We start from the raw sequence: 56,357 nt of genomic DNA, 5'->3' as shown, positions 1-56,357 counted from the left end.
CTCTTCGACGCACTGGGCCACAAGAACTAACTTGATCTTTAACCTCGGGAACCGAACGGCTCCTCGTACTTGATCACTCGGACTGGTAACTGCGGTACACGCAGGCGGCCTTCGGCTGAGCATGTGATCCGACCAAGGAACACACAAGCTCAGCACGAAGGCCGTGGGGATGAGTCTGTTGCATCATGCTGTCCGGCAGGATCCGTTTGCGGAACTGTCACGCTTCCGGGGTGAGTTCTACTCCTGTCTGACCAGGCGTGCGGATGCGTTGTTCGAGCTGGGCGACGCCGTGCTGTGTGCGGATGGTCCGGTCAGGTCGCTGGTGGAGCTGTCGCTGGTGGGCGAACACCGTCGCGGGCACGGTGGGCTCTACGACGCCCTGGCCGCAGGCCGAGTCGATGTCGCCCGGCTGCGGCGGGCGCTGGCCGCGGTGCCTCTGCCGCGGGCGGCGGACAACCAGCTGGTGCTGGCTGCCGACATCACTTGCTGGCTGCGGCCCGACGCGCACACCTCACCGCAGCGGATCCTGTGCCACACCTACGGGCGGGGCAAGGACCAGCACATTCCCGTTCCCGGCTGGCCGTACTCGGTGATCTGCGCGCTGGAGACGGGCCGTAGTTCGTGGACCGCGCCGCTGGACGCGCTGCGTCTGGCGCCGGGCGACGACGCTGCCACGGTCACCGCCGGGCAGATGCGCGAACTGGTCGAGCGACTGATCGCAGCCGGGCAGTGGAGGGACGGTGACCCGGAGATCCTGATTGTGGTGGACGCCGGATACGACGTGCCTCGCCTGGCCTTCCTGCTGAAGGATCTGCCGGTGCAGGTGCTGGGCCGGATGCGCTCGGACCGCGTCCTGCGCCGGGCGGCACCGCCCCGCACCCCTGGCACCCGGGGCCGCCCGCCCCGCCACGGTGGCGAGTTCGTCTTCGGCGACCCCGCCACCTGGGACACCCCCGACGCGGCAACCGTGACCGAGACCCGTCTCTACGGCACCGCCACCGCCCGGGCCTGGGACAGGCTCCACCCGAGACTGACCCACCGCTCCGCCTGGACGGCCCAGCTGGGCGCGTTGCCCGTAATCGAGGGCACCGTGATCCGCCTGCAGGTCGACCACCTGCCCAGCGGCGCGACACCCAAGCCGGTCTGGCTGTGGTGGTCGGGCACCGACGCCACCGAAACCGACATCGACCTGCTCTGGCAGGCATTCCTTCGGCGCTTCGACATCGAGCACACCTTCCGCCTGTTCAAGCAGACACTGGGCTGGACCTGCCCGAAGATCCGCACCCCGGAAGCCGCGGACCGCTGGAGCTGGCTCATCCTCGCCGTCTTCACCCAGCTCCGGCTCGCCCGCCCGCTGGCGGCCGATCTACGCCGGCCGTGGGAGAAACCGAGCCCGCCCGACAGGCTCACCCCCGCCCGGGTCCGTCGCGATTTCCGGCACCTCCGCCCGAACGCCGCCTGTCCCGCCGAAGCACCGAAACCCTCCCGCCCCGGCCCCGGACGGCCACCAGGACGCAAGAACACCCGGGCAACCCCACGCCACGACGTCCACACAGTCCGCAAAACAGACACCGCGAAACCACGACAGAGGAAGTCAACAACCCCACGACCCCGCCGCACAGGTTAAAGATCAAGCTAAGGCCTGTCTGATAATTGATCTTGTGGCAGGTAGAGGTGAGTTGAATGATGCGGCGTGGGAGCGGATAGAGCCCTTGTTGCCGCAGGTGGACGGGCGTGGTCGGCCGTGGCGTGATCACCGGCAGGTGGTCAATGGTGTGCTGTGGCGGTTGCGGACCGGGGCTCCGTGGCGTGACCTGCCGGAGCGGTATGGGCCGTGGCAGACCGTCTACGAGCGATTCGCCCGCTGGGAGGCGGATGGCACGTGGGCAAGGCTGTTGGAGCATGCGCAGGTCCGTGACGACGCGGTGGGCCGGGTGGAGTGGACCGTCGCGGTCGATTCCACGGTCAACCGTGCCCACCAGCACGCCGCCGGCGCACGTAAAAAGGGGCCGCAGACGGGGACGAACTGGAAGATCCGGGCCGCTCGCAGACGCGCCAGGCCCTCGGCCGGTCCCGAGGCGGGCTGACCACCAAGGTCCACCTCGCCGTCGACGGCCGGGGCCTGCCCCTGTCGATCGTGCTCACGCCCGGCAACGTCAACGACGCCACCGCATTCGGTCAGGTCCTGGACGGGATCCGCGTTCCGCGAGCCGACACCGGCCGCCCGCGCACGACACCGACCCGAGTCCTGGGCGACAAGGCCTACTCCAGCCGGGCGATCCGGCACCTGCTGCGGCGTCGGGGCATCGCCGTCACGATCCCCGAGCGCCGCGACCAAGCGGCCAACCGCCGGCGCCGAGGGCGCTTCGGCGGCCGGCCGCCCGCCTTCGACAAGGAGATCTACCGCGACCGCAACGTCGTCGAACGATGCTTCGCACGCCTTAAGCAGTTCCGCGCAATCGCGACCAGGTTCGACAAGCTCGCCGACCGCTACCGCGCCGGAGTCGTCCTGGCCTCGCTGATCCTCTGGCTCCGCGAACCCGTCCGTGATCATTTGTCAGACACGGCCTAGGGCCACGGGCTTGGTCACCGATACGACGCAGCTGCTTGGTCTGGAGGGGCTGGTCATGGTTCGTGGCGATGCCGCGCCACGCCTTCAGTTTCTTGACCAGGCGCTCGACCCCTTGTTCGTGTCGGTAAGTTCGCGGCCGACGTCAGCTTCGGCCGGCACGGCTCCGGCCACCGGTCCTCTGCTCCTGAGACCGGGTGTGAGGGCGAGGGTGACCGCGGCAGAAGCGGCGGCCATGACGGTCATGGCGGTCGCGGGTGAGGTGAGTTGCGCAATGCCGCCTGCGACCGCTGCGGCGATGCCCTGCATGGTGAACATCCCAGAGTGGTGCAGTCCGAGGGCGTGACCCCTTAGTTCGCTCCGGACCAGGGACATCAGGCGTTCCTGCAGGCGCAGGTTGGCGGAGAAACCGATCGACGCGAGGGCCACGGCGGCAAGCGCCACGGGCAGCGCCGGGTGCAGGAAGAAGATCAGATACGGGGCGGCGAGCAACAGCAGTAGTGGCGGCGCACCGAGTCTGTCGCGCCAGTGCGGGGGCAGGAAACGGCCGGTTAGGGTGTCCCCCGCCAGCATGCCGACCGCGGCGGAGCCGAACAGGAGCCCCGCATGGTGTGGTGCGTAGGAGACGAAGAGGGACTCACAGCCGACGACGAGTCCGTTGGGCACCCACAGGGCGAGGTAGAGGTGGCGCCGCGGTTTCGCCGCCCACAGGCGCGCGTTGGTCCGCCAGGTCTCGCTCGCGGACGGACGGCCTTGTGCGCGCGGGGGCCGTCTCGCGAGACCGATGCGGGCGACGGCCGCGGAGACGACGAAGAGGGCGGCGCCGGTAAGCAGGGCCCCGCGCGGCGCCAGGACGTTGACGAATACGCTGCCGACGGCGTACCCGCAGATCTGCAGGCTTCCCGCGCACATGTTGAGCACCGAACGGCCGAGCAGATAGCCCTGTGCGGGGAGGATCTCGGTGAGCAGTCCGTAGCGCACTCCGCCGCCGACCGAGCCGAGCATGCCCTGTACCGACAGGATCGCGAAGAACGCCCCCATAGACAGACCGGGCAGGGCCAGGGTAGTGGTGGTCACGGCGAAGAAGAGCGCCAAAGCGACGGTCGCTGCGCGCGGTGGCAGGCGGTCCACCGCCGACAGCAGGACACTCGCGCCGATCATCTGCGCCAGCAACGGGCCGAACATGCTGAGGGCGGCGAGGAGCGGGGAGCCGGTCGCACCGTAGACGAGCGTCCCCACGGCCATTCTGCTCACTGTCTGGGCCGCCACGTGTGAGGCGAAGGCCGCGAACAGCGGGGTGAACTCCGGGGCCTTGAAAAAGCTCCTGGTAGGTGCGCATGGCCGCAGTGTCGTCATACGGTCGGACGCGGAGTTAATGTTTCGCAGGGAGGCGAAACAATTGGGCTGGTGGGAAGTCAACGCGGATACGCTCGCGAGCAGCCGGTTCGTCGTATCGCCTCTCTGCGAGACAACAGCGAGCCTGATGGCCCTGGAGAAGGGCTCACCCGCGCATCCCGCCGAGCGCCGCTGGTTGGACAGCCACGGACCTTCCTACAGGGCACGGCTGGCCGCCGATCCGGTCACAGGCCTGCTGGTGCACGTCGCCCTGGGCAGACACCGCTGGATCGCCGACTTCCTTACGCCGGTGCCGTCTCGAGAGGACGAGACGCCGGGCGATGCGGAGTTCTACGACGAGCTCGCACGGATCCGAGAGACACCGGCCGACACCGCCCGCATCGACCTCGAGATCGCTCACCGCGGACCACTGCCCGGCTCTTTGCTGCGCGCAGATCTGCCGGAACGCATCGCCGACCTGCTGGAATGGGTGTGGCGGGAGACCGTGGCGTCCGACTGGCCGCGGCGGCGACGCGTCATCGAAGCCGACGTCGTCGCGCGTACGGGCCAGTTGAGCCGGGCGGGGTGGGCAGCGGCACTGGACGACATGCATCCGGAGATGCAGTGGCTGGGCGGCAACCGGCTGCAGATCAACACCCGCGCCTTCCCACCCCGGAAACTGATGGGATCACAGCTGCTGCTTGTGCCGGTCACGCCGCGCAGGGGATGGATCTCCAGAGACCGGACGGATTCCCAGGGGACGGTGCTCCGCAACGCCGTGGTGTATCCGTGCTCGGGCGCACTGACGGACCCGGAGCGCGCAGCCACCCCGGAGGCGCTGGCCACACTGATCGGTGCCGGGCGGGCGAGTGTGCTGGGGCTTCTGGACAGCCCTATGAGCACGACGCACCTGGTGGCGACGGCGGGCCAGGGTCTCGGCTCGGTGGGCCGCCACCTCAAGGTGCTCCTGGACGCCGGGCTGGTCGGCCGCCGCCGTGCGGGACGTTCCGTGCTCTACTACCGCACGGCTGCCGGCGACGTACTGGTGCGGGCGCAGAACTCCTAGGGCGCATAAGGTTCAGCCCGTATCCCGAGCGGCTGCGGCAGCAGTTGGAGGGGGCCGGCTGCTGCACCCTGTGAACGTGCCCCCTACTGGACGGACCCCGCCAGAGCCGGATCCCCGGGCCGCGGATCCGGAAGTCCCCGGCCTGGGCCGGTCGCCGTCCAGCCGCCGCCCGCTCCCTGGACGGCCAGCCCGTGCCCGACGAGGCCCTCCAGGTGCTTGAGCACCGTGCGCTGGGTGAACCCGACTACGTCGCAGAGTTCCTGCACGCTGCTCTCCCGCGCGCCTGCCGCCCGCAGCGCGCTCCACGTGCGCTGCGCGGGGTGGCCGAGGCCTCCGTCCGCCTTGCTCGCGAAGACCAACGTCTCCGGCTCGGGCACCGGACCACCGGCGGTGGACGTGGCCCTTCCCTGCGGGAGCAACGTCACGCTGCACTGGCTGTCCACGACCGCGCCCGCGCCCGGCTCACCCGCGCTCCTCTGGGCGGCCAGGTCCGTACCGGACCTGCGCACCGGCCGGGGCGTCCGGTTCACACGGCGGTGCCTGCGGCCCTTCTTACGCTTGCCCACGTCGGCTCCTCCAGCGACTCGCATCCAGCTCCTGCCCTAACGAGCCGGCCCTCCCAGAGAACCGACTACCGGGGGCAGAGGACACGGAGAATCACTGACACGGCTCAGCAACACGGGCGCCCGTCACCGCAACGACGTGTGGCGTCACCGCATGGGCGAAGCGAAGAGCATGCCGACCGGCACTACGCTCGGAACCCAACCCAGGGGAGGGACCACGACCCCCTCCAGCGAGTCCGCAAGCAGCATCAACCATGCATGCCCTGTCCCCCCAGGCACCGACGTACCGCTGCTTCGTCACTGTCGCGCTCCGCGCCGACTCCTTGATCGTTATCTAGGGTGTCAACCCGATGATGCAGGTCAGCACCGGGCAAGCCTTGTCGAAGCAGGTCTCGCGGCTCGAAGAAGCGGGGTGGGTGACGGTCAAGAAGGGGCAGGTCGGACGTCGGCCGCGGACCTGGCTGCGGCTGACCGAGGACGGAGCAGCCGCCTACCGGCGTCACCTCGCCGCGCTCGCGGCAATCGCGGGCCCCCTGCACTGATAGGCGGGGCGAATGGCTGGTCGCGGGCGTGACCAGCCATTCACTTGAGCCCTGGCGTGTGCGGTAAGCCGTTGCGGGCGAACCGCTCACGACATGCGTGGCCCGGGTGCGTACCTTGGTCTCCGCCCGGAACGGCCGCTGCCGACGCCCCCGGACCCGCGGATGTCGGCGGCGGCCGGCGGCCCGGCGCCAGGACGGCGGGGCCGAGTTCCTCGCCCGCCTCGGTCAGTGCGTACGTACGCGGGGGTGCGGGCCGGCGGCGGCAGGGTGACCTTGCGCGCAAGACCTTCCCGTTTTATTCGTCACCGTCCGCTACCGCTACCGCATCCGCCGAAGCCTGGACCCACTACCGATGGGACACGCGCCCCCGCACACCCCGCAACCGATGACCTACTGGCGGACGCTGAAAGGGGAGACGAGGCCGCGGCCCGGCCGTCGGCGGTGCTGTCACTGGCAGGCAGGCTCGGCCGCGACAATCGCTGACTGTCGTCCTTGAGTTCCGGCCTGCGCGGTGCTGCGCCTGGAGGCCTCGGACACTACTGAGACTGGCACCCGGACATAAGATTGACCCATGATCTAAACGTCAGAATGCACCATGTGGTGGGTCTCTTGCTGGCATAGATTGATCAGCACAAGGCCCCGGGAGACGCCCGAAGCCGCAGCTCAGCACAGGGAGTACGACTGTGAACGCCGGCGACGCCGCCCCACTGACACCGGTTCTGACTCGCGCCGCTACCGCCGAGACCACGAGTGACCCGAGCAGTGTGATGACGCTGCTGGCCGACTGCGGCACGGATGGCAGCTCGCTCACCAGCTACCGCTCGCAGTTCGCCAAGGGCGCTGTGGGTGCCCCGGCGCACTTTCACACCCGTGCCTCGGAGCTGTTCTTCGTCATCGGCGGCTCTCTTCAGGTGCTTGTCGACGACGAGGTGAAGATCCTGGATGAGGGCGACCTTCTGCTCGTGCCGCCGCGCACTCCGCACGCTTTCGCGGCGGCTCCCGGCGCGGAGGCCGACGTGTTGTTCGTCTTCACGCCCGGCATGCCACGCTTCGACTATCTCCGGCTGCTCGGCCGGGTGATGCGCGGTGAGGCGAGCCCGCAGGAGATAGCGAGTCTTCCGAGCGCTTCGACAACCACTACGTGGACAGCCCGGTATGGCGCGCCGCTCTGGAAGCCGCACACTGAAGGAGGATGTCGCACGTGGTCACTCTGTCTGACGGGCCCCTCACTTGGCCGACGCTCGAGTCGCTGTCAGCCAGCCGGGCGGGAGGTGGCTTGTTGACCCTCACACCGTGTCAGGTGCTGAACTCGGAGACATCATGTTCACCATCGGAGACTTCGCCCGGCACGGCCGCGTATCGGTCCGGATGCTGCGTCACTACGACGCACGGACTCTGCGCCGGCCCACGTCGACCCTGCCACCGGCTACCGCCACTACACGGCCGCCCAGCTGGCCCGCCTCAACCGCGTCATCGCGCTCAAGGACCTCGGCCTGACCCTCCAGCAGGTCCAGGACATCCTGGACGAAAAGGTCACCACCGAGGAACTGCGCGCCATGCTGCGGCTGCGGAGGGCCGAGTTGGAGGCCGCGATGACCGCGGCGGCGGCGCGGCTGGTCCAGGTCGAGGCGAGGCTCCGGTCGATCGAGAGTGAGGGGCACATGCCCACGAATGACGCCGTCATCAAGAGCGTCCCGGCGATGCGGGTGGCGGAGCTGACCGCGACCGCCGCGAGCTTCGAACCCCAGGACATCGGCCCCGTCATCGGACCTCTCTATGACGAGCTGTTCCGGCGTCTGGACACGGCGGGGGTCACGCCTGCGGGGCCGGGTGTCGCCTCTTACGAGGAAGTCCCGGAGGGCGGCGGCGTCCACGCCGCTGTCCAGGTCGCGGCCCCGCTCCAGGACGGCGACTTGCGGGTGGTCGATCTGCCGCCCGTCGACCAGGGCGGCGACCATCGTGCACCGTGGCTCGGTGGACACCGTGCTGCCCACGGCCCAGGCCCTGGCCTTGTGGATCGACGAAAACGGGTACCGGTCAGCCGGATACCCCCGGGAAATCAACCTGGAGTGCCCGGACAACCGCGACGACTGGGTGACCGAACTCCAGGCTCCGGTGACCAAGACCCAGGGCCATCGCCCCAGGGCCAGGGCCCACGGGCTCGAGCGTCACGGGCGGGGCAGTCGGTGATCACAGTTGTCCACGGCTGCCCCACCGTAGTTTGGCGAGCTCTTGTAGCAGGTCAGCGCGGCGGCGAGACCGAGGAACGCAAAGAAGTGGCTGCCCTTTCGCTCGTACCGGACGTGAGCCGCGGTACCCGAACAGCCACGAGATCGACCGCTCGTGCGACGCGTGAGGGACAGCGCGCACCGGCTCCACGTACCCCGCCCCATGCCGAGTCCAACGAACCAGCGCCACATAGGACATCGTCTAAACTAGGCGTTTATGGTCTGCCGTCGAACACGGCCTCGAACTTGCTGATGGGTTTGCCTGAGTTCCGGACGTAAGAGCGGCCTTCGCATCTGGAGCATCCGCGGGCGCCGCGGGGGCAGGTGTCCGCGACCTTCCTTCGCGCCCTCGGTGAAGCGCGCCTGATCACCCCGCCGCGCTCTCCGGGCGGACACCGCCGCTACTCGGCTACCAGCTCCACGTCGCCGCTCGCGCGCGTGAGCTTCGCCACTGATACTCAGTGGGATGTCTCAGCCTTCGTCCAGCACGGCCCGGATCACGTGCCGGGCGTTGCGCGCCATCGCAGGGTTCGTCCTCCGGTAGTACGGCAGCGAGATCAGCGCTTCCGAAAGTGTCCGCCCTCGGCCGCGGATCCAGGTCGCGTCGTCCACGGCCAGCGCCTCGCGGAAGACTTCCCTTGCGTCGGCCGGCAGCAGATTCCACGCCGGAAACAGGTCGCAGGCCGGATCACCAACCCCCGTGCACCCGAAGTCGATCACCGCGGCCAGCCTGCCGTCGTCGACCAGCAGGTTGCCCGGCATCAGATCGGCGTGCAGCCACACCGGCGGCTCGTCCCAGCCCGGGGCCTGCAGTGCCTGCTTCCATACGGCGGCCGCGGCATCGCAGTCGACCTCCTCCTGCGGGATCGCACGCAATTCCTTCATCGCCGCCTGGGTCTCCGCGTCGAGCGATGCGACCGGCCCGCCCCGGTGTGCGGCCGGCGCATTTGGCAACGTGACGCTCCTCATCGCCGCCACGAATGCGGCCAGGTCCTCGGCCAGCAGCACGGGCGCGCTCAGTGCCCCCGCTTCGGGAAGCTCGCCCGCCAGCCACCGGTAGACCGACCACGACCATGGATACCCCTGGGCCGGCTCCCCGGCCCCGAGCACCTCGGGGATGCGCATGGGCAGATGGGGAGCCAGACGGGGCAGCCATTCCTGCTCCATCAACACGTCCTCAGCTCCGCCCCGGACCAGCGGCAGCCTTACGACCATGTCATCGCCCAGCCGGTACATGGCATTGACCGTGCCACCGGACGGCCAACGCTTCACCGCCAGCCCTGCCCACTGGGGGAACTGCTCGGCGATCAGCCGCCGTACAAGACCGTCGTCGATGGGGTGCATATCGGGGTGCATCTGCCCTGCGCTCATGGACGTCATCCGAACACCGGACGCCGACGCGCGTCAAAGGCCTTTCCAGCTGGCACTTTCAGATCGCCAGGGTCCGCACCGCGCCGACACGGACTGGGGCTGTCGGTGTGAAGGCTCAGGACATCCTTGACCAATTGTCGTCAGGACATCGTTGACACTTTCGACTGAACGTCCCGCGGTTTCCCTGAGATGATTGAGGCGGGACTGGTTCGGTCGGGGTTTACGGATGTGCAGCAGCTGACCGAGTACCGCTATCGGGCGGTGCGGGAGGTGCTCGGCGGGTCACCGATTGGCGAGGTCGCAGTCAGATACGGCATGTCGCGGCACCCTGCTCCTGGCGGCGACGTTTTGAGCAGGAAGGACTGCCGGGTCTGATGGTTTCGGTCGCGGCGGCCGAGGAACAGTCCGACCCGGTTGTCGGCCGAGGTGGAAGCGGAAATATGCTAGCTCCGGAGGCAGCATCCGCGGTCGGGCGCCCGGCGCATCGCCTACGAACTGGCCCGGCGGGGGGGTCCGGGCCTTCGCGGGCCACGGTGCACCGAGTGCTCTCCCGCAACGGTCTGGTCCGCGTCCAGGAACAGCAGCATCCGGGCAACTATCGGCGCTGGCAGCGTGAGACGCCCCATGCATCTGTGGCAGATGGATTTGGTCGGTGGGGTTCCACTGGCCAGCGGCCGCGAGTGCAAGATGGTCACCGGTTCGGAGTGCCAAGGCCACAGCGCAGGCTGAGCGACACCACCCCGCCCGCTCTATGGCCCCCGGCCCCGCCCCCGCGCGGTGCCAGGGGCCTCGCCATGCCCACCCCTGCCCCCCGGCCCTAGCCACCGATAGCGCCGTCTTGGCGTGCCCGTACTCTGACGTTCCTTCGGGGCCGCTACTTGGCGGTCCAGAGGCCCTGGGTGTTGGGACCGGCTTTCTCGGCCGCCCGGCGCAGCGCGTCCGGCGAGCCGAGCAGCGCGGGCGGCAGGTATCCGGAGCGGACCTTTAGCTCCCAGCCGTGGGTCTGGACCGCGAGGGCGGCCAGGGCGAGGGTGTCGAGCGGCAGCAGCGTGCGCGGCGCGGGATCGGACTCCGCGGACTCCCGGTGTTCGACGAGGAGGGCGGCGAGCGCCTGCTCGAAGGCGGCCTGATCGTCGTCGAGGAGGACGCGCAGCAGTCGCTGGTCGGACGTCAGGGTCCCGGCCGCCTCCAGCCGCCGCGCCGCCTCGGCGCGCTCGTCGGCGTCCGGCTTGCGCAGGGTGACGGTCGGCCAGTCGCGGGGCAGGTGCCCGCTGGCCTTGGTCAGGTAGTCGCAGAGGGCGTCCATCGTGGCGAGGTCCGCCGGCTCCGACGTCGAGGTGTACTTGGAGTACGGCACGCCCTCACGGATCGCGGGCGCGCAGTCGCCCCGCAGCATCACGCCAATCACTCGCTGGCTGTCCCAGGCCATCCCGCTCACCAGAGATATCGCGAACGTGTCGAGCCACGTCCGGGCCGTGGGCGCCTCCTTGACGATGTCGCCGAAGGCGATGTAGTCGCTGCTCAGGCTCTCCCGGGCGATCGGGAAGGTGATCTCCTGGTCGCCGTCGGGCCAGCAGCCGACGCTCAGCACGCCGAAGGAGCACTCCGCCGCTGTCAGCAGGGCGGTTCGTGCCGTCTCGTGCCCGTCGAACGAACCGGCCTCCGTGGCGCGGACGGCGGCTGCGACGTGGTCGAGGAGCTCGTCGCGCATCTCCTCCAGGTCCGCCAGCCGCAGGCTGCCGTAGCGCATCGAGTGCCACCGCCCCCAGGTCCGTCCCTCGATGTCGTCGAGCGCTTCGGCCAGACGCTGTTCCCGCACCTCGTGGGGCGTCACTTCCTGCACGGCTGCCGTCCTCCCATGATCGTTAGTCAGGATGCGGCACGCTACCAGCGCGCTCGGACAACGCAGCGGTGCGGCACTGGCCTTCGACGTCCGCGAGCCGGTGAGACGCCGTGCTGTGCCGCACCAACGTGCGCGCCATGACCCAAGTGCTGCAGCAGTACGAGATGCTCAGCGCGGCGGGCGCCGTCTACGCGGGCACCCTGCTCTCCGGGCCGACGCGCGAAGAACCGGAGAAGCAGCTGTCGTCCGTGACCCTGACAGTGACCGCGCGCCCCAGTGAGCTGTCGAACGAGCTGACCGTGCACCGTCTGGCGCGCACCATGGGCGCCCTCTACCCGGATGCCGAGGTGGGTGTCGTCCGCCTCGCGGCCGGGCCGGCGGTGCTGCTCCCGAGGAGCGGAAAGTGGAGCGGCCGGTGAACCTCCTGGGCGAGGGAGGGGGCGCCACCGTCGTGCGCCAGCTCCATGTCTCATGCCTGCTCTGGGCAAGATCGGTTTGGCCCCTGAGGGGCACACCTCGGCTCAGGGCTGGAGCGGGCCCGTCACTCTCTCATCGCCGCGCCTGGGCCCGTCAAGATCACCACCGTTTGCGGCTGGTGACGATCCTGCTGGCTTATTCCGTGCCCGGCGGGGCTGGCGGCTCGTTGGTCAGAACAGCAGCGACCGTCTTGGCGTTCTCGGCCGCGGGTGGGGTGTGGGATGTCGATGCAGCCGAGGCCGTGGCCGAAGGTGCTTGAGCTGACCGCGCAGGTGGCGCGGGCGGTGGCGGCACGGGGCCCGTACTCGTTGGCGATGCGGGTCCGTGACGAGCTGGGCGAGTTGTTCGCGGACGCCGACGGTGCGCGACCAGTGCACCCGCTCGAAGACCGGCGGCCGGACCCTCTCCCTGCAACCCCGCGAGCTGCAAGAAGTCCTCGACCACGCCCGCCTCCAGCAGAGCGACGAGCAGTGGCGAGCCAAGTACGGAAAACGCGCGGGCATCGAGGGCACCATCCACCAAGCCGTCGCGGTCACCGGGATAAGACGTGCCCGCTACCTCGGTCTCCAGAAGACCCACCTGGAACACGTCTTCTCCGCCGTTGCACTCAACCTCATTCGCCTCGATGCCTGGTGGAACGGGACCGCACCCGCGTCAGCCACCTGGCCCGCCTCGACCTCTCACTCACCGCGTGACTGTGACAGCCCTCGCGGGCGATATTCCGAGAGGGAATCGACCTGGGTGTTCGCCGCTACTCGATGACTGCCGTCGCCGTCCCGTAACTGGAATCGGTCATGAACGCCGCTTCGTACTTCTGGCCCGTCGCGACGCGCTTGTCCCCCTTGTCTCCGAGCTTTGGCCAGCCTGACTTTCGTATCGGCCGCCTCACGCGACATGCGCCAGCTGGGGGCCCGGAGTACAGCCGAGTAGCGCCCGGTCCCCACGCCGTCCGGTGACAGGGAGCCATTACGAGGCCAGCGGTGCCGTAGGGTGGTGTTTACCGACGCGGGGTGGAGCAGTTCGGTAGCTCGCTGGGCTCATAATCCAGAGGTCGCAGGTTCAAATCCTGTCCCCGCTACTACATCGGAAGGGCCCGGTTCCTAGTGGATCCGGGCCCTTCTGCCATGCGGTCGGCGTTTCAGCTTTGGTGCTTTCGGTTGGCGGGGTTACCCCTCCGGGCCTTGGCGCGTAGGGGTAAGCCCCGACCTAGCCCGGGCGGCGGTGAGGTGGGGGTCGACGGCAACGACACCGTCAATGCCCTGGCAGAGGCCCACGATCACCGGGACGAGACGCGGTTCCGGGACGTGACCCCGCAGGGTGACAGACCCATCCTGGACCTCGACTGCGACAGTGCCTTCGTCCAGGCCAAGGATGCGCCCCAGGACGTCCTGCTCGACCTCGCCGAGGATCTCGTCGTCGGTGCGGATGAATGCGTCGAGCAGGTCGCTACGGCTGACGATGCCGGTGAGGAGCCCGTCGTCGCCGACCACCGGCAGCTGCTTGACATGCCGCCTGCGGAGTTCCCGGGCGGCCCGGGGGATCGTCCAGTCGGCGCGAGCGGTGAAGACGGGGCTGCTCATGAGCCCGTCCGCGGTCCGGGCCCGGACCTTGCCCCAGGCGCGCTCGTCGTTCCCGTCCTGCCCCTGCGGACCGGGCATGCCGGTCTCGTGCCGCAGCACATCGGACGCGGATACGACGCCCACGGGGGCGCCATCGTCGTCGACGACCGGGGCCGAGGCGATGTCGTTCGCGTCCAGCAGGGCGGCGACCTGCTGGAACGGTGTGCTGGGACGGAGGGTGACAACCTCCTCGGTCATCACGTCACCGACCGTGCGGCGGTGCAGCATGGCATTGCCCTCCTCCGCTGTGCGACGGGCCGGCCACGGTCGGGACGGCCCGGGCCGACGACGCGCAGCGCGCCGGCCTCCGCGGCCCTGCTGGCTCCTCCACGCGTCTTCCCTACCTATGACAACACCCCGCCGCTCCTGCGACCAGTGACGTGCAACCTGGCCAGGGGAGGGCCAGCAACCCCACGACCAGCGGTGCCACCGAGTGCACGCTAGAGGCTGGCACCCCGACGTCATGTCCGAGTCCGTCTACGGTTGCGCGTCGCAGTTGGCCGAGCGGGCCAAGTTGGGGGCTCAGGTGATGTCGCTGGCCGCCTGGAGGCCCGGCCACCTGAGTGGCACCCTCGCGTGCACCAGCTCGCAGCGACCGAAGCGACTGTGGCCCAGAGTTGAACGAACCACCTGTTACGGCCAGGAGACACCGGTGGCGAGTCGCTTTGGTCGCTGCTGCCCAGTGGCAGCGACTGAGAGGCCAGCGACCGAAGCAAAGCGACCCAGTAGGAACATGCTTCAGGCTGGCGCCGGGTCCACGTGCGTGCGCGCCTAAGTGGTCAGAGCCAGGTGCCGTCCAGGGCGCGGCGGTCGCCGGTCAGCGCGTGCGGCGTACGGCCAGGATGGTCTCCGCGTCGCTGCCGACGTCGTTCGCGAACCGGGCTAGGACGGGTTCGGTGCGCCGGGGCGGCTACCGCTTGCCGGGTGAGCGCCGGGTGCGCCGTGACATGGCCTGACTGAGCGGGGTTAGTCATATCTGTATGACGATGTATCCGCTCAGTGCGACGCAGGTGAAGACCGGAGTCCGTGATGCGACCGAGGTCGAACGGGCCTTCGAGTGTTTGGAGGCTGAGGCTGCCGGGCCGGGTCAGCAGACGCAGTATGCCCGGGGTGCTCTGGCTGGGTACCTCTGGGCGCTGGGGCGCGGGGAGCCCGCGCCCATCACCGGGCGTGCAACGGACGGTGCACCAGCAATGGAAGAATTGATCGCGGAGACGGACGCCGCCACTGCGCAAATGGAAGACTCCACCCGGCGCACCGTGCCCCGCGATTACCTCCACGGTGTCCACGACGCCCTGGCCTGGGTGTGCGGCCACACCGACGACAAGCCCCTGGCGCCTTGACCACACCGGAGGCGTGGCGTAAGGAGAAGGGCGTCTTCGGCTTCCTTCGCCCCTGACACACCGGAGCTCTGTCGGTCACCTGGGAGTGGGGGCCGGCGGGGCATGGAGTGGGGCCCCGACCAGGCGCGGTTATCGGGGCCCCGGAGCACACAACCGTGGGGTTGCATGCGTCGCCCGGCACAACTGCGACGGTGAGCTTCGGGTCACGGGGTCGGCAGAGTGAGGCATGGTTGGGTCGCAACGGTTGTTGGTCAGTGCTTGCGCAGGCGCTTTAAAGGTCAAGCCGGCGCGGGGCCCGGCTTCGCTCCGGTGGTGCCTTGCAGGGCGCGGCTGTCGCCGGTGAGGGCGTAGTGGTGTCCGGCGAGGGTGGTCTGGGCGTCGCTGGGCTGCCGACTGACTATGGGCAGGCCGGGGTCTGGCCGATCGACCGGCGAAGAATCGGGCCTGCGTGGGGCAGGTCGGGCACGAGCGTCCGGCAAACGGGTGGCACCCGGTTTCCTCCTACTGGCCTGCGCCGATTCGCCTGTCCGGCCTCGGTGGCTTCTCATGGAGACCGGGGGAGTGGGCTGCCCCCGGTCGTGGTGGACGCAGAAGGGGTACATCGATGTACGAGATGCACGCGGAGCCGATACCCGGCAAGGACGAGCTGCTCTGGCATGTGATCAGCAAGAAGGCGAGAGCCAGCGCCCTGTGCGGGCGCCCGTTGTCACCGCCTGCCCCGTCTGTCTCGCTCGAGCGCCCCGCGGCGACGGAACGTTACTGCTCCTCCTGTATGGCCGCTGTGGGCTCGGCCGTGCAACACCCACCGCGCCGGCCGGCTGCAACCTGACCGGTGCCGCCCGCTCGCAGCGCCTGGCCCCCCAAGCGTGTGACTGCTGTTGGTCATCGTGGGCACTTAAGTGGATTTGGCCGCCATGAATGCTGCTGATGGGGCGGGGCACACGCCGGCGAACAGCGGCTTGCCGGCGAGGGGCCGGAGGCCGCAGTGGGCGGCGATCAGGTGGGACGGGTGGCAGCCGCCTGGTCCACCGCCGTCGCTTCGGTGCGCCGCCAGTTGGCCCGAGTGCATGCGGGACTGCCGCCCTGTGAGGAGGAGCCGGCCGGGACTGGGGCCGTGCCCGGGGCCTCGGTGAGTCGAGGGTCCGGCCACGAAGCGTGCTGATACTTCTCGACGGCGAAGCCCTGCGCAGCTTGCAACGGCTTGGCCCAGCCCCGGCTGCGACGCCAGAACGTTGCTGGCCACGTGCCCGGTTCACGGCGACCTGGGGCAGTCGCGAGCCTTTGGACCGGTCCTGGTCATCCCCGAGCCGATCCGGCCAGAGAACGCGAGAAGCACACGCGCCGTCGGCCGGTAAGAGAGGGTGGGGGGCCCTGAGGGGTGGCAGGGCCCCCCCACACAAACGCGGGTCCGTGGGGGACGGATATGCACTCACGCGTTGGCACAACAACGACCACCAGGGCGTCGTGGTCACTGCCTGCCCGGGGAGGTCCTTCCTGCGAGGGGCCGTGATCTTGGCTCTTGTGGGGGAGTGTCGCGTGGGGCCCGTGGTCGGATTGCTGTGGGGTGGGACGGCTGGGGGCGGGGGCCCCCGATCCCCGTTGGGGCCCCCGGAGCGTGCGATCGGAAATCCGCGAGTGTGCGCGTTTCGAGCGGCTCGACATCGTGGGTGGATCTTGGGTCACGGTCCGGTCGGGTGAAGTGTGGTGGGCGGCGCCGTTTCGGTCGGGGCAGGGCGGCTGGTGTGGGGCAGACTGGCGAGAGGTGCCTGCGCAGTGGCGCCGTCAGGCCGGCGTGGTGCGGGGCCAGCCATCCAACCTCCGTTCCCGCACCACGCTGTACTGGCCAGCTCACAGAACGCCCGGTTAAGAACGTGTCGTGGAGGCACCCGTGTGATGAGTGAGTGAAACTGGGCATTCCTGGGGCCCGATCGTCGTGTCGGTCGGGCCCCGAGCCGTGCGGTGAGCCGGCACCGTGCCAGCTTCCCGTGCCCGTCCGCTTCTCAGGAGGTCCTGCGGGTGGTCAGCAGGGCTTGCTTGCGGGCGTTGTAAGCGTTGCTGCGCTGATGCTCGGCCCGGTCGCGGTGTTCGTCGGACAGGGACGGCTCGGCGGTGACCAACCGGTCGTAGACCGCGGCTCGGGCGTCGTGATTGGCGGCGATAGCCGTGAGCACGCCTACCCGGCGGACGAGACCCTCTTCTTCGTCCTCGGCGTCCTTGAGCTCCTGGTACTGAGCAACGAGCGCCTGGGCACGCTCCCGCAGCTCCTCAAGCCTGACATGCAGGCTTGCCCCGCATGACCGCACCCGCAGGCCCGCCATCAGTGGCGGACGAGGCAGAACCGATGCCCTGCCGGATCAGGGCAGTCCACCACCACGCACTGCAGGTCAGCGATCATGACGAGACCATACCTACGAGCCGGCCCCGGCTACCCGCCCCCAAGAGTGAGCCTTTTCAGCGTGGCTATCGATCATCCGTACGGTGGGTTCGGTCGGCTTTTCGGCTTGAGTCCGTCCCGCCTGGCGCACGTTGTATGAAGAGAAGCGACGGGCAATCGCAGGGAGTTCATCGTGCCGGAAGAAGCCGCACCACCAGGCTCTATGACCTGGGCCGCGAAGAAGGCGGTCGATTCCCGGACGCGTGCCCTGTGGGCCAGGGGAGACGACTCAACCCGTTGGGCGCGGTGTGGTGACGCGTGGGACGTCGTGGTCATCGAACCGATCGGCCTCGGCCTGGAAGCCCTGGACCAGATGGGCGCTGACCCGAGCTCGGGCTACCCGGTGCTCGCCGATCACATCAGAGACCGGCTCTACGTCATGGTCCGGGCCGGTACAGGCCACACCGCCCACCTACCGGGCACACGGGTTCTCTCCCGCGACCAGCAACTGCTCCTGCCCTGCACCCCTGCCGCGCACTGGATCAGTACCCCACGCGAGACCGCCCCGCCGCTGCTGCGGGCCGACAAACTCGCCCTCGCGCTGCGCGAGGTCTGCCGATTGAAGTGGAAGGCGGCTGCCTGACCGCCTCGCCGTCGTTGGGCTGGCTCCGCCCCGGGAATCGTATTTGGCGGTGTGGCCCCTGCTTTGACCGCGTGACTGCCACCCCTCTGTGTCCGCACGTTGGCTCGCTCTCGCTTCCGCAAGGCCTTCGCACCGGCGGCCCGCGCGGTGGCGTGCTGGCTGCGCCGCTCGGGGGTTTCGCACCCAGCTCGCCCATACCCCAGGCAGGGGATGTCCGTGCCAGGGCATGGAATGGTCAGCTGTACATCGACAGACGGAGCCGGCCGAACATGAGCTATGACGCCTTCCTGGCCACGATTCGTGACCGTGGTGGCTACGCCGGCCTGGAAGAGGCCGAGCGGGTCCTTCTGGTGGCACTGGAGGTGCTGGCTGCTCGGCTCAGCCCGGCTACAGCTCAGGCCTTGGCTGATGAGCTGTCCGCTGTGGTGACGGAAGCGCTGGAGCGCCGCTCGGAGCAGAAGGGGGAGAATGAGGAAGCGGAAGCGTTCGGGGCGCGGGAGTTCTGCCGCCGGATGGCTGAACGGACTGGCGTGAGTCTTTAAGACTGCTCGCTGGGACACTGAGGCGGTGCTGGCTTGCCTGGCCGATGAACTTCCTTCGGACCGTATCGCACGGATCCTGAACGAACTTCCCGCTGACTACCGCTCCCTGTTCGGCAATCCGTGGCTGAGCTGATTGGACAGTAAGTCTGCGGCGAAGCGGGCGGTGGGCTCCTGGCAGCGACGTCGCCGAGAACGGCAACTGGATGATGCGGACTCGACCGGCCGCTTAGGCGTTCGCGGATCGCGCGCCGCGTTCGGCTTCTTCGCGGGCGAGTGCCCGCCGGTGGATTTCGGGGTCGGGTGAGGCCGGTGAACTGCTGTTTCATCCGGAAGGCGGGGGCGTGTCGCGGTTGAGTTGGGTCATGAGCTCCCGGTTGGCCGCCCGGGCGGCAGGGTCGTCGTCACGGTCCTGGAGTCTGAGCTCCAGGACGACGACTTGCTGTTCGACATTTTCCTCGTCGCCGCCGGGCTGGAGAAGGCCGAGGACGTGAGGACCTCACCGACCCGACTTCGCGGAATGGCGAGGCGCCGGGCCCGAGGCATGGGACCCCACCCCCTGCAGTGCGTCGCGGTGGTCAGCGCGGGAGCGCTCCTGCGAAGGTGACGGTGAGTGCGGCCAGGACCGTCAGTGTCGCGAGGCTGGTCATGAGATAGCTTGCCGCCGACTGGGGTGCTTCGGGCGGTGGTTCGAACAGGGTGCGGCAATGCCTGCACAGCTCTGGTTCGTGTGCCGTCCGGTCGAGCCAGTAGGCGTCGAGGCGGGCGGCCGGGTGGAGGGGGCCATCCGATCCGTTGAAGCTGTTCACGTTTCGTTAACGCTGATGACAGGTGCGCGGGTACGCCGCTGAGCTGGCCGTCATCCGATCGTCACGTCACATATTCCGCTGGTCATTGCGCTCGCAGGGCGCGCCAGTCCCTCCCCGAGCCCGGGGATGCCCGGCCCCCGATTGACGAGGCGAGGGACACGTCTTCCAAAGCGGGCGTGGCTAGTGGGCCGCGTCTGGGTGGCGGTATACGTCCGCGCAGACGAGTGCCCGGACTCTTGCCTTGCCGAGGTGCGCCATACGCGGGTAATGCCGGAGGTGGCCCACTGCTGCTGAGGCCGTCCATCACCGAGACGATGGCGGCACCCGAATGATCCGGGGCAGACGCGTCGTGGCGCCTTGGCGGGATGCCGAGGCGAAGGTACGAAGAGCGTGGCCGGCCTGGGCGCGCGAAGACTGGGCCGGCCACTTCGCGGCTCGACTGCCCTCGCGGGCCCGCAGCCTGCCCAGCCCCTCCTGATTGGGGCTGTATGCCTCTGCGTACCTGCCAGCGGGCCCCGGGTTGTTGTGCGGCCGGCGGGCGTTGGCTAGGAGCTGGTGCCGTGTGGCTGCGGGGCCGGCGCTAACGGGCGTGACAGACAAGTGCTCCTGTGATGGGGGTATCAGTCGCTGTCTTGGGCGAGGGGGCTTTGCCCGGTGATGTAGCGGGCTGCCTGGGGACGCAGAGGGGCGACGGCAGCCGCGGTATCCGTTGCCAGTTGGGCCGCCACCGCGTCCGCAGTCTCCTCGAGCGGTGCGTCCGCTGTCAGGGGTTCGCTGTTGTGGTCACCCGGCCTCATAGACGCCCCTTTGCCCCAAGGCACGTTCTCATGCCTGTTAACGCAGTCACATCTGGGAGTGCGGATACATGGTTGTCAGGGTGACCCCGGCGAAAGCGGAGGAGGGGGCGCTGACTCCGGGGGGTGCCGGATTGGCTTTCCCGCGGTACCGAGGGCCACGATGTCCAGGCGAGCAAATGGCGCGCGAGGCCTTGGCGTTACAACGGCTCCGCGTGTTCTGCATACCCTCGTGTGAGTGTGTGGTGTGGTGTCAGCGGGTTGGGTGGCAGCGGGTATGACCCCTGCGAAGGGCACTGGATTGCTCTTTACGGGGCGCCCTGGCAGGGATTCGTGGCCCGTCTGGCCGGCCAGGTCCTCCATGGACACCGCTGCGCGCTGCCAGAGGCGAGTCGGTGGAGACGGCCAGGACCCGGCCCCCGGGCCGCGCCGTCGCCGCTGACCCGCCGCTCCCGTGTCCGCCGCGCGGGGCGGCCGGGCAGCACAACGGCGCCGTTTCCGCCGTCCCCTCAGTACTGTAAAAGCGGCCGCTCCCTACCGTGCGGAGCACCAGAAGGGAACTCTCGATGGCCGGTCTGAGGCTGGGCCCGCTCCTGCGCCATGTGGACTGGGAGACGGGCACGAGCGCGACGGTGTGGGTCGAGACCGACCGGGCGTGCACGGCGGAGGTCCGGTGCCCTGGCGGCGCCGGTGGTTCGGCCCCCACGTTCCGCATCCTCGGCCACCACTACGCACTGGTAGTCGTGACAGGACTCACCCCCGGGTCCGCCACGAGGTACGAAGTGCTGCTCGACGGCGAGCGGGTATGGCCCCTCGCGGGCTCGCCGCAGCCGCCCAGCACCATTCACACACCGCCGGTCCCGGCGACGGGCGCGGTGGTCGCTTTCGGCTCGTGCCGGTGGGCGGCGCCTGCCGTGGGCGAGCCCGATCCGGTGGGACCCGATGTCCTCGACACCCTCTCCGCCCGGCTCGCCGCCGACCCCGAGGCCGAGCGTCCGGACGTTCTCCTCCTCCTCGGCGACCAGGTGTACGCGGACGAGACCTCCGCCGACACCCGCGCCTGGATCGCCCGGCATCGGCGGGCCGCTAGCACCGGCTCCGCCGCCCCACCCGACCAGGTCGCCGACTACGAGGAGTACACCCACCTCTACGACGAGTCCTGGGGCGACCCCGAACTGCGCTGGCTGCTCTCGACCGTACCCAGCTGCATGATCTTCGACGACCACGACGTCATAGACGACTGGAACACCAGCGCCGCCTGGGTAGCCGACATGCGGGCAACGCCCTGGTGGCACGAGCGGATCACGAGCGGCCTGATGTCGTACTGGGTCTACCAGCACCTCGGGAACCTCTCCCCCGCCGAGCTCGCCGAGGACACGTTGTACGCGGCGGTACTGGCGGCCGACGACGGTACGGAGGTGCTGCGCGCGTTCGCCGAGCGCGCCGATGCCGACCCTGCGACGGTGCGCTGGAGCTACCGCAGGGACTTCGGCCGCACCCGGCTGGTGATGGTCGACACCCGGGCCGCGCGGGTTCTGGAGGAGCAGCAGCGGGCGATGCTGGACGCCGAGGAAGCGGCCTGGCTGCGGACGCAGGCCTTCGAGGACCCCGGCGGCGTTGACCACCTGCTGATCGGGACCTCGCTCCCGTGGCTGCTGCCCCCGATGGTTCACTTCGCGGAGGGCTGGCACGCGGCGCTCTGCCGGGGCGAACGGGGACCTCGCTGGGCACGCTTCGGTGAATGGCTGCGCCGACGCGCGGACCTGGAGCACTGGGCGGCGTTCACCTCGTCGTTCGACAATCTCACGGAGACGGTCGCCGAGGTAGGCAGAGCCGACGCCGCTCCGGCGACGGTGTGCGTGCTCTCCGGAGACGTACACCACGCGTATGTGGCGGAGCCCGTCTGGGCCACCGGACAGCAGCCGCACTCCCACGTCTTCCAGTTCACATGTTCACCACTGCACAACTCGGTGCCCGCAGCCATACGGGTCGGATTCCGTTTCGGCTGGAGCCGGTTCGCGAAAGCGATCGGGCATCTCCTCGCCCGCCACGGACGGGTCGCAAGACCGGCGGTCCGCTGGGAGCGCACCGGCGGACCCTGGTTCGGCAACCAGTTGATGACACTGACACTGCGCGGACGTACCGCGCGGCTACGGCTGGAAAAGGCCTCGGCGGGCGGGAAGCGGGGGCGCCGCGGGACCGACCGCGCCGGAGCGCGGCTCCTCGGTGTCCTCGACCGGAGTCTGGCAGATGGAAGTTGACCCCCAGCCGGACGGTGCCCCCAACACACACTAGAATGGAACGTGTGTCCGATGAGCCGTCGCGGGTGGAGCTGCTCCGCTTCCTCGAGCGTGTGCAGCTGCAGTAGCTCGACCAGACCCGGCGCTGGCTCCGACAGGAGGAGCAGCGCGAGGCCGAGCTCGCTGCTCGCCGGCCTCCGCCGCCGCCTCCGGACTTGGTGATCCAGCTTGGCGGCGGACGCATGAGCGACCGCCTGCTGGAGACGAACCGCCGCGCCGCCAGCACGATCAGTAGGGACCAGAGGTAGGCGCGGAGTCCGCAGCACCCGGTCGGGGCTGTCCTGGAATCCGACGAAGTTCAGCCCCACTCGGAAGCCGGGGGCGACGGGCGCCGTTTCGGAGAACTCGTAGCCCTGGCGGAACACGTGCAGCGAGCCGGGCTGACCCGGACCCGCGGCATTGGTCAGATTGATCCGGTGCACGTGCGAGGCGGCCAGCACCAGCTCGGATCTGGGCGGCGGTTGGTCGGCGGTGAGCTGGAGGAAGAGCTCCTCGGTGGCGTCGTTGCAGACAATGTCCGGCGCGTACGGCAGCCCGCTGCCGACCAACAGCGGCCCACCCCTTTCAGGACGCGGCGAGCGGAACCTCATCTGCGTCCCGAGTCTCGCCAGGCACTCCGGTCGGGCGTCGCGGATGTCACACGCCTTGGAGTCGAAGCCCAGCAGGAACTCCAGGTTTCCGCCGGGCACCGGATGCGACAGTCGATCACCTTGTTCCATCGGTCGAGTAGAACAGGTGGCAGATCGTCGGCCAGTGCGGGAGCGGAGAACGGCATGTCAGCGCCTCTCGAAAGGTATAGGGGCGTTTCCCGCAGTGACGCAGCGTACTCACCGCCGTCACTCAACGTACCGAACGATCACGCTGCGCGCTCGGAAGCACGCCTACCCGCCTCCCGAATCGCGGCCGGTCACGCTATGCGGCAGGGCTGACTCCGGCCAGGTGGTGGCCACCCGGCGCCGGGGAGGCCGGTGAAGCCGCCAGCTGGCGAACTGACGGCCGCCGACCTCCAGCAGGTGTACGACACCAATGTCTCGGGGCGCAGGGCGCGGGTGAGGGCGACCAGCATCGCCCTCCTGGACGACCCCGGCGGCGCCATCGCCGGACGCCGACCCCTGTAGACGACGCAGACCACCCCCAGTCGGGCTCCGCGATCCCAGAGCGCTATCCGAAACCGTCGATGAACGTTGCTCGCTCCCACTTACAGAACCAGGCGTGTCTGCCGCCTGGATACACTGCCCCGTCGGGAGGGGCTTTTCCTCTGCCCGTGCCGGGACGGTCGGCAGACGGCTTGATGTGAAGGAGTCCGAGCGTGGATGCCCCACATGTGGTGGGCGGGCCCGACCCGGCGGTGCTCGGGAGGGCCGCGTTGGAGGTGAGCCCGTTGCCCGGTCGTTCCGGGATACGTGCCCGCGGTGAGATCAGCGTCCTCACTCGGCCGTCTTGGGAGCAGGCCCTATCCGAGCTGGCCCGGCGGCACGCGGGCGTGTCGTACGTGGAGCTGTCGGATGTGGCGTTCGTCGACGTGGCCGGGGTGAGCGCGCTGGCGGTCACCGCCATGAACCTGCCCGACGGGAGGGTTGTGGTCGAGAATCCCCCGCCGCAGCTGCCGCGGGTTTTGGAGATGTTCTGGCCGGGCCTGGACCGGATCGAGGTGGCTCTGTGATGAGTACGGTGACCACCCACGAGGCGTTCGTGCACCCTGCCCTTTTCTACCGCACCGAGCAGGAGTACACGCAGCAGACGGTGGCCTTCCTGCGCGAGGGCCTGGCCAACGGCGAGCCGATGGCCGTGGCGGTGCCCGGCCCCAACCTGGAGCTGATCAAGGCAGGTCTGGGCGGGGACGCTGAGGGCATCCTGTTCCTGGACATGACCGAGGCCGGCCGCAACCCGGGGCGGATCATCCCCAAGGTGCTGCGTGGATTCGCCGACGCCCACCCGAAGGGGCGTGTGCGGATCATCGGCGAGCCGATCTGGGCGGGGCGCAGCGCGGTGGAGTACCCGGCGTGCGCGCAGCACGAGGCGCTGATCAATGCCGCGTTCGAGGGCCGGGCGGTGACGATCCTGTGCCCCTACGACGAGGTGCGGCTGGAGCCGGAGGTGATCGCTGATGCGAAGGTCACCCACCCGACCGTCATCAGCGGGGATGGACGTGAGTCGGTCAGCGACGTCTACGACTGGCAGGCGGTCGTCGATCGGTACAACCAGGCGCTGTCGCCTGCACCAGACGCCGCGGCCTTCTCCTACGTTGGTGAGGACCTTCCGGCGGTCCGCCAGTTCGCTCTCGCCCAGGCGATGGGGCTGGGCCTGGCCGGGGAGCGGCTGATGGATGTGGAGCTGGCGGTCGCGGAGCTGACGACCAACAGCGTGGTCCACGGCGGAGGCCGCGGGACACTCGCCATCTGGGCTGAGCAGGGGCAGCTGGTGTGTGAGGTCCGCGATGCGGGCCGGCTGACCGATCCGCTGGCCGGCCGCCGCCCGCCGGAGCGCGGCCAACTGGGCGGCCGGGGTCTGATGCTGGTCCACTACGTGGCCGACCTGGTGCGCGTGCACACCGGTGACTACGGCACGACCGTGCGCTTCTACCTCAGCCTGTGACAGCGCGTGTGGGCGGCCACCCTGTCCGGGTGGCCGCCCGCCACGCTTCTGCTTTCACGCCGCAACGATTTACGGTTCCAGGCGGCGCCGGGCCCGGCCGGCCAGCGAGGAGCGGGGGAGGTCATGCCGCAAGCAGGACACGCGGCCACGTGGGGTGACATTCCCCCGGTGCATCTGTGGTCGTGCCTTCGGGGTCGGCCCCTCCGGCAACCGGCCGCACTCACTCCCGCACTCGCCCGCGAATCCGCAGGTCACCACGCTGGTTCCGGCCGTGGCCGGGAGGCCCCGCCCGCCACTGTCACCACGTTCGTCACCGACCAAGTCCCCGAACCATGCAGCGCCCTCGCCTGCATCCTGCAACTGACCGACACCGACGAGGGCGCACGCTTCTGGTGGGCCTCTACCTGCGCAACCTCGCGCTGGTGGAACGACCGGCCGAGCGGCACCGGTCCTGGGACGGCGCAGCAGCCATCCCCGCTGCTCGCGGTCGCCCACACTCGGGTCTAGCGTCGTTCACATCTGTCTCCGCACGTGAAACGAGGAACCGAGATGGCGATTCTGGTACTCAACCAGGCCGCGGGCTGGAATCAGGAGCTCTACCAGGCGACCTTCGACCGGGCGATCCCGGACCGTACGAACCCGCCCGCCGGGCTCATCGCCCACTTCGGGGCGCCCGGCGAGACGGGCGGCTGGCAGGTCATTGACGTGTGGGAGTCGGAAGACGCGTTCCGGCGCTTCATGGAAGAGCAGGTCAAGCCGGCCGCGCAGGAACTTGGGGCACCACCGTTCGAGTCGAAGGTGGTCGAGGTCTACAACGCTCTGATCCCGTAACGCCCCTTGGGCATGGGCCCGTGACGGATCAACGCGTCGGAGGTGCAACCGCTGCACTGCCCACTCCCAAAGGAAGGACCACGTTCAAATTTGGCCGGCGCTCCAGCGCATAGGCGCCCCCACTGCAAGCGCCGGGCGGCCGGCGTCCGCGCGCCACGGCGAGCGCGAGCGCCAGAAGCTGCAGGCGGCACAGGCAGCGCAGAAGGCCAGTGGCAGGCGCTCCTTCTTGCAGTTTCGTGCGGAAGCCGGGGTCGCTCTTGCCGGCGGGGAAGTGACGGGCGGGGCTGTAGGGCACCGCGTGGAGCGGGTAGTAGACGCTCTCGTCGGCCCAGCAGGTCGTCACGGTGACGATGCCGTTGTCGGTCTTGCCCAGTCGGCCCAGCCACTGCCGCCCGACATGCGCGGTCGCGGTCCCGTCCTTGCGGTCACCCGAGTCGTCGATCACCAGTACCCCGCCCGCGTGCGGCTCGGCCGCCGGGTCGGCGAGCAGCAGTTCCAACCGGCGGGCGTTGATCTGCTCGTGGTCCCAGGTCGACTCGGAGAGGAAGAACTGCAGCCGCTGCACCGCCGGGTGCTGGGCTCCGGCCACGGGCTCGGCGCCGGCCAGGCAGGTCAGGGTCTTGTTGCGGTCCCGCGGCAGCAGCAGCCCGGCGAGGTACTCACGGAACCCGCGTCGCTGGGCCAGCGTGGAGAGCAGGTCATCGAAGCGTGCGGCGTAGGCTTCCAGCGGGCCAGGAGCCGGCGGGCACGGCAGACGACGGGTCATCACAACCCCCAGGCAGCGAGGCGACTTTCCTCTCTACCGGCCTACCCCAACACTGACCCGCCGTCAACAAACCACCGCTAGAGGGCGGGAAGTTCCTCTACCTGGCCACCGTGATCGACCTCGCCTCGCGCCGTCTGGCCGGCTGGGCGATCGCGGACCACATGCGCACCGGTCTCGTCACTGACGCCCTGGCCGCCGCCGAACGCACCCGCGGCAGTCTCGCCGGGGCGGTCATGCACACCGATCACGGGGCCCAGTACACCAGCCAGGCCTTCGCCGACGCCTGCCGCCAGACCGGCGTCCGCCAGTCGATGAGCACGATTGGCTCCAGCGCGGACAACGCACTCGCCGAGCCCTTCAACGCGAGCTTCAAACGCGAGACGCTCCAGGGCCGCAAGCACTGGTCCAGCGAGCGAGAGGCCCGCCTCGACGCATTCGGCTGGCTGCACCGCTACAACACCCGACGCCGTCACTCGCACCTCGGACAACGCAGTCCCATCGCCTACGAAACAGCGTCCCGGACAACACCAACTACGCTGGCCCCAGCCGCATAACCCGTGCCCCAGACTCGGGGGCAAGGCCCTGCCTGACCCTGCACTTGGACCCGTACGCCGGCAGGAAGAAGAGGACATCGAGGTAGGTCTGGCGGCGCGCAGCAGGCGGGTTCGACTCCACCGTCTCCTTCCCGCACCCGGCGGCCATCTCCTGCGGGGACCGCTGCGGTGGAAGGCACGAGGCGAGTAAATGACCCTGATCGAACGCGGCCGTTGCGGTGGCTGCGGCCCCGACCAGATGCCTGGTCGGGGCCGCGTTGCTGCCGGGCGGATCTCACACGAAGTGGTGGCGGAGGCACAAGAGCGGTGGGGGCGGCAGCTCGCGCCGCCGCCGATCGTGGGACACCGACTCAGGTCAGGGCTCAGCCAGTGCTTGCGCGCCGGCGTCGGCGGAGCACGACAGCCCCGCCCGCGAGGGCGAGCGCCGTGCCGGAACCGCCGACGAGGAGTGGGGTGGAGGCCGACGCGCCGTCCTCCTTGTGCTGTGGGCTGGAGCCGCTGGAATAGCCCTTGGTGTCGTACTCCGATCCGGGCAGTTTGTCGGCGTAGCGGGCCTTGACCAGTTGCTGGTACTCGCTGAGCGATACCGACGCCTGACCGTTGAGTCCTTGCCGGGCGTGGTCGTTGAGCGGTTCGACGGTGTTGAGTTTGAGCTGGTACCAGCCGCGGATCTGGGGCTCGGTGAAGACCAGCGTTCCCACGGTGGCCTTGCCCGCGTATGAGGCGTCGCTGTCGCCGTCGCGTACAGCCGCCAGGTGCCAGCCGCCGCCCTGGGTGGGGGCGAGCATGACGGTGGCCGTGCGGCCGTTGACGGTGGTGCTCAGTGAGGAGACCAGCTGCGTCAGCTTGATCGCTTCAGTGGGCAGAGGCCGGGCGGTGCCGGCGACGAAGCCGGGGGTGATCTCGTTGAGGGCCAGCGGGTCCCTGATCGTGAAGGTCGGGAGACCCTGGCACGGCTCGTTCATCTCAGGGATCGTCTGCACCGGGCCGCCGGTCCCGGTGGGCAGCGGGGTGCGCAGGAAGCGGCAGACGGCGTTGCGGACAGCGGTGGACTTCACCGCGTCGAGGGCGGCCTGGTAGTCGGGGATGTCCGCGGGCAGCGGGTCCTTGGCCGGGGCCGCGTGGGTTGGGCCAAGGACGGACAGCAGGGCGGTCGCGCTCAGGGCGAGGACGATGGACAGGCGGGAGGAGCGGGAACTTGTCCTTTTGGCGGACGTTCTGGTGTTGCTGGTGTCGCGCATGTCGCCTGCCTTAACGGGAGATGCCGATGCGGGAGTGGGTCCACTTGGAGGAGCTGTTGCTCACGTAGTCGTTGTAGTTCCACCACGTGTACGTGGCGGTGTCCGGCCATGGGTCGGCGACGGCGATGGTGTTGTTCGACGTGTCGAAGCCGTAGACGACGTTCATGTGGCCGCCACCGGACGTCCAGCCGATGCGGGCGGCGACCGGTCGGGCTGCCTTGACGTCGGTGTACACCTGGTTGAACGTGGCCGCGCTGTTCAGACCCGAGCCGGTGTGGGCCATGCCGAGGCTGCTCCAGCCCTTAGCCATGTCGCCGAGTGTGGCGGGCTGGTTGTTGCAGCCGTAGGAGGGCTGGGCCCGGTTGCAGAAGTCCGTCTGGGTGGACCCGTATCCCTGGAACTTGGCGATCGTCAGCCCTGAGGCGACCCAGCACCACTGGGTCTTCTCCTGCTTGTACATGCCGATGTTGTCCTGACCCGCTTCCGCGTGAGCGGTTCCTCCTGCGGCCGCGAGTGATCCCAAAGCGGCCAGCACAACGGCTGTCGCTGCGGTTCCGTACCTGAATCTGCCCATGTTTCTGCCTTCCCCTGAAGGGTGCAACGCGACGAGCGGGGCGATCTGGCAGGAATATGACAGCGCATCATGACGCGGTCCTCCAGGCGTCATGCGCGCATTTGACCCGTACGGGTTATTTGTCGGGTCATCGTAAGTATTAGTGCCTGACTGAGAACCGGTGACGGTAAGTGGAGTGTCACGTTCGGGTGGCGTGGTGATGAGTGCGGTGTAAGCAGAGCAGGACTCCCGTAACAACAGCGGTTGCGAAGCCAAACCGTTGTCCCAGGAGCCCTGCCATGCCGTTGTACCGTTCCGAGCTCTGCGATGCCAACTCTGGCCCCTCTTCTGTGTGTTGCTGCGTGGCCTGCCGGTTCGGCCAGGGAGGTGTGTGTGCCGGGCGTCCGCGGAGGTATCCGTCGGACATGAGCGATGCGGAATGGCTGGTCACCGAGCCGTTGCTGCCTCTGGCCGCTTGGCGGTGGGCTGGGGAGGCCGACCGGAGAAGCACTGCCGGCGAAAGATTGTCGACGCGATCAGGTATGTGGTGGACAACGGCCAATGCCGTTGCTTGAGTGGTCCAAGTAGTTCCTCTCCCAGACACGGTGACGTCGGAGTGCTGGTTCGTTGACCGGGCATGCATCCATGGATCGGGTTATCCGATGATGTGCGACTCGGGTTACTCACCGAGTGGATCGTTCCTGAGTTAGTGGACGAGGTGCTGACCGCGTGTGGTCGGCTGGGTGCCAAGCCCCGCCCTCTGTCGAGCCGGTTCATGGTCTACTTCGTGCTCGCGCTGGCGCTGTTCCAGCAGGACTCCTACGACGATGTCGCGGAAAACCTGGTCGGGGCCCTGGGCGAGATGGACCAGTCGGTCCCGAACAAGTCGTCGTTCACCAGGGCCCGGCAACAGCTTGGGGCCGCACCGCTGGAAGGAGTGTTCCGCCGGGTGGCGGGAGCGATCGCTCCGCCCACACTCGAGGCGGCGTTCTGGCGCGGAATGAGAGTTGCCGCGGTCGACGGGTTCTTGCTGGACGTGCCGGAGAACGATACGACACGTGCCGCTTTTGGTGGGCAGGTGGACAGTGGCGGTCGGCCCGTCGGGTTTCCGCAGGCCAGGGTGGTGACGCTGACCGAGACCGGTACGCATGCGACGATCGACGCGCGGATAGGCAGCTTCAAGGGCGGTGGTGGCGAGCCCGCGCTGGCGACAGAGATGGCCGGCAGTGCCGCCGGCATGCTGGTGCTCATGGACCGCGCCTTCCCCGGTGTCGCACTGTGGAAGGCCTACACACAGGCCGGAGCACACCTGCTGATCAGAGCCCGCACCTTCGTCGCCGCGAAGCCCATGGAGGTCTTGCCTGACGGGACCTATCTGACCCGGATGAATCTCGCCGGGCAGCGGCGCTCCCATCCGGGCGGCGGGACAGTGAGGGTGATTGACTATCAGGTCGACGGCGGCGAGACAACCAGGCTGCTGACCGACCTGCTCGATCCCGCGGCTGGGCCCGCCGAGGAGCTGGCAGCCCTGTATCACGAGCGCTGGGAGGTCGAATCAGCTTACCGGCAGCTGAAGACCTTTCAGCGGGGAAGGGCCCAGGTCCTGCGGTCGGTGTCGCCGGAACTGGTGCGCCAGGAGATCTGGGCCCACCTGACGCCGTAGGCGCCGCCGGATGCGCCGTGGACCTCGCGGATCTCCTCGGCCAGGACCCGGTCCTCCCGCTGCCGGGTGGCCCGGGCCTCGGCGCCGGCGAGCCATTTGTAGTAGCTGGACCGGTTCACGTCCAGGACCTGGCAGAGCCGCTTCACCTCGTAGGTGTTGCGATGGTCGTCAACGAACTGGAAGCGGCTCATCACCAGTTCGTCTCTCCGGCGAAATACTTGGCCGCCTTGCGGAGGATGTCCCGCTCGGTGGCGAGTTTGCGCTCACTTGCCTCGAGCTCGGCCACCCGGGCCTCCAACTGCCGCACCCGCTCGTTCGGATCAGCGGACGGCACCGCCTCCCGAGGCTGGGCGCCCGGCTTCGCAGCCGCGGCGGTGATGCCACGGCGTTCGCGGTCCCGCAGTACCCACTCACGCAGGGTCGCCCGGTTGACGCCCAGGTCAGCGGCGATGCTCTTGTAGATCGCCCCGGGTGTGGACTCGTACAGGGCCACGGCATCGGCCTTGAACTCGTCCGAATAGTCCTTCATCGCCATCGGCGGTCTTCTCGCTTCCTCCGGATCGAGCAGATCCAGTATCAGCGTGTCCACCACTCAGGGGGAGGCCCCCTGACCCCAAGTTGCAGGGCTGCTCCCCGCGCATGCGGGGATGGTCCCGGCGACCCGACCAACCTCAAGGCGATGTGCCACTGCTCCCCGCGCATGCAGTTGCCCACCCGGGATGTCGCGTTCTTTCTTCTGCAGCACCTCGCCAGCGGCACCGGCTACCTGCAGTACGTAGGGACGATGGGTTCGGCCCGTCAGGCGTTCCAGGCCGGTCTTGACACGGGTGGGCTGCACCCTTATTCCGACCGGCACCGATTCCTTCCGCTTCCGCATCACCGAAGCCGAACGAGGCAATCGCTGAACGTTCGAAGTTCCGGCTCTTCAGTCCCGGCGGGAGAGCGGAGTCCGAAGTTCTACCCGGAGCCGGATCGAGGTCTCGAGGGGCAGCCCCACGCCGGAGTAGCGGAGGTCCTTTGAGTAGTTCGCGATGAGGTCGAGATCCCGCTGCTGGCGCTTCTGCCGGCAGTGCTTCATGCCAGCCCATGAGCCGCTCCGCGATGCCAGCCGCGAACACCTTTCGTTCACCGGATGACGTGGCCGACAGGCGCTTCTCCACCGACGCCGAAACTTCCTGCCACGTGTCCATCCAAGCCGCCCCTGGGTCACGAGACCGGCGTCCTCACGCCGGTGACGGCGATCATCGCACCCACCAATGACAAGACCGTGGGCCGGTTCGGCCCACGCAAAAAACCGGGCCCTTCCGCACCGCGCCTGTCAGGGACACGGACCGGCCGTTCCGACCCCACCGCCGTCGAAGGGTGGGTGGCTTCCCGGAGTATGAGCGCACACGAGCTGTGATCCGCCGCCCCCGCGGCGGATCGCAGCGCCGCCTGGGCAATGCCCCTGCGGCAGCGCAGTAGCGAACCTGTGGCAGCCCGCTCGTCGAGGTCGAAGGGTCCTTTGCGCGCCCACCATAGAATAGAACGCGTGTCCGATAATCTGTCGCGGGTGGAGCTGCTCCGCTTCCTGGAGCGCGTCCAGCTCCAGCAGCTCGATCAGACCAGGTGCTGGCTTCACGCAGAGGAGTAGCGCCAGGCCGAGCTGGCTGCTCGCCGGCCGCCCCCACCGCCTCCGGACTGGGTGATTCAGCTCGGCATCGGCGAGGGAAGACCGCCTATGGCCGTACACGTCGGGGCTTGCGGCATGGCGGTCAAGCGCGTTCACGCGATTGACCGGGCGCAGGCGCTGCGGGCGCTCACCGAAGGCATCATTCCGTGTCCCGTGTGCAGGCCAGACCGAGACCTCGGGTACCTCGGCTGAGTCACGCCGACCGCCGTGGGGCCGGCAATCTTCTTCGCCGAGCTTCTCGGTCTCCTTGACCTGTCGGGCCTCCTGTGGGAGGCCGGGAGGGGCGGCGCCTCCCACCACGGGGCCGTCCGCCACCTCAGCTTTGCCAGGGGTCGTGTCTGAAACCTGTCCCGCCGCGAGTAGGGTACGGGTACGTACCCGTACCCATGGGGCCAAGGAGCACGATGATGTCCGATGCCAATGTCCGTATTCCCGAGGAAGCGAAGCACCGGCTGGCGGCCATAGCGGCCGCTGAGGGTTTGTCGCTGCGGGCCTACCTGGCGCGGCTGGCCGAGACGCTGCTGACTCCGGCCGAGCGGGCCGAGCGGGCCGAGAAGGCCAAGGCCGCCTTGACGGAGTGGAGCGGCTACGCGCCGACTGCTGCCGAGGAGCGGGACCTGGACAGTGAGCTGGACCGGCGCCTGGCTCAGGTGACCGGCCGGTGAGCGACGCCATGCACATCGTCCTGGACGACACCGCGATGGCTGCGGCCGACCAGGGCAACGTCCTCGCCTCGCGCCTGATCCACCGCGCCCACGCCGAGGCGGGCTGGTTCCTGTACGCCCCGGCGTGCGCGTTGGTCGAAGCCGATCGCGCCCGGCCCGGCACGGCCGAACACCTGGCCTCCTTGCCCGGCATCACCGTCCTCGATCTGGACCTGGCCGCCGCCCTGGCCGTCGCACGGCAGGAGACCTGGGCCGCAGCACACAGCCAGTACGCCGCGCAGCCCACCGCGGACCGTCCCGACGGAGCGGTCATCGCCACCACCGCCCCGCACCGGTGGGCGGGGGAGCCGGTCCGCGTACTGGACCTGAACCACTGACTCCTGAGCACAATGCGCACACTCCGAGACGTTTTCGGCCCTCGGGATCGCTGGGCTCAGCGCCGCCGAGCCGCGCTGGGCCACCTGCTGCTACGGCCTCGGCACCTGCGTGGCCAGCATGATGACCCACTGGCTCCAGGGCCGCATGTGACTCCGGTGGCAGAAGGGAACCGTCCAGATGAGTGAGCAAGCCCTGGCCTGATCGTTGCCATCGTCTCAACAATCAGTTGAAGGCGAGAGGTGCACCTCCTACGGTGATTTCCCCCCGGCTTCAGCGGGGAAGTTGTCGAAGGGGGACCATGCAGCACGGCAAGACCACCACCGCTGCCATCGCCACGCTCGTCCTGTTAGGAAGCGCCGCCCAAGCAGAAGCCATCAGCGCCGCGCAGGCCGCCACCGGTCGGTACAAGATCCTCAAAAGCCTGAAGTATTCGGGGCCTGGCAACATGCCGCTGCGCCAGGGCTACTTCAAGCGCGTGGACGGCCGCGAGAGCGGCTTCGGCTGGACAAAGGTCAAGAAGAAGCACGCCATCACCAAGTACGGGGCCATCGAGTACATCACCAAGGGCCCCAACCGCCGGCACCAAGGCGGGACGTCGTACAAGCAGTGGGGCTACGCCGGCAAGTACAGGTGCACGAACGGAACGTGCCGCCTCGTCAAGCAGTACAAGGTCATCGTCGCGGTGCAGGAGAGCATCAGGCACTCCTGCCGCGACCGCAAGCCCAAGGGCGTCATCACCGGCTACTGCGAGGGCGTCGTCCGCTGCCCCGCCTGGGTCTCCACAACGCTCAACAAGCAAAACCAGCGCACGGCCTCCCACCTCGCGCCTGCCGAAGGTGAGACGCTGCGCTCCGGGTACAAGCCACTCACCGAGAGCTTCCGCAGCGAATCCACGGTCACGGCCACCACGGTCGACACCTTCCAGCACAAGGCCGGCTACAAGCCGCTCCCGGCCACAGGCTCGGCCGCACGCAGGGCTGAGGAGACCCGCTGCGAGGCGGCCTACACTCCGCTGCGGTAACCGAGGCTGCGGACCATGCACGCCGCCCTGGGCTGGGTAGGCTCAGGGCGGCGTCCCTCTTTCTTGGAAAGCACAGCCGACATGAGCGATACCGAGCACTACGCCGCCTCCTACTCTCCCCTCCCGCCCGCGGCCGGTGCCACCGGCGGTGCGGACCAGGGTGAGGAGGGCGGTGGTGCCGAAGCCCGCTTCCTGCTCCGTGTGGCCTCGCTCGCCTTCCAGCTCGGCCCCGAAGGCGTCGAACTGCAGCAGGTTGACGTGACCAACCGCCGCTTCACCCTCAGTGCCCCTGACCAGCCAGAGGACAGGATCCCCTTCTATGCCGTCGGCCCCGTCCCCGACGACGACACCGAACGCCAGAACTGGGACTACACACCGCTCGCGCCGTCGCCGCCCTGGACCCACCTGGTCTGGCTGGTCCAGCAGCTCGCCACCCAGCTCGACTTCTTCTCCAGCCACGGCGCCCGCCTGACGGGGATCACTGCTCCCTCCCGCTCTTGGGCCGACGTCATCGTCGAACACGGCGGCATCCAGTGGCGGGCGCGAGTCCCACTGGAGGGCCGTCACGAGCCCATCGAATACCCGGGAATGACCCTTGCCGAGATGTTCGGTGAGGGCCGGCACCTCCGGCTTGCCGAAGGAGAGCTGATCCGCGACGCCCTCTGACCGGATGAGCGGCCGGAGGGCCCAGGGCACGGATGTGGCCTCTGCGGCATGCCGCCCTGCTGGCTAACGGCAGCACCCGTCCAGGCGCCGTCCTCCGGCTCGGGAACTCCAATCGCCCGCGGGACAGAGGGGAGCACCCCCAGGAGCAGTCGACGGGCGGGTCGGCGGTGGCCAGTCCGGTGGTAGCTGGGGCGGGAGTGACGGCCTTCGCGCCGGGTACGGCGGCTGCGCAGGGCGAGCAACACTTCAAGGTCTGCCACCAGCGCCCTTCCTGGTCGGTGATCACCGCCAGGACGACCGCCCCGCCGACCCGCCAGGGCTTGGTGCGCTCTGCGTACGCCGCGGCGACGGGCCGCACCACCACGACGACTTCATCAGCGCAACCGGCGACCCCGAGGCTGACTCGTCAGTCGTCGCTAACCTCGTCTCGCCATCAAAATCTCTTCCGTTCGAATTCTAAGCTGGGCGGCAGAGCTTGCCGGTGTACCAAGCATTGCGGATCTGTGAAGTGGTGCCGAGTTGAGTTTTACCGGGGTCGACACAGTGCTTGGTGTCCCACACATTGATCCGGTCGATCTTGATCTGGATTCTGGAACCGTCAGTGGTGCAGTGGTTGTAGAAGGCCAGGTGGTTCTTGGTGAAATACCCGCAGGGATCCGCTGCAGGGACTGCCGCAACCGCGGGCGCTGCAGTAGCCGCTGGAGCGGTAACACTCAGCAGGAGCGCGGTAAGGGCGAGCGGAAGCAGTCGTCGTGTACCCATGAGAGGTCGTTAAGTCCGTTTCTGGTAATGGCCTCGTCCGGGTTGGGTGAGGAAGCCTTGGCGGGTGAGGCGGCCGAGGCGGCTGCGGGTGATGTTGACGGATGCCTCGTCGGTGGGCATGCCGAGGAGTTCGTGCAGCTCGCGAGCTCGGAACACCTGGTCGGGGTGCTGGTTGAACGCGTTCACGATGTCCTGGTAGGCGGTGTTCGCCTCGGGTGGATCGGGTTCGGCTCCTGCTGGTGCGGCCTCCGTGATGACTTTTCGAGTGGTGGCCAGATCCGTGAGTCGCGCTTCGCTCTCGGCCAGGGCAGCGGTGAGGTGCTCGATCTGGCCGCGTAGTTCTGCGGCCCGGGTGGTGGCCTCGTCCTGCTGGGTTTGAAGGTAGGCCAGGAGCTCGGAGACGTTCACGCGGCCAGCCCGAGAATGTCGCGCCAGGCCGGAGCGGGGGTGGTGAGGCGGCGGGCCATGTTCGCGGTGGAGGCCCAGTAGACGCGTGAGGCGGAGGTGTCGGGCCGGTGGTCGTACTCCCGGGCCAGACGCCGGTGCAGCATCAACGTGCCGTTCGTCTGCTCGACCACCCACCGCTTCGGCTGCGGGACAAACCCTTTGCCCTGGTCAGCAGGGTTGCGACGGACGACCTCGACGTCGATGCCAGCAGGACGCCGTGGATGATGACTTCGTCCTTGAAGCCCTGGTCCACCAGCGCTTTCTCCAGGCGCATCCCGCACCGCTCGGCGGCCTGGTCGAGCAGGGCGGTGCCGGCGGCGTTGTCGTGCGCGGAGGCGGCCAGGACGACGACGCCGATGATCAGCCCCAGAACGTCGACGGCCAGTCCCCGCTTGCGCCCCGACACCTTCTTGTTCGCGTCCAGCCCCGTCGTGGTCTTCGGGACACCCGCCGCGGCGCGGACGGACTGCGTGTCGATGATCACGAGGGACGGGTCCTCTAATCGGCGGGCCTTCTCCCGCACCTGGCAGCGCAGGAGTTCCTGGATCCGCTGGTCCAGCCCGTCCTCACGCCACAGGCCGAAGTAGTAAACACCGCCGACCAGGCCGGGAAGTCATGCGGCAAAAGGCGCCACTGACAGCCCGTCCGGTTCTGATAGAAGATCGCGTTCACGACCTCCCGGAGGTCGCAGGACCCGGGATCTCCGGTCGCCGACCGCGCCACCCTGTCCTGCTTCCAGGCCGTGATCATCGGCTCGATCAACGCCCACTGCTCGTCTGATAAGTCGCTGAGGTACGGCTCTCTCTTCACGCTCGCATCTCAACATGGACATGCTCACCAGGCGGCCGGGACGGCGATCAGTACCACGATCGAGCGATCACGAACCGAGGAAGACCGGACTTAACGCCCACTCAGATCATGCGCGGTTGGGCCAACTACTTCAAGCACGCTGTCGCCAAGCATGTCTTCGACAGGCTCGACGCCTTCGTGTGGTGGCGTCTCATCCGCATGCTGCGGGAACGTCACCGATGGAGTTGGGGCGACATCCGCCGCCGGTTCACCACCCCCACCGGGCGGTGGCTTCCGATCGCGGCGGACGGGATCGAGCTGTTCCGGATCGCATCGGTCACGGTCAGCCGTTACCGATACCGAGCCAGCACGATCCCCAACCCTTGGCAGCCTGCGAACCCCCGTCTGACGGCAGAGACCGTGGAGAGCCCGTTGCGTTGAGAGACGCACGGCGGGTTCGGCGAGAGGTCCGGAGAAACGGACCGGGAGCAATCCCGGCACCGCGCTCCGGGCCTACTCAGCGCTTGTCATTTATCCAGCCGGCGGGGCTTGGTGCCCTTCTTGGGATGGGCGGGTCTGGCGTACGCCTCGCCGGTTGCGAGGACCCGTCCCACGTCGTGACGGGTTGCCGAACGGCTGTTTCTTAGCAGTGGCTTAACCGCTCTGTTCTGGTGAGCTGAAACAACCAGCCTGGCCCTGCTGGCCAGGGCCAGAGCACTATCACCGCTGATAGCGGCCTGGCCCTACCCGCAGGGCCGGACCTGGGAGACTAGGGATCATGACCGACCGTCGACCGCTCTCGCTGCCCGCCTTCTCCGAGCCCGCTTCCGACGCTCCCGTACCCGCCCAGGCGGGTGGGCGCCGGCTGATGCCGGTCGAGCAGGGCGCCGACTTCCGCCAGCCGCCCCGCGAGACCGAGCCCGCACCCGCCCCGGCCCGACGTCCGCTCGCCCCCGGCGGCCTCACCTTCTCAGACCCGGACCGCCATATCTGAGCGCTACCACCACGGGTTGCGCCACGTCCAGGACCAGCTCACCACCTAGCCCCACCGCCCGGTATGCCAGCGCCTCCACCTGGACAGTGGTCGTAGCCGGCCCGGCTCCCGCCTCGGATACCGTGTTGCTCTACGGGGTGCCATAACGGATGTGACGCCCCCCACCGGAGGTAGTCAGCGTATGAGTTCAAAGCGCAGCAAGAATCCAGCCCTGCCCGTACTTGACGACGCATACCGACTCGAGTCGGTCAAGGACGCCGAAGAGTCCACCCGTGACTTGGCCGCGCGGCTGGCCACCACCGAGCTGCGCCGCGTTTCCCACCCGGGCCGGGTCACCTGGGAGCCCACCGATCAGGCCGAGCCCGTACCGGTCCCGCCGACTGTGGTCGACGGTGACGGGGACCTGTGGCTGCGGGACCGGGGCACTGGCACCTGGACCATGCCCGAGTTCAACCCGAAGGAGTTCCCGGCCCGCTGTGGCGAGGTACTGACGTGGAACCAGCTTGTCCGCGAGTTCGGCCCGCTGACCGCACTGGCCGACGACCGCCGCATCGGCGGCGGCCGGCGCTGACCGCGCAGCCTTCTGGGATGACCGCGCCCCTGAAGCGCCCGTTACGGGTAGCTGGGAGCTCCAGCTCACCGCCGAGCTCGACGATGGCGGCGAGCAGGTGAGCGTGGTGGTGGCGTGCGACGGCCTCGAGCAGCGTGGTGCGGGACTGGCGCCACCCGATGTCCTCGGTGCGGCCGGCGTCGGTGGACCAGCCGGGTAGCGGTCGGCCTTCAGCTGCCTCAGGTCATACGGTCAAGGGGAGCCGACCACGCCGACTACTTCACTGAGGGACCGTTTCCAGACGGCGGCCCGCCTCGTCGGCAAGCTGCAGGACTCCCGGTCGCCCGGGTACGACAGGCCGGCGCGCGACCACAGCACCGGACCCCGAGCCTCAGGAAGCCCGGGGGCCGGAAGCGGTCAGAGGTTGTCCGGGGTGGCCTGGGGGATTGTCACCGGCCTTGCCCAGTCGACGTCTAGCTTCGTGAGGGCGGCGAGCTGCTCGGCATCGAGCCGGTCCCGCCTCGATTTCGTGTTCGAAATCCATACGCCCGGCTTCACGACCACCGGCTCCGCCTCACCGTCGACCGCCAACTGTTCGCTGTGCCCCTGGGCTTGATCCGCTTTGACGGACATTCGAGATCAGGGGTTCGTCCCCGGGAGGATGTCCATCATGGAGAGCATGGGGAAGAGGAAGCCTCGCCCTCGCCGTTCGTTCACGACGGAGTTCAAGGCCGAGATCGTCGAGCTGTGCCGGCGCGGTGACCGCTCGGTCGGTCAGATAGCCAAGGACTTCGACCTGACCGAAACCGCGGTGCGGGACTGGGTCAAGCAGGCCGACGTCGACGCGGGCGAGCGAGACGGGCTGACCAGCAGCGAGCGCGAGGAGCTGGCGGCGCTGCGGCGGGAGAACCGCCGCCTGCGCGAGGACGTCGACATCCTCAAGCGGGCCACCTTAGATTCAACCGGTCAAGGCAACGCTCTCGGCTGGCGTCCGGAACCCCAGGCACTTGCGCGGACGGTTGTTGAGCTTCGTCGCGATGGCGTCTAGGTCGTCCTGGCTGAAGGTCGACAGGTTGGTCCCCTTGGGCAGGTACTGGCGGAGCAGTTTGTTGGTGTTCTCGTTGGTGCCTCGCTGCCAGGGGCTCCGTGGTGCCGCGAAGAACACGTCGATGCCGGTGTCGGCGCTGAGGCGCTTATGAGCTGCCAGTTCCATGCCGCGGTCCCAGGTCAGCGTGCCGTGCAGGCGGGAATCCATGCGTGCGTAATTCTCGGCCAGAGCGGGAACGACAGACGCCCTGCCCGGGCCAGACCGTCGGAAGCCGGGGCGATGCCCACCATGGCCCCCATCTCAAGATGCTCTGACAGGCGGAGGATCTTGATCATCAGGTCGGTGCCTACATTGCCCGATCCGATGACGGCTACCTTCGTGCGGTCACTCACTGGCTTCTCCTTCGAGGGCGAAACGGACGGCTACTTCTCCCAGGCCGGAGATCGAGGCGGTGAAGGTGTCTCCAGGTACCGCGGCGGTCATCGGCCCCAACGCACCCGTCAGCACCACGTCCCCCGCCTTGAGCGGGTCGCCCATGCGGGCCAGGGTGCGTGCCAGCCATACGGCGGCGCTGAGAGGGCTTCCAAACCAGTCTGCGCCGCTTCCCTCCGAGACCACCTGGCCGTTGCGGGACATGGTCATCTGTACGGAGCTCAGGTCCACGGTGTCCAGATGCGTCTCGGGCTCGCCCAGTACGAACAGGCCCGAAGAAGCGGCGTCCGCGACGGTGTCCACGAGGGTGATGTCCCAGCCGGCGATTCTGCTGTCCACGATCTCCAATGCCGGTACGGCGAAGGCGGTGGCAGCCGCCACGTCTTCGGCTGTGCACTGGGCATCCGGCAGGTCAAAGGCGAGTACGAGTGCGACCTCGGCCTCCACCTTGGGCTGCAGGAGCCGGTCAGGGGGGACGGTGCCGCCCTGGGGCACTGCTATGTCCGACAGCAGGGCGCCGAAGTCAGGCTGGTCGACGCCTAGCTGCTGCTGGACCGCCTTGGACGTCAGGCCGATCTTGCGGCCTACCAGCCGGTGCCCTCCGGCAAGCCGGCGCGAGGTATTCATCCGCTGGACCGCGTATGCGGTGTCAATGTTGCCGTCCGGCAGCAGATCCCGGACGGGCGGGCAAGGCCCGCTTTCAGCGGCGGCCGCCAGAAGGTCTGCCGCCTGACGGACCGCGGCGGAGTTGTCGACAGGCTGGCTCACGGCGAACTCCCGAGCAGGGCGATGGAGGACACGCGTCACCTCCAAGGCGAATGGGGTCGGCCCCAGGTATAGGCAGCTTCTCGGGCACGCGCCAAAACCTGTTCCGTGTGGCGGAACCCCGAAGTCGCAGCTTCCGATGCCCGAGGTCACCGGATCTCCGGCCAGGCCGTTCCTGCAGTGGGCCGCGGAGAGCGCCACCGCCCTCCTCCGCTTGCGAAGCGGTCCCAGTGACCTGCTTGAGCCGTGGTGCGGTGAAAGCCGCTCGCCCGGTTCTGAGGGGGCCGGGGTCCCAGCAATGGGCCCCGGCTACCCGACCGTGGAGCGCAAGAACGTCTGCATCTACTCGCAGCTCAAGAGCTGTTCTTCCTCTGCGGTTGCGGCGATGATCGAGGGCCTGCTGCGGCACTGCACGGACGCCGAGATCGAGTCCAACTACGTGGACACGCACGGCGCGAGCGTGGTGGGGTTCGCCTTCACTGAGCTGCTCAACTTCCGGCTGCTGCCCCGGTTGAAGAACATCGGCAGCATCCGTCTGTACAGCCCGGACGACGACCCGCCCGGGTGGTCGGCGCTCGGCGCCTCCCTGACCCGGGCCATCAAGTGGGACCTGATCGAGCAGCAGTACGACCAGATGGTCAAGTACGCCACCGCCCTGCGCCTGGGCACCGCCGAGGCCGAGCAGGTGCTGCGGCGCTTCACCCGCGGCGGCCCCAAGCACCCCACCTACTCCGCGCTCGAAGAACTCGGCCGCGCCGTACGCACGACCTTCGCGTGCGACTACCTCGCCAGCCCCGGCCTGCGCCGCGAGATCCACGGCGGGCTCCAGGTCGTGGAGAACTGGAACAGCGCGAACACCGTCCTGCACTACGGCAAGGACGGCGCCCTGACCGGCCCGGACAAGGAACACGCCGAGACCTCGATGCTCGCGCTGCACCTCCTCCAGTCCGCCCTGGTGCACGTCAACACCCTGCTGTTGCAGCAGGTCCTCGCCGAACTGGCCTGGGCGAAGAAGCTGTCCGACGAGGACCGGCGAGGACTGACTGCGCTGTTCTGGTCGAACATCAACCCGTACGGCACCTTCCGCCTCGACATGGACAAGCGGCTCGACCTGCTGCCTGCCCTGGTGCCCGGGCCGCGCCGCGCGGCGGATGAGGCGTTGAAGCAGCAGGCTCGGCATCCGGCCGCTGAACCGGAGCAACACCGCCGCCCGCGTCGTGACCACCCGCAACCTTCCATGGACGTGATCCAGGCGGGAGCATCTGGGTGACGGTGGACGGGGGTGGCAGACCATGGGGCGTAGACGGGGTGCGTGGGCCGGGTCGGCGGTAGCGGGAGGGGCCGCATTGGTGGCGGCTGTGCTGGGGCCGGTGACCAACTACGCCAGTGCCGCGGTGCCTGGCTGGGCGGCGCAGGCGTGGGTGATCTGGCCGGTGTTCGCCGTGCTGGTGGCGGGCAGCATCGGGCTGTTGCTGTGGGGCCGGCATCTGGATGCCGCAGCAAGGCCCCCGGCGCGGCTGGCACCGGTGAGCCGACTGGCCCGAGGCCAGCAGGCTTCGTTACGCCCCCCGCATGTTCAGCGCGTGCGGGGGCGTGAGGGAGAACTCGCCGTGCTGGCAGGCATGCTTCGGCGGCCACAGGGCCGGTTCGCGGTGCTGTGCGCGGTCGGCGGGATGGGCAAGACAACGGTGGCCGCGCAACTGGCCACCCAGGCCGAGGCGGCGGGCTGGCGAGTGTTTTGGGTGTGCTGGCGCGACGGTGCCGAGCTGGCGCAGCAGATGGTGCAGGCGGCGCTGGCCTGCGGCCTGCCAGAGGCAGAGCTGGAGGCCGCACGAGCGGGGCAGGCGAGCCTGCCGGATGTGGTCTGGCGACAGTTGGGCCGGGTGCGGCGGTGGCTGCTGGTGGTGGACAACGCCGACGAGCCGCACGAGATCGGCCCGGCAGGGGAGCCGGTGGCCGACTATCGCGGCTGGATCCGTCCTCACGGCCGGGGCCTGCTGGTGGTGACCAGCCGGGATGGCAGCGAGCAGACCTGGGGTCCGTGCGCACAGCTGCTGCCACTGGAGCCGCTGCCGGTGCGACCTGCGGGGCAGGTCCTGCTGGACGCTGCTCCCGTGGCCGGCACCGCCGAGCAGGCCCGGGAGCTGGCGGCGCGACTGGGCGGGCTGCCACTGGCGTTGCACGCGGCCGGCACCTATCTGGCCGGACCCACCAGCCGCTACCGCACCTTTGCCGCCTACCGCCAGGCCCTGGAACAGGAACTGCGGTTCTTGTTGGGAGCGGCGCACCCGAATGCCTCCCATCCGCAGGTCGCCCGCGCCGTGGTGCGGCACACCTGGGAGGTGTCCTTGGACCAGCTCGCCGGGGAGGGCAACGCTTTGGCCCGCCCCTTGTTGCGACTGCTGGCCCTGCTGGCTCAAGCCCCCGTCCCACTGTCCCTGATCACCCCGGACCTGCTATCCGTCGTCACCGGACACGACGTCACCGCGGTGGCCCTGGAGGCCGCGTTCGCCGGCCTGCACCGCTACGGTCTCCTCGGCCTGCCCCACTCTCCCGGCAGCACCGGCCCGGCGTCGGGCAGCAGTGAGGGGGCGCAGGTGGTGCTGCATCCCCTGATCCGAGAGATTAACGCTGTCGCCCTCACGGCCGAGACCTCCGATCTCGCCGTGTGGCACCGGGCCCTTGCCGAGCGGTTGACCACGGCCGTGCACGAGGCCAACCAGCGCGGGCGCGCTGGTTGGCCTGCAGCCGTGCTCCTCGCCCCCCACCTGCCGCTGCTGCTCGACTACGCGGACCCGCGCACCGCCACACACCACCGCACCACTCTCAACGCCCTGGCGCAGGTGCTGCAGAAGGCTGGCGCTTTCGGTGCGGCGCGCCTGCTGCATGAACGGGTCCTCGACGTCGAGACCCGCATGCTGGGCCCCGAGCACCCCGATACCTTGACCAGCCGCAACAACCTGGGCAATGCCTTGTTCGGAATGGGAGAGCCGGCCGAGGCAGTACGCCTGCTGCGGCAGACCCTGGAGGACCGCACCCGCATCCTGGGCCCCGTGCACCCCGATACCTTGACCAGCCGCAATGACCTCGCATGCGCTCTGGACGGGACGGGTGAGCATGCCGAGGCGGTGGGTCTGCTGCGGCAGACCCTCAACGACCGTACCCGTGTCCTGGGCCCCGAGCATCCGCACACGCTGGCCAGCCGGGACAGCCTCGGTCTCGCGCTGGACGGGATGGGCGAGCACGCACAAGCAGTGCGCATGCACCGGAGCACCCTTGACGACCGCATCCGTGTCCTGGGCCCCGAGCACCACCTCACCCTGCTCAGCCGCCACAACCTCGCCAGCGCCCTGACCAGGGCGGGTGAGCAGACGGAAGCGATACAGCTGCTGCGGCAGGCGCTCAACGACCACGCCCGCATTCTGGGCGACGAGCATCCGCACACGCTGGCCAGCCGCGACAGCCTCGGTCTCGCCCTGGACGGGATGGGCGAGCACGCACAAGCAGTGCGCATGCACCGGCAGACCCTGGAGGACCGCACCCGCATCCTGAGCCCCGAGCACCCGGATACCCTTGCCAGTCGCCACAACCTCGCTCTCGCTTTGACCAGTGCAGGTGAGCAGGCCGAGGCGATAGACCTGCTGCGCCGAGCCCTCGATGACCGCGTCCGCATCCTGGGCGACGAGCACACGCATACCTTGAGCACCCGCAACGCGCTGGAGACAGCGCTAGCCATGTCCACCCAACGGCCACAGAGCCGGTGGTGGCACTGGCTGCTGCGCAGGAACGTCGCAGCCGGTGGCGGTTGAGGAGGCCCTGTATCCCCGAGCCGCCGCCAAGCGACAAGTAGCACTCTGTAATTATTGTTGCATTGTGTGAGCGTAGCGGTGGTTGGGTCCACAGCTGTGAGTGTCGGCAAACGACCGGCACCCTCAAGTGATCAACGCACCACCCACGGATGATCATGTGATCGTGGAGGCACAGGTGCGTGACTACGGGTTTTCGCCGACTCAGCAGGATGAGATCTGGAGGCGCTGGCGCGAGGGGCAGTCGTTCAGCTTGATCGGGCGGGCGCTCGGGGCACCGATGCAGAGCGCCCGCCGGTTCCTGTGCCAGAGCGGCGGGGTCCGACTCGCCCCGCAGCAGCGAGCGGAGCGGCATCTGAGTGGCAGTGAGCGCGAAGAGATATCCCGTGGCATCGCCGCTGGGGAATCGGCCAGGCAGTTGGCCAGGCGGCTGGGCCGGTCGCCTTCGACCGTCTCCCGCGAGATCGCCCGCAACGGCGGCCGGGACCGCTATCGAGCCGCTTCCGCCGATGCGGCAGCCTACGCGCGTGGGCGCCGGCCCAAGCAGGCCAAGCTCGCCCAACGACCGCCTCTGCGCGCCCTGGTGGAGGCCAAGCTGGCTTTGTGCTGGTCGCCCGAGCAGATCGCAGGGTGGCTGCGACTTCAGTTCCCCGGTGACGCCGCCATGCAGATCTCGCACGAAGCGATCTACCTCTCGCTCTACGACCCTCGTCGCCGCCAGGCAATCGACCGCACCCTCACCCAGCGACTGCGGTCAGCCCGGCCCATGCGCCGCCTGAAGATCGCCCGCCGGCCCACCGGGCGAGGCATCATCCGCGGAATGGTGCCCATCACCGACCGCCCCGCCGAGGTCGAGGACCGCAAAATCCCCGGCCACTGGGAGGGCGACCGTGCGACACGAAGTTGCACGAATTTGAGTGGACTGACCGATTGGAGAGACAGTTGATGAAGCTGTAGGTGCAGTCACGGGTCTGTGTCCGTATGACCCGTCCCCGCCCTTGACGTGCGATGCCGGTAACGGCGTGGTGCGAAGCTCAGGGGAAAGCCCAAGGACTTCCGTTCCATCCGGGAGTTACCGGCAAGGGGAAGACCGGACGGGTGAAGTACATGAACTCCCGATGATGCCTCGTGATCCCAAGCCCCGCTGATGGAATGCGTGAGTGGGGTGCATGGCTAGCCGTTGAGAAGCGGCAGGCGCTGGCCGGTAGAGGTCACTCCGGCCAGGTGGACACCGCCGCCTCGGGGTAAAGGGAGCACCCACCCCGGTCGTATCTCATTCGTGTGGAACGTGGAAACCCCGTTGGGGTCCGGGCCGATTTGGCTTGGTCAGCCGACCGTAAGGAAGGCTCAACTCCCCAGCGGGAACAGGACGGCCCAAGAAGCCAATGCCGGAAGCCGAAAGGAAACGGGAACCCGGGGCAGACGATCGGACTCTCCGCCGGTCGCCCCGCATAACCGTCCGGATACGGGTGAACTGCCCGGACCCGAAAGGGTGCTGACGTGGGCCGGGTGAGCCTATGCAGAATCACTGAACGACGACGACGGAACCGAGGGGCAAGTTGGACACCACGCAGACAGCGGACGGATCGGCCCCGGCCGTTCCGACTGCTTCTGTTCCGGTGAACGGACCCGAGGGCGAAGACTTGGACTGGGCGTCGATTGACTGGCGGCGGGTCGAGGAAGACGTACGGCGTCTGCGGCAGAGAATCTTCACGCATCGCAGGCAGGGGACCTGAAGAAGGTCCGCAATTTGCAGAAGCTGATGCTCCGGTCCCGCTCCAACACGCTCCTGAGCGTGCGACGGGTCACGGAGATCAATGCTGGACGCGCGACGGCGGGAGTCGACGGGAAGGTGGTGCTGCTTTCCCAGTCCAAGGCCGCATTGGCCCACTGGGTTCAGCACCGTGCCCGACCTTGGATTCCCAAGCCCGTCAAGCGGGTGTTTATCCCCAAGCCGGGGACCATGAAGAAGCGCGGACTCGGGATTCCCGTGATTGTTGACCGGTGCCTGCAAGCTGTGGCATTGGGAGCACTGGAGCCCGAGTGGGAAGCGCGGTTCGAGCCGAAGTCGTACGGCTTTCGGCCCGGCCGCGGCTGTCACGACGCGATCGGGGCCATCTACTCCACGCTCAACGGGAAGAACCCGCAGCGTGCGTGGGTACTCGACGCGGATCTGACGGCGGCGTTCGATCGCATCGACCACGCCCGGCTCATGGCCGCTCTCGGCACCTTCCCCGCCCGGGGACTGGTCCGTCAGTGGCTCAAGGCCGGGGTCGTGGATCTCGGCCGGTTCGCCCCGACCGAGGAGGGAACTCCGCAAGGTGGGGTGATCAGCCCGTTGCTCTTCAACGTGGCCCTGCACGGAATGGAGGAAGCCGCAGGGGTCCGCTATTACACCACCGGCAGAGATGCCGGGAGTGCACAGAGCGGCAGCCCTGTGCTGGTGCGGTACGCAGATGATTTTGTCGCGATGTGCACCAGCCGTGAACAGGCCGAGCAGGTCAAGGAACGGCTGGCTGCATGGCTGACGCCCAGGGGACTCGCTTTCCACGAGGACAAGACACGAATCGTCCACGCGGAGAGCGGATTCGACTTTCTGGGATTCAACGTCCGCCGCTATCACGGCAAACTGCTGATCAAGCCGAGCAAAGCGGCTCAGAGACGGATACGGGAACGGCTCAGTACCGAAATGGTGGCCCTGCGAGGGGCCAACGCCGGTGCGGTACTCAAGAAGATCAATCCGATCGTGCGGGGTTGGTCGGCCTACTACCGGACGGTAGTGTCCAGCAAGATCTTCACGGCGCTGGACAATCACATGTGGAAGCTCGCTTACAAGTGGGCCAAGCACAGTCACCCGAACAAGCCGAAGCACTGGATATCTGACAAGTACTTCGGCCGGTTCAACAGGTCCAGGAAGGACCGGTGGGTGTTCGGTGACCGCGACAGCGGTGCCTACCTGCTCAAGTTCTCCTGGACGAAGATAGTCCGGCACCAGTTGGTCAAGGGGAAGGCGTCCCCGGACGACCCAGCCCTGGAATCATATTGGGCTCAGCGGCGACGCAAGGGAACTCCTCTGCCAGTCGACGCCATGACCGTGCGCCTTCTACAGGCACAACACGGCCGTTGTTCGATCTGCGGAGGGCTCCTGTTGCACGCCGATCATCCGCCACAAAGCCCGCAGGAATGGGAAGCGTGGCGGGTCATCATTCGGAAAGCGATCTCCAAGCAATACATCGCCTTCCCGGGCGAGAGTACGCCGGACGGTCAACGACTCCGTCTCCTCCACACCCATTGTCAGCGGCGGAATGGAGCCGCCACGATGACGAGTTCAGCACTTGTGCCTGCCGGCGAGCCTCTGGGGCTTGCTTGAGCCGTGTGCGGTGAATAGCTGCTTGCACGGTTCTGAGGGGGCGGGGACGCAGTAATGCGTCCCCGCTACCCGACTCGTGATGGGCACCCGTCCCTCGGCAGTCGCCACGCTCGTTGAGCGCACCAGCCGTTACACGACCATCGTCGTGCTGCCGGACGGCATCAAGGCCGAGCAGGTCACCCCGCACCTCACAAAGAGCCTCCTCGGCATCCCGCCGCGACTGCGGCGGACGCTCACCTGGGATCGCGGCCGGGAGATCGCCGAGCACCAGGCCATCACCACCGAGACCAAGATGCCGATCTACCTCTGCAAGCCGCGCAGCCCATGGCAACGCGGCACGAACGAGAACACCAACCGACCGCTGCGGCAGTACCTCCCCAAGAGCGCCGACCTCCGCACGTTCAGCCAGGCCGACCTGGACGCCATCGCACACGAGCTCAACCACCGCCCACGGAAGACCCACGGTTACCGGACTCCGGCAGAGGTCTACGCTGACCTCCTGAACAGCAGTGATGCGCTGACCGCTTGAGCTCGCCATCGTTTGCCGACACTGCGGACTGGTGGCGGCGGGAATTGACATCACTGGTGCGTCAATCATCATGATCTTGGTGTTGGTCCTCGGGTCCGCCCGATGCAAAGCTGAAGCCTCACCTCCCCGGCGATCTGGCGTGTGATGAGAGGCAATGTTCCGATGGATACCTTCAAGACAGAGAACGGTGCGGTCCAAGGTTTTCGGGCTTCTGCCGAAGTCGTCGCCATCCTCGGCATCCCCTATGCCGCCCCGCCGTTCGGCGCCAATCGGTTCCGGGAACCCTTCCCGGCACCGGCGTGGAGTGGAGTGCGGGACTGCACGGCCTTCGGCCCGGTCGCTCCGCAGTCGGCAGAACTGCCCGGCGCACCCGTGTGGTCGCCTGACGATGAGGACATCCTCACCGTCAACATATGGACCCCAGCCGCCGAGGGCGGCCGTCTGCCCGTCCTGGTCTGGATCCACGGCGGTGCCTACACCTTCGGATCCTCGGCCCAACCCGATTTCGACGGGACCTGGCTGGCCAGCGCCGGTCTGGTCGTGGTCACCCTCAACTACCGGCTCGGCTTCGAAGGTTTCGGCCACGTCCCCGCCGCCGAAGCAACCGCCTATCCGGACAACCGGGGTCTGCTCGACCAGGTCGCGGCCCTGCGCTGGGTTCGTAAGAACATCGCGGCCTTCGGTGGCGATCCTGGCAATGTCACGGTCGCCGGCCAGTCTTCAGGAGCCGCTTCGGTTGCCTGCCTGATGGTGATGGATCGCGCCCGCGGCCTGTTCCACCGTGCCATCGCTCACAGCGCCGCCAGCCCCCTTTACACGCTCGAAATCGCTGCGGCGACCACCCGTGAGATCGCTGCGGCAGCCAGCTGCCCCGCCACACCCGAGGGCTTGACATCCGCGACTCCGCAGGCCCTGGTCATCGCCTCCGACAAGGTGGTCGACGCCTACCGGCGTGACCCGGCCTCCGGATCCCGCCACTACGACCCCGCCCTCTACGCCCCCGTCCTTGACGGCGCCGTACTGCCTACCGACCCCCTCACGGGGATGGCATCCGGTGCGGCCCGGGAAGTGGACCTGCTGGTCTGCCACACGACTGAGGAGTACTGGCTGCTCGATGCCGTCGGCAGCAGCGCGAAGGTCACCACCGATGAGCAGCTGGCTCTCTTCGCCGAAGACTTCAGCCTTCCTGACGGTCTCGTGGCAGGCTATCGCGCTGCGATGCCCCATGCCCCGGTGCTCGATGTCTACCTCGCCGTTTTCGGGGACCTCCTGTTCGGCGAGTACAGCAACCGACTCGTCGAGCTTCACGCCCGAGCTGGCGGCCGGGCGTTCCTATCGCGTTTCGACCGTCGGCGCACCGGCCCGAACGGAGCCGTGCGGGCCTGGCACTGTGCGGACATCCCCTTCGCCTTCGGCAACCTCGATACCGACTGCCTGGCATTCCTCATCGGCGGCGCACCCACACCTGCGGACCACGCACTGGCACGCCGCATGGTGCGCGCGTGGGCCGATTTCGCCGCCACCGGGAACCCGGGCTGGCCATCGGTCAACAACTCCACCGCCCAGGCCAGGATATGGAGCACTGAGGACGACCCCGCCGATGACACGGCCGCCGCCATCCGAGCCCTTTGGGTCAAGGCCGACTTTCCCGTCCTGTGTCCGTGAACTGGCGAACCACCGCGGCATTTCGAAAGGCCCAAGACTCCGGCCTGCACACCCGGTCGAACAGCACCTTCAGCGGCTCAGGTCCCAACCGCCTCCGGGCCCTGCCGATCGCCGCCGTCGTCGGCACCCTCCACGGCTTCTCCCACTGCCGCACCCGCTCCAGGCCCTGCGTCAGCAGCCGGGCCACTTCCTCATAACCCTGCCCCGAGAACAGGCACATCGCGAGCACGAAGTACACCACCACCCGGGCCGGCAGCAACCGGGAACGTTGCTCCCGGCGTCCGCACTCCGCGATCACCTCATCCACCACCCCGGGCGGAAACACCCGCGTCAACACACCCAGAGCGATCCGGTCCGACAACCGCTCACCCGACGACTTCACCTGCCCAGGCCTTGGCACACCACGCTCAACGACCAACACCAACCAAAGTCACCGGGATTGGGTCTAGGGCCTGTCGTTTGGATCAGGCCGGCGAGGCGCGGTGCCAGACCCCGCGAGCCCGCATGATCCAAACGACAGGCCCTAGTAGGGCTTGGTCAGGTTGGGGTCGGTGTGGGTATGCCGCGGTGACATGTTGGGCAGGCGCCGGCCCAGGTGGCGAGGAGGGTCTGTAGCTCGCGGACGACGTGGTAGAGGCTCAGGCCGGCGCCGTGTCTTTTGGGGCTCTGGCCAGTCGTTGCAGGGTGCAGAAGGCGTGTGCCACGGAGACGAGGGTGACGTGGTGGTGCCACCCGTTCCAGGTGCGGCCCTCGAAGTGGGCCAGGCCCAGGGCCTGTTTCATCTCCGGTAGTCGTGTTCGATGCGCCAGCGGAGCTTGGCCAGGCGGACCAGGGTGGTCAGCGGGGTGTCGGCGGGCAGGTCGGAGAGCCAGAACTGGACGGGTTCGGCCTGGTCGGCGGGCCACTCGGCGATGAGCCAGCACTCGGGCAGTTCCGGACTGTCGGCCGCTTGGCGGACCTCGCGTCCGGCGGGCCGGATCCGTAACGTCATGAACCGCGAGTACATCCGTTTGAAGCCGCTGCGGCCGGTGCCGGGCCGGGAGCCCTCACGCCACTGGACCGGCTTCGCCGCCTTCCGGCCTGCCGCGATGACCAGCTGTTTCACCGACTGCGGCTTGTCGGGGTACTCCGCCACCGGTGGGCGTCCGGTTCCGGAGTACGGCTCGGTCACGGGCACGGCTTCGCCGGGCTGAGCCGACAAGGTCGTGGAGATCCCCACGACGTAGTTCAGGCCGCGGGCTTGGAGGCCGTGCCGGAAGGCCGCCGCGTCGCCGTATCCGGCGTCCGCGACGGCCAGCGGCACCTCGATGCCCCACGAGCGGGTCTCATCGAGCATGTCGAGTGCGAGCTGCCACTTCTCCACATGCCCGATGTCGTCGGGAATGCCGCAGGCGGTGCGGCGGGTGACCTTGGCAGGATCGGCCTTCGCGGACCCGGGCGCCCAGGTCTCGGGCAGGAACAGCCTCCAGTTGACCGCCGCCGACGCGTGGTCGGACGCCAGGTGCAGGGATACACCGACCTGGCAGTTGGTGACCTTGCCGGCGGTGCCGGTGTACTGCCGCGACACGCACGCCGAGGCGTTGCCGTCTTTGAGGAACCCGGTGTCGTCGAAGACCAGCACGGTGGGCAGGATGGCCTTCTCCATCTTCCAGGCCAGCCGGGCCCGCACATGCGCGGGGTCCCACGGGCTGGTGGTGATGAAGTGGGCCAGGGCCTGCCGGTTCCCGTCCTCCCCGAGCCGGGCGGCCATCGGCTCGACCGACTTGCGCTGCCCGTCCGTGAGCAGGCCCCGGAGATAGACCTGCCCCCACCGACGCTGGTCGTTCCTCGCGAACGGCTCGAAAACCTCCGCCGCGAAGTCCTCCAACTCACCACGCACAGCAACAATCTCATCCGGAGTCACACCCCCTCAACGCAACACCGGGCCAGAAGGAAACGCTCAACCACAACCAACCTGACCAAGCCCTACTAGGGCTTGGGGGTGTCCTGCTGGGCGAGCCAGGCCACGGCCTTCGCGCGGTCCGCCTCCGTCGGTGCGGGGCTCACCTGGCCCGGGTAGCGGATGAGGTAGTGCTCGCGGGCGACGCTCAGGCCGACGGCACGGGCCTCAGGGGAGAGGCCGGGGTGCTCGGCGACCTCCTGGGCGCGCCGCCACCAGCACACGCTTCTCGGGTCGACGGCGTAGTGCCACAGCGGCTGTTCGGGGTCCGCCACGCCGATCAGCACCCTGCGCAGCACGTACTCGCGGATGTCCGGGTTGCCGATCAGCCGGTCGGCGACGAGCAGCGGGTGCTCCCCGTCGAGGCGGGCCCGGACCAGCACCCAGGTCATCAGCTGGCCCACGTCGTGGGCGGGCGAGGTGACGAAGTCCCACAGTTCGGCGGCCTTGGCCTCGTCGGGGGCGCCGAGGTGGGTGAGGAGCCGCAGTTCGTCCTTCCACAGCGGCCGGGCCGCGTTCCACCAGGAGACCAGTTTCCCCGCGGCCGGGTGGTCCAGGTCGAGGGCGAGACAGGTCAGGGTGACGAGCGGGTGGCGCCATTCGGTGTACGTCGTCCGGTACTTCTTGGTGAGGTCCTTCAGCCGGCGCGGCAGCAGGGCCTCGACGTCGGACGCGGTGGCCAGACCGTGGGCGACGAGGAGTTCGAGGCAGAACCCGAGCCCCTGCAGGCCGGTCGTCGGGTCGGCCACCCGGTCCCGCAGCCAGCGCACGTCGACGTCGGTGAGCGTCCGGTACCGGTGCCACACGTCGGCGAGCTTGGTCTCGGAGCCGGTGAGTTCGGGGCCGACGGCGGACAGGAGCCCGTCCCTGACGGCCTCGTAACGGTCCACGGCGGCCAGTACGCCGACGGTGCCGACGCCGTCCAGGTCGGTCTGGCCGGGCCGGAGCGCCTCCTCCCGTACGTGCTCCACCCGGTCGCGGGCCGCGTCCGCGGCGAGGACGCGCAGGGCCCGCGGCAGTCGGTCGTCGGTGGCGAAGCGGACCGTCGCGAGATCTGCGTACGACCGGCCGGCGTGGTAGCTCGCCCCCGTCTCCCGGCGCCAGTCGGCGGTGACGGCCTCGATCAGCGCGCCGTACAGCCCGTGCATCGACGTCTCCGGCACGTCGTGCGCGGCCAGTTCCGCCGCGAGGGCCGCCGCGGCCCGTACCGCGTCGGGCTCGTGGAGCGACCGGTGCAGCGCGAGCCAGGCGTGGACCGGGGCGCGAAAGCCCGCGAGGGCGGCCTCCCGCACGACGGCCAGGCCCCGCTCCGACGGCACCCGGGACACGACGGCTGCCACCCTGGAGTCGATGACGCGGAGGGCGTCGACCGTCTCCCACGCCTCCGCGTGGCCGGTGCGCAGCAGCGCGTGGAGCAGCTCCGCCCAGGCGCCCCACGCCGTGAGCCGCTCCTCGTACTCCGCACGCCAGGCGGGCAGCAGCCGCTCCGTCTCGTCGGGCGTGAGCCCGTCCCTGCGCTCCAGCGAGACCGCGAACCGGGTCGCGGCGGCGAGGTCCTGGGGGTCGTCCAGCCGTTCGTGGAGCCAGGCGGCCTCGACCGGGGACAGGGGCCGGTACCGGAGCGGGGAAGCACTGCGGTCTACCGGCTCGTCGAGCGCGTCGAGGAACTGCCGTACGCCGTCAGGGTCAGCGGGATCGGGCAGTCCCGCCTCGTCCCGGTCGGTGATCCGGTCCAGCCGGAAGGCGCCCTGGGGGCCGCCGTCGACGACGCGGAAACCGGCCGGCCCCTCACCGAGCCCGGCGGCGACGGTGGTGTGGTCGCCGCCCCAGTGCAACAGCAGTTCGCCCTTCAGGGCGCTGGAGCGGCCGAAGGCCCGCCCGTGGGACTGCCAGTGCCAGTAGGCGAAGGAGACGGGGCCGGTGAGCCCCCGCTCCGCGAGGACCTCGGCGGCGTCCTCGTGACCGTCGGACTGGGTGTAGCGGCCCCGGTTCGGCGGCGGGAGCACGAGGAACCCGTCACCGCCGAGCCCCTGCCACCAGGCCGTGATCAGGGCGAGGTCCGAGGGCCGTGCGCGCGCCGCTCGGCGGCGGGCGGCGGGGGCGCCGGCGGCGTCGTTCACGTGCTGCTCCCTGCGTTCTCCGGGGTCTTCTCCGGGGTCCGTCGAGGACGGCTCTCCCGCCCTGGGAATCACCGTGCCACAGGGGTCTGACACACCGGCTCTGCCGGGGGCCGGGGTCGGGGGCCAAGGGGCCCGGGCCCGGGCGACGGCGGACGGCGGGCGAGGTGCCGTCCTACGATCGCCGTATGACCCCTCGCCGCGCTTCGTCCGGTTCGTGCCTGTCCGTCTGGTCGCGCGACTCGTTCCTGTCCGTCGGATCGGTCGGTTCGACGCTCTCGGTCGGCTCCGTCGGCTCGTTCCTCTCGGTCGGCTCCGTGGGCTCCGCGCTCTCCATCGGCTCGGTGGGCTCCTGGGCGAGCGCCGGTTCGCTGCTCTCGGCCCGGTCCTGCTGGTCGGTCCTCTCCTGGCGCTCGCGCCGCGGGGTACTGGCGGCAGGGGCGGTCCTCGCGGTGGCCGGCTCGGTGACCCTGGCCGCTGGGGCACGAAACCACCGCTGACCAGTGGCTCGAAGCGAGCGGCCCCTGCAAGCCCTGCATGATCCAGACGACAGGCCTCAGACGTGCCCCGGTCCCCGGGACGGTGATCTCGCGAGGGCCCGGCCGTCCCTTCCTGCCAGCAGGGAGGGCAGCTGCACCATCCCGGGGGTCCGGCTGGGACAACATGCCGGGCCCCGGCGCTTCCTCTGCCGTGTGGCACCGGGCTGTTGCAGCCGGGCCGGCCTGGCGGGCTGGGGACAGGTCCAGGTGCGTTCGGCCCGCGAAGCCCACCAGGACTACTCACGGGACTGGTCACCGGGAGGTTACGCGCTGGTGTACTGCGACATGACCACGACGCCTAGCGGCGGGCGTACGACGTCCCAGGAGCGGGTGGGCGAGATCCTCGGCCGCTATGGGGAGGACAGTGTCGTCGGGCGGTTCATCCGCCGGGCCGCCCCTGCGATCCACGGCAGCGTGGAGCGCGTAAGGGCGGCCGCGGTCGAGGCGGGCGTCGTGCTCTGAGGGGTCTATCCCAGGTGGGGATAATCGCCGGCCAGGTAGTGGCCGATCTGTTCGTGCATGCTCGGGTGGATGTCCAGCTCGCCCGAAGTCCTCCGGGTGGACCCAGCGGATGCCGTCCGCTTCCTCGTTGACTGTGGGCTTCCCGCCGACGGGACGGCCGATGTACACCGCCTCGTACTGCTGCCGGATCTCGCCGTCGGTGTACTCGATGATGTGCTCCGGGTTGGAGTAGACGCCGAGGAAGCCGGTGACCTCCGCGACGATGTCCTCCTCGCACTCGCGGACAGCGCATTGTGCGGGGCTCTCTCCTATGTCCTGGGCGCCGCCGGGCAAAGCCCACTGGCCGGTGTCGCGTCGACGCTGGAGCAGAATGGCACCGTCGTCGTTGACGACGAGCATGTTGCTCGCGGGGATCAGGGTGTTGGCCTTGGGGGCCTTAGGGTCGTGGTAGTACTCAGTCCTGCCCACGGTGGTGCTGCTCCTGCCTGTCGGGCGCCCCGGGGCGCGCGGATGACCAGACGGCCTCCGAAGATCCAACGGTTACCGGCGTCCCTCGCAGCGTCCAGGACCGCGAGGCCGACCGCACGGTGATCGGCCTGGTTGGTGAGACCCGCGACATCCGCACGGTGAAGGCGCCGGTCACCACGACCTCAGGCCGGGCGAGTCGCGGCGAGCCCTCCGCCACGCGAGATGAGCCGTCGTCCAAGGAGCCAACGAGGCCCGACGAACGCGCCAACCAAGCCCAACACTGGTGTCACCCACACCGGCATCCTGCACCCACCCTTCTCTACGGGGCCACGCCCTGATGTTCACATCATGGTTAGGCCCAGGGCCGTCGTCGGCCTGGATGCAGAAACAACCCTCCTTGCGTTCGGGGGGCAGGTACGTTGCCGCCATGGCTGACTTCTTGATCGTGATCACGACCGTGGACACTCACGACGCCGCGCGGAAGCTGGCGCGCTCGGCGGTCGAGGCGAGCCTGGCCGCCTCCGGGCAGGTGACCGGACCCATCGAGACGACGTACCGGCACCTCGGTGATGTCTCCGAGGGGGCGGAGTATCAGGTGACGTTCCGTACGACTGACGACCGAAGGGAGGCCCTGGAGAAGCATCTGGTGGACAAC

General features: G+C 68.8%; 47 protein-coding genes, 1 tRNA gene and 15 pseudogenes (2 of these 63 cut by a window edge). 40 read left to right on the top strand and 23 right to left on the bottom strand.

Annotated elements, in window-relative coordinates; genetic code table 11:
• The 3 genes from AS594_RS45145 to AS594_RS42090 form a co-directional block, all read left to right on the top strand.
• Positions 1-30, top strand: the end of a protein-coding gene (locus AS594_RS45145; protein WP_069936089.1) for a hypothetical protein. 162 nt of this gene lie to the left of the window's left edge; 30 of the gene's 192 nt are visible here — the last part of the coding sequence; its start codon lies beyond the left edge, outside the window; the stop codon is at positions 28-30.
• 139 nt (positions 31-169) lie between these two features.
• A complete protein-coding gene (locus tag AS594_RS37485; RefSeq protein WP_069925100.1) occupies positions 170-1,627 on the top strand; it encodes an NF041680 family putative transposase in 1,458 nt (485 codons plus the stop codon).
• A gap of 34 nt (positions 1,628-1,661) precedes the next feature.
• A protein-coding gene (locus AS594_RS42090) for an IS5 family transposase (RefSeq protein WP_107364778.1) occupies positions 1,662-2,572 on the top strand; the annotation gives its coding sequence in 2 pieces (ribosomal slippage) (positions 1,662-2,016 and positions 2,016-2,572; 912 coding nt in all).
• Positions 2,573-2,656: 84 nt separating this feature from the next.
• Here AS594_RS42090 and AS594_RS37470 read toward each other — a convergent pair.
• Positions 2,657-3,908, bottom strand: a pseudogene (locus AS594_RS37470) (MFS transporter).
• Between the two features lie 60 nt (positions 3,909-3,968).
• Between AS594_RS37470 and AS594_RS37465 the strand changes: the two are divergent.
• A complete protein-coding gene (locus AS594_RS37465) occupies positions 3,969-4,970 on the top strand; it encodes an ArsR/SmtB family transcription factor (RefSeq protein ID WP_069931103.1) in 1,002 nt (333 codons plus the stop codon).
• A gap of 83 nt (positions 4,971-5,053) precedes the next feature.
• On the opposite strand, the gene AS594_RS42085 is transcribed toward AS594_RS37465, so the two are convergent.
• Complete coding sequence (locus AS594_RS42085) at positions 5,054-5,536, bottom strand: hypothetical protein (protein WP_079148527.1); 483 nt, start codon at positions 5,534-5,536, stop codon at positions 5,054-5,056.
• 347 nt (positions 5,537-5,883) lie between these two features.
• Between AS594_RS42085 and AS594_RS37455 the strand changes: the two genes are divergently transcribed.
• The 4 genes and pseudogenes from AS594_RS37455 to AS594_RS46915 form a co-directional block, all read left to right on the top strand.
• Entirely contained in the window at positions 5,884-6,075 is a 192-nt protein-coding gene (locus AS594_RS37455; RefSeq protein WP_079148526.1) for a transcriptional regulator, read from the top strand.
• A gap of 683 nt (positions 6,076-6,758) precedes the next feature.
• A pseudogene (locus tag AS594_RS37450) lies at positions 6,759-7,261 on the top strand (cupin domain-containing protein).
• Positions 7,262-7,395: 134 nt separating this feature from the next.
• Positions 7,396-8,265, top strand: a pseudogene (locus tag AS594_RS37445) (MerR family transcriptional regulator).
• 371 nt (positions 8,266-8,636) lie between these two features.
• Positions 8,637-8,749, top strand: a pseudogene (locus AS594_RS46915) (MerR family transcriptional regulator); the annotation flags it as partial.
• Positions 8,750-8,774: 25 nt separating this feature from the next.
• Here the strand turns inward: AS594_RS46915 and AS594_RS37440 are convergent.
• Positions 8,775-9,674 (bottom strand): aminoglycoside phosphotransferase family protein, encoded by a 900-nt coding sequence (locus AS594_RS37440; protein WP_206281769.1) that lies wholly within the window; start codon positions 9,672-9,674, stop codon positions 8,775-8,777.
• An 874-nt stretch (positions 9,675-10,548) separates the two neighbouring features.
• On the bottom strand, positions 10,549-11,517 hold the full coding sequence (locus AS594_RS37430) for an immunity 49 family protein (protein ID WP_069931098.1): 969 nt from the start codon (positions 11,515-11,517) through the stop codon (positions 10,549-10,551).
• Between the two features lie 137 nt (positions 11,518-11,654).
• On the opposite strand from AS594_RS37430, the gene AS594_RS37425 reads away from it, so the two are divergent.
• The 3 genes from AS594_RS37425 (at position 11,655) to AS594_RS37415 (ending at position 13,072) form a co-directional block, all read left to right on the top strand.
• Positions 11,655-11,936, top strand: coding sequence for a hypothetical protein (locus tag AS594_RS37425; RefSeq protein WP_141746931.1), 282 nt, complete (start codon positions 11,655-11,657; stop codon positions 11,934-11,936).
• A 418-nt stretch (positions 11,937-12,354) separates the two neighbouring features.
• A complete protein-coding gene (locus AS594_RS37420; protein ID WP_069936088.1) occupies positions 12,355-12,756 on the top strand; it encodes a transposase in 402 nt (133 codons plus the stop codon).
• A 242-nt stretch (positions 12,757-12,998) separates the two neighbouring features.
• A tRNA-Met gene (locus AS594_RS37415) sits at positions 12,999-13,072 on the top strand.
• Positions 13,073-13,160: 88 nt separating this feature from the next.
• On the opposite strand, the gene AS594_RS37410 is transcribed toward AS594_RS37415, so the two are convergent.
• Positions 13,161-13,841: a CBS domain-containing protein gene (locus AS594_RS37410; RefSeq protein ID WP_069936087.1), complete on the bottom strand. Its 681-nt coding sequence runs from the start codon at positions 13,839-13,841 to the stop codon at positions 13,161-13,163.
• Positions 13,842-14,806: 965 nt separating this feature from the next.
• Between AS594_RS37410 and AS594_RS46910 the strand changes: the two genes are divergently transcribed.
• Complete coding sequence (locus AS594_RS46910) at positions 14,807-14,956, top strand: hypothetical protein (protein WP_176741131.1); 150 nt, start codon at positions 14,807-14,809, stop codon at positions 14,954-14,956.
• A gap of 2,000 nt (positions 14,957-16,956) precedes the next feature.
• On the opposite strand, the gene AS594_RS37400 is transcribed toward AS594_RS46910, so the two are convergent.
• Entirely contained in the window at positions 16,957-17,274 is a 318-nt protein-coding gene (locus AS594_RS37400) for a hypothetical protein (RefSeq protein ID WP_069931094.1), read from the bottom strand.
• A gap of 249 nt (positions 17,275-17,523) precedes the next feature.
• Between AS594_RS37400 and AS594_RS37395 the strand changes: the two genes are divergently transcribed.
• Together AS594_RS37395 and AS594_RS37390 are read left to right on the top strand one after the other, a co-directional pair.
• On the top strand, positions 17,524-17,973 hold the full coding sequence (locus AS594_RS37395) for a hypothetical protein (RefSeq protein ID WP_240509350.1): 450 nt from the start codon (positions 17,524-17,526) through the stop codon (positions 17,971-17,973).
• 269 nt (positions 17,974-18,242) lie between these two features.
• A complete protein-coding gene (locus tag AS594_RS37390; protein ID WP_079148523.1) occupies positions 18,243-18,515 on the top strand; it encodes a DUF2267 domain-containing protein in 273 nt (90 codons plus the stop codon).
• 575 nt (positions 18,516-19,090) lie between these two features.
• Here the strand turns inward: AS594_RS37390 and AS594_RS44165 are convergent.
• Positions 19,091-19,321: a hypothetical protein gene (locus AS594_RS44165; RefSeq protein ID WP_141746930.1), complete on the bottom strand. Its 231-nt coding sequence runs from the start codon at positions 19,319-19,321 to the stop codon at positions 19,091-19,093.
• 1,360 nt (positions 19,322-20,681) lie between these two features.
• On the opposite strand from AS594_RS44165, the gene AS594_RS37380 reads away from it, so the two are divergent.
• The 5 genes from AS594_RS37380 (at position 20,682) to AS594_RS37365 (ending at position 25,841) form a co-directional block, all read left to right on the top strand.
• On the top strand, positions 20,682-22,376 hold the full coding sequence (locus AS594_RS37380) for an alkaline phosphatase D family protein (RefSeq protein WP_069931091.1): 1,695 nt from the start codon (positions 20,682-20,684) through the stop codon (positions 22,374-22,376).
• A gap of 1,007 nt (positions 22,377-23,383) precedes the next feature.
• Positions 23,384-23,533 (top strand): hypothetical protein, encoded by a 150-nt coding sequence (locus tag AS594_RS45140; protein ID WP_167368150.1) that lies wholly within the window; start codon positions 23,384-23,386, stop codon positions 23,531-23,533.
• Between the two features lie 191 nt (positions 23,534-23,724).
• A complete protein-coding gene (locus AS594_RS37375; protein ID WP_240509349.1) occupies positions 23,725-24,078 on the top strand; it encodes an STAS domain-containing protein in 354 nt (117 codons plus the stop codon).
• A complete protein-coding gene (locus AS594_RS37370) occupies positions 24,078-25,010 on the top strand; it encodes an anti-sigma factor RsbA family regulatory protein (RefSeq protein ID WP_069936086.1) in 933 nt (310 codons plus the stop codon). Before AS594_RS37375 ends, AS594_RS37370 begins: the two co-directional genes overlap by 1 nt.
• A 549-nt stretch (positions 25,011-25,559) precedes the next feature.
• The gene (locus AS594_RS37365) at positions 25,560-25,841 is read left to right on the top strand and encodes a hypothetical protein (RefSeq protein WP_069931088.1); all 282 of its coding nucleotides are present in this window, start codon (positions 25,560-25,562) and stop codon (positions 25,839-25,841) included.
• Between the two features lie 217 nt (positions 25,842-26,058).
• On the opposite strand, the pseudogene AS594_RS37360 reads toward AS594_RS37365, so the two are convergent.
• Positions 26,059-26,607 (bottom strand): annotated as a pseudogene (locus AS594_RS37360) (IS701 family transposase); the annotation flags it as partial.
• Between the two features lie 74 nt (positions 26,608-26,681).
• On the opposite strand from AS594_RS37360, the pseudogene AS594_RS37355 reads away from it, so the two are divergent.
• A pseudogene (locus tag AS594_RS37355) lies at positions 26,682-27,161 on the top strand (transposase); the annotation flags it as partial.
• Between the two features lie 362 nt (positions 27,162-27,523).
• Here AS594_RS37355 and AS594_RS37350 read toward each other — a convergent pair.
• Positions 27,524-28,402, bottom strand: a complete 879-nt coding sequence (locus tag AS594_RS37350; RefSeq protein WP_069931087.1) for a hypothetical protein — start codon at positions 28,400-28,402, stop codon at positions 27,524-27,526.
• A gap of 10 nt (positions 28,403-28,412) precedes the next feature.
• Complete coding sequence (locus AS594_RS37345) at positions 28,413-28,976, bottom strand: papain-like cysteine protease family protein (RefSeq protein WP_069931086.1); 564 nt, start codon at positions 28,974-28,976, stop codon at positions 28,413-28,415.
• Between the two features lie 404 nt (positions 28,977-29,380).
• Between AS594_RS37345 and AS594_RS46905 the strand changes: the two are divergent.
• Positions 29,381-29,521 (top strand): annotated as a pseudogene (locus tag AS594_RS46905) (transposase); the annotation flags it as partial.
• A 71-nt stretch (positions 29,522-29,592) separates the two neighbouring features.
• Complete coding sequence (locus AS594_RS37340) at positions 29,593-30,618, top strand: IS4 family transposase (protein ID WP_079148520.1); 1,026 nt, start codon at positions 29,593-29,595, stop codon at positions 30,616-30,618.
• Here AS594_RS37340 and AS594_RS43520 read toward each other — a convergent pair.
• The gene (locus AS594_RS43520; RefSeq protein ID WP_069936085.1) at positions 30,537-30,809 is read right to left on the bottom strand and encodes a hypothetical protein; all 273 of its coding nucleotides are present in this window, start codon (positions 30,807-30,809) and stop codon (positions 30,537-30,539) included. The two genes, AS594_RS37340 and AS594_RS43520, sit on opposite strands and share 82 nt — an antisense overlap.
• Positions 30,809-31,207, bottom strand: coding sequence for a transposase (locus tag AS594_RS37330; RefSeq protein ID WP_141746929.1), 399 nt, complete (start codon positions 31,205-31,207; stop codon positions 30,809-30,811). The genes AS594_RS43520 and AS594_RS37330 overlap by 1 nt, the downstream gene beginning before the upstream one ends.
• Positions 31,208-32,302: 1,095 nt before the next feature.
• Between AS594_RS37330 and AS594_RS46900 the strand changes: the two genes are divergently transcribed.
• From AS594_RS46900 to AS594_RS45135, 5 genes are all read left to right on the top strand, one after another.
• Positions 32,303-32,482 carry a DUF6233 domain-containing protein gene (locus AS594_RS46900; RefSeq protein WP_256097118.1) on the top strand — a complete coding sequence of 60 codons (180 nt, stop codon included), beginning with the start codon at positions 32,303-32,305 and terminating at the stop codon, positions 32,480-32,482.
• Positions 32,483-32,697: 215 nt separating this feature from the next.
• The gene (locus AS594_RS37320) at positions 32,698-32,955 is read left to right on the top strand and encodes a hypothetical protein (RefSeq protein ID WP_069931396.1); all 258 of its coding nucleotides are present in this window, start codon (positions 32,698-32,700) and stop codon (positions 32,953-32,955) included.
• An 8-nt stretch (positions 32,956-32,963) separates the two neighbouring features.
• Positions 32,964-33,332, top strand: coding sequence for a PIN domain-containing protein (locus AS594_RS37315; RefSeq protein ID WP_069931395.1), 369 nt, complete (start codon positions 32,964-32,966; stop codon positions 33,330-33,332).
• 299 nt (positions 33,333-33,631) lie between these two features.
• Positions 33,632-34,354: a hypothetical protein gene (locus tag AS594_RS43515; protein WP_069931083.1), complete on the top strand. Its 723-nt coding sequence runs from the start codon at positions 33,632-33,634 to the stop codon at positions 34,352-34,354.
• An 81-nt stretch (positions 34,355-34,435) separates the two neighbouring features.
• On the top strand, positions 34,436-35,020 hold the full coding sequence (locus AS594_RS45135; RefSeq protein WP_069931082.1) for a hypothetical protein: 585 nt from the start codon (positions 34,436-34,438) through the stop codon (positions 35,018-35,020).
• A gap of 456 nt (positions 35,021-35,476) precedes the next feature.
• Here the strand turns inward: AS594_RS45135 and AS594_RS42045 are convergent, their stop codons facing one another.
• From AS594_RS42045 to AS594_RS43510, 3 genes and pseudogenes are all read right to left on the bottom strand, one after another.
• On the bottom strand, positions 35,477-35,782 hold the full coding sequence (locus AS594_RS42045) for a DUF6355 family natural product biosynthesis protein (protein ID WP_079148517.1): 306 nt from the start codon (positions 35,780-35,782) through the stop codon (positions 35,477-35,479).
• 9 nt (positions 35,783-35,791) lie between these two features.
• Positions 35,792-36,190, bottom strand: coding sequence for a hypothetical protein (locus AS594_RS37300; RefSeq protein WP_176733066.1), 399 nt, complete (start codon positions 36,188-36,190; stop codon positions 35,792-35,794).
• Positions 36,187-37,039, bottom strand: a pseudogene (locus AS594_RS43510) (IS5 family transposase). Before AS594_RS43510 ends, AS594_RS37300 begins: the two are co-directional and overlap by 4 nt.
• A 108-nt stretch (positions 37,040-37,147) precedes the next feature.
• On the opposite strand from AS594_RS43510, the gene AS594_RS37285 reads away from it, so the two are divergent.
• The 3 genes from AS594_RS37285 to AS594_RS37275 all read left to right on the top strand — a co-directional run bounded on the left by AS594_RS37285 (position 37,148) and on the right by AS594_RS37275 (position 38,583).
• Complete coding sequence (locus AS594_RS37285; protein WP_069931081.1) at positions 37,148-37,459, top strand: group II intron maturase-specific domain-containing protein; 312 nt, start codon at positions 37,148-37,150, stop codon at positions 37,457-37,459.
• A 337-nt stretch (positions 37,460-37,796) separates the two neighbouring features.
• Entirely contained in the window at positions 37,797-38,012 is a 216-nt protein-coding gene (locus AS594_RS37280; RefSeq protein WP_069934051.1) for a hypothetical protein, read from the top strand.
• A gap of 181 nt (positions 38,013-38,193) precedes the next feature.
• On the top strand, positions 38,194-38,583 hold the full coding sequence (locus tag AS594_RS37275; protein WP_069931079.1) for a hypothetical protein: 390 nt from the start codon (positions 38,194-38,196) through the stop codon (positions 38,581-38,583).
• Positions 38,584-38,979: 396 nt separating this feature from the next.
• Here AS594_RS37275 and AS594_RS37270 read toward each other — a convergent pair whose 3' ends face one another.
• Complete coding sequence (locus AS594_RS37270; protein WP_069931078.1) at positions 38,980-39,195, bottom strand: hypothetical protein; 216 nt, start codon at positions 39,193-39,195, stop codon at positions 38,980-38,982.
• Positions 39,196-39,232: 37 nt separating this feature from the next.
• Here AS594_RS37270 and AS594_RS37265 point away from each other — a divergent pair, with 37 nt between their 5' ends.
• A complete protein-coding gene (locus tag AS594_RS37265; RefSeq protein WP_167368147.1) occupies positions 39,233-39,610 on the top strand; it encodes a transposase in 378 nt (125 codons plus the stop codon).
• Here the strand turns inward: AS594_RS37265 and AS594_RS42040 are convergent.
• From AS594_RS42040 to AS594_RS37255, 3 genes and pseudogenes are all read right to left on the bottom strand, one after another.
• Positions 39,521-39,799, bottom strand: a pseudogene (locus AS594_RS42040) (IS30 family transposase); the annotation flags it as partial. The gene AS594_RS37265 and the pseudogene AS594_RS42040 sit on opposite strands and share 90 nt — an antisense overlap.
• A gap of 44 nt (positions 39,800-39,843) precedes the next feature.
• A pseudogene (locus AS594_RS48200) lies at positions 39,844-39,945 on the bottom strand (acetaldehyde dehydrogenase (acetylating)); the annotation flags it as partial.
• A gap of 49 nt (positions 39,946-39,994) precedes the next feature.
• Positions 39,995-40,810 carry a 2-keto-4-pentenoate hydratase gene (locus AS594_RS37255; protein WP_107358154.1) on the bottom strand — a complete coding sequence of 272 codons (816 nt, stop codon included), beginning with the start codon at positions 40,808-40,810 and terminating at the stop codon, positions 39,995-39,997.
• 295 nt (positions 40,811-41,105) lie between these two features.
• Between AS594_RS37255 and AS594_RS37250 the strand changes: the two genes are divergently transcribed.
• The 6 genes and pseudogenes from AS594_RS37250 (at position 41,106) to AS594_RS37225 (ending at position 50,177) form a co-directional block, all read left to right on the top strand.
• Positions 41,106-42,077 (top strand): transposase, encoded by a 972-nt coding sequence (locus tag AS594_RS37250; RefSeq protein WP_240509346.1) that lies wholly within the window; start codon positions 41,106-41,108, stop codon positions 42,075-42,077.
• A 100-nt stretch (positions 42,078-42,177) separates the two neighbouring features.
• Positions 42,178-44,616 (top strand): FxSxx-COOH system tetratricopeptide repeat protein, encoded by a 2,439-nt coding sequence (fxsT, locus tag AS594_RS37245; protein ID WP_167368146.1) that lies wholly within the window; start codon positions 42,178-42,180, stop codon positions 44,614-44,616.
• 175 nt (positions 44,617-44,791) lie between these two features.
• Positions 44,792-45,502 (top strand): annotated as a pseudogene (locus tag AS594_RS37240) (IS30 family transposase); the annotation flags it as partial.
• Positions 45,503-46,363: 861 nt separating this feature from the next.
• The gene (ltrA, locus tag AS594_RS37235) at positions 46,364-47,983 is read left to right on the top strand and encodes a group II intron reverse transcriptase/maturase (protein WP_141747240.1); all 1,620 of its coding nucleotides are present in this window, start codon (positions 46,364-46,366) and stop codon (positions 47,981-47,983) included.
• A gap of 73 nt (positions 47,984-48,056) precedes the next feature.
• Positions 48,057-48,512 (top strand): annotated as a pseudogene (locus tag AS594_RS37230) (IS30 family transposase); the annotation flags it as partial.
• A 162-nt stretch (positions 48,513-48,674) separates the two neighbouring features.
• On the top strand, positions 48,675-50,177 hold the full coding sequence (locus AS594_RS37225; protein ID WP_069934050.1) for a carboxylesterase/lipase family protein: 1,503 nt from the start codon (positions 48,675-48,677) through the stop codon (positions 50,175-50,177).
• Here the strand turns inward: AS594_RS37225 and AS594_RS37220 are convergent.
• The 3 genes and pseudogenes from AS594_RS37220 to AS594_RS37210 form a co-directional block, all read right to left on the bottom strand.
• On the bottom strand, positions 50,146-50,559 hold the full coding sequence (locus tag AS594_RS37220; protein ID WP_069931073.1) for a transposase domain-containing protein: 414 nt from the start codon (positions 50,557-50,559) through the stop codon (positions 50,146-50,148). The genes AS594_RS37225 and AS594_RS37220 overlap by 32 nt on opposite strands.
• A gap of 256 nt (positions 50,560-50,815) precedes the next feature.
• A pseudogene (locus AS594_RS37215) lies at positions 50,816-52,080 on the bottom strand (IS701 family transposase).
• Between the two features lie 65 nt (positions 52,081-52,145).
• Positions 52,146-54,236 carry a hypothetical protein gene (locus tag AS594_RS37210; protein ID WP_107358152.1) on the bottom strand — a complete coding sequence of 697 codons (2,091 nt, stop codon included), beginning with the start codon at positions 54,234-54,236 and terminating at the stop codon, positions 52,146-52,148.
• A 185-nt stretch (positions 54,237-54,421) separates the two neighbouring features.
• Between AS594_RS37210 and AS594_RS37205 the strand changes: the two genes are divergently transcribed.
• Both AS594_RS37205 and AS594_RS37200 read left to right on the top strand, forming a co-directional pair.
• Positions 54,422-54,733 (top strand): hypothetical protein, encoded by a 312-nt coding sequence (locus tag AS594_RS37205; protein WP_069931071.1) that lies wholly within the window; start codon positions 54,422-54,424, stop codon positions 54,731-54,733.
• 306 nt (positions 54,734-55,039) lie between these two features.
• Positions 55,040-55,234: pseudogene (locus tag AS594_RS37200) on the top strand (metal-dependent phosphohydrolase); the annotation flags it as partial.
• Positions 55,235-55,239: 5 nt separating this feature from the next.
• Here AS594_RS37200 and AS594_RS47705 read toward each other — a convergent pair.
• Positions 55,240-55,702, bottom strand: a pseudogene (locus AS594_RS47705) (NUDIX hydrolase).
• Positions 55,703-56,129: 427 nt separating this feature from the next.
• Between AS594_RS47705 and cutA the strand changes: the two are divergent.
• Positions 56,130-56,357 carry the 5' portion of a divalent-cation tolerance protein CutA gene (cutA, locus tag AS594_RS37195; protein ID WP_069931069.1) on the top strand. Its footprint extends 90 nt past the window's final position, so 228 of the gene's 318 nt are visible here — the first part of the coding sequence; the start codon lies at positions 56,130-56,132; its stop codon lies off the right edge, out of view.

Origin of the sequence: Streptomyces agglomeratus, from assembly GCF_001746415.1 — a bacterium.
GTDB classification, from domain to species: Bacteria; Actinomycetota; Actinomycetes; order Streptomycetales; family Streptomycetaceae; genus Streptomyces; species Streptomyces agglomeratus.
This window is presented reverse-complemented; position numbering and strand designations above follow the sequence as displayed.

Bases quoted from the DNA above. Each gene is read 5' to 3' on its own strand.
- AS594_RS37340 (WP_079148520.1), top strand. From the start codon at position 29,593: ATGCATCCATGGATCGGGTTATCCGATGATGTGCGACTCGGGTTACTC.
- AS594_RS37425 (WP_141746931.1), top strand. From the start codon at position 11,655: ATGACCCAAGTGCTGCAGCAGTACGAGATGCTCAGCGCGGCGGGCGCC.
- AS594_RS37280 (WP_069934051.1), top strand. From the start codon at position 37,797: ATGACCGACCGTCGACCGCTCTCGCTGCCCGCCTTCTCCGAGCCCGCT.
- AS594_RS37285 (WP_069931081.1), top strand. From the start codon at position 37,148: ATGCGCGGTTGGGCCAACTACTTCAAGCACGCTGTCGCCAAGCATGTC.
- AS594_RS37320 (WP_069931396.1), top strand. From the start codon at position 32,698: ATGTCCGATGCCAATGTCCGTATTCCCGAGGAAGCGAAGCACCGGCTG.
- AS594_RS37485 (WP_069925100.1), top strand. From the start codon at position 170: ATGAGTCTGTTGCATCATGCTGTCCGGCAGGATCCGTTTGCGGAACTG.
- AS594_RS37345 (WP_069931086.1), bottom strand. From the start codon at position 28,976: ATGGGCAGATTCAGGTACGGAACCGCAGCGACAGCCGTTGTGCTGGCC.
- AS594_RS37315 (WP_069931395.1), top strand. From the start codon at position 32,964: ATGCACATCGTCCTGGACGACACCGCGATGGCTGCGGCCGACCAGGGC.
- AS594_RS37390 (WP_079148523.1), top strand. From the start codon at position 18,243: ATGAGCTATGACGCCTTCCTGGCCACGATTCGTGACCGTGGTGGCTAC.
- AS594_RS37205 (WP_069931071.1), top strand. From the start codon at position 54,422: ATGACCCCTCGCCGCGCTTCGTCCGGTTCGTGCCTGTCCGTCTGGTCG.
- AS594_RS37410 (WP_069936087.1), bottom strand. From the start codon at position 13,841: ATGCTGCACCGCCGCACGGTCGGTGACGTGATGACCGAGGAGGTTGTC.
- AS594_RS37250 (WP_240509346.1), top strand. From the start codon at position 41,106: ATGGGCCCCGGCTACCCGACCGTGGAGCGCAAGAACGTCTGCATCTAC.
- AS594_RS37270 (WP_069931078.1), bottom strand. From the start codon at position 39,195: ATGTCCGTCAAAGCGGATCAAGCCCAGGGGCACAGCGAACAGTTGGCG.
- AS594_RS37370 (WP_069936086.1), top strand. From the start codon at position 24,078: ATGAGTACGGTGACCACCCACGAGGCGTTCGTGCACCCTGCCCTTTTC.
- AS594_RS37440 (WP_206281769.1), bottom strand. From the start codon at position 9,674: ATGAGCGCAGGGCAGATGCACCCCGATATGCACCCCATCGACGACGGT.
- AS594_RS37350 (WP_069931087.1), bottom strand. From the start codon at position 28,402: ATGCGCGACACCAGCAACACCAGAACGTCCGCCAAAAGGACAAGTTCC.
- AS594_RS37265 (WP_167368147.1), top strand. From the start codon at position 39,233: ATGGAGAGCATGGGGAAGAGGAAGCCTCGCCCTCGCCGTTCGTTCACG.
- AS594_RS37400 (WP_069931094.1), bottom strand. From the start codon at position 17,274: ATGGCGGGCCTGCGGGTGCGGTCATGCGGGGCAAGCCTGCATGTCAGG.
- AS594_RS43520 (WP_069936085.1), bottom strand. From the start codon at position 30,809: ATGAGCCGCTTCCAGTTCGTTGACGACCATCGCAACACCTACGAGGTG.
- AS594_RS37275 (WP_069931079.1), top strand. From the start codon at position 38,194: ATGAGTTCAAAGCGCAGCAAGAATCCAGCCCTGCCCGTACTTGACGAC.
- AS594_RS46910 (WP_176741131.1), top strand. From the start codon at position 14,807: ATGGAAGAATTGATCGCGGAGACGGACGCCGCCACTGCGCAAATGGAA.
- AS594_RS37365 (WP_069931088.1), top strand. From the start codon at position 25,560: ATGGCGATTCTGGTACTCAACCAGGCCGCGGGCTGGAATCAGGAGCTC.
- AS594_RS37455 (WP_079148526.1), top strand. From the start codon at position 5,884: ATGATGCAGGTCAGCACCGGGCAAGCCTTGTCGAAGCAGGTCTCGCGG.
- AS594_RS42045 (WP_079148517.1), bottom strand. From the start codon at position 35,782: ATGGGTACACGACGACTGCTTCCGCTCGCCCTTACCGCGCTCCTGCTG.
- AS594_RS37225 (WP_069934050.1), top strand. From the start codon at position 48,675: ATGGATACCTTCAAGACAGAGAACGGTGCGGTCCAAGGTTTTCGGGCT.
- AS594_RS43515 (WP_069931083.1), top strand. From the start codon at position 33,632: ATGCAGCACGGCAAGACCACCACCGCTGCCATCGCCACGCTCGTCCTG.
- AS594_RS37380 (WP_069931091.1), top strand. From the start codon at position 20,682: ATGGCCGGTCTGAGGCTGGGCCCGCTCCTGCGCCATGTGGACTGGGAG.
- AS594_RS45135 (WP_069931082.1), top strand. From the start codon at position 34,436: ATGAGCGATACCGAGCACTACGCCGCCTCCTACTCTCCCCTCCCGCCC.